The organism is Oceanotoga sp. (assembly GCF_030445905.1).
Lineage (GTDB): Bacteria > Thermotogota > Thermotogae > Petrotogales > Petrotogaceae > Oceanotoga > Oceanotoga teriensis.
This window is the reverse complement of the sequence record NZ_JASUSU010000018.1, coordinates 1-50745: the sequence shown is the minus strand read 5'-3', so window position 1 is coordinate 50745 and position 50745 is coordinate 1. Positions and strand designations below refer to the sequence as shown.

Here is a 50745-nt window from a genome sequence, read left to right as displayed (position 1 = left end):
TCTTTCATTATTTATTATCTTTTATATTTTTTTGTTTTTTTTAATTTCTATGAATTATCATGAAATATTCACTTAAGCGTATTTTATAGAGGGAGGTGTACAGTATGAAAAAGGGATTTTTTATTGCTTTAATCTTATTAATGAGTGTATTTGTTTTTTCAAAAACTAAGTTAGTTTTTTGGGAATTTATGATGAAAGATGATACCGCAAAAGTAGTTATTGATGAATTTGAAAGAGAAAATCCAGATATAGAAGTGGATTATGTTCAATTATCTTGGGCAACAGGTTTTGATAAAATTGTAACTGCTTTCGCTGCAAATTCTGCTCCAGATATTTTGGAACTTGGAAATACTTGGGTAGCAAACTTTGCAAATGAAGGTGTTATTGATGATTTGAGTTTTTTAAAAGATGATTTTTCAAATATTATAGGTTGGAAATCAGCTGAATTTGATGGTAAATATTACGGAGTTCCTTGGCTTTTAGGTACAAGAGCTATGTATTATAATGTTGATTTATTTATAAAAGCTGGACTTGATCCAGAAAATCCTCCTCAAACATGGGATGAATTACTTAATGCAGTAAAAAAGATAGATGCACTTGGAGAAGATATTTATGGTTTCGGTATGGGTGTAGGTGAACCCCAAACTCCTTGGCAGGAATGGTTCTTACCAGCAGTTTGGGGTAATGAAGGCAATATCTTATCAGAAGATTTAAATACTTCTTTAATGACCTCCCAATCAGTTAAAGAAGCTGCCTATATGTATCAAGAGTTATCTAAATATTCTTTGAAATCTAAATCTGCAGATCTTATGATGGCTTTTGGAGAAGGTAAAATTGGATTATGGATTGCAGCAGGTGGAAATATAAATAAATTAAACTCCACATACCCAGATACAAATTATTTTGTAACCTTTTTACCTAAACCATCTCAAAATAAAGGCTTTCATGCTTCATTTGCGGGTGGAGAAATTTTAACTATTCCTTCTTCATCTAAAAATAAAGAAGCTGCTAAAAAATTTATAGAATTTTTAGTAAGACCTGAGATAACAATGAAAATAACAAAAAGAGTTCCTACTATTTTTCCATCTAATGTACTCGCTGAAAGTGATCCATGGTTCGATGATCATATTTTGGAATCTATTTTCTTTGAACAGAATGCAACAGCAGTTCCAGTGCCTCCACATCCAAAATGGGTTGATATTCAATTCGAACTTTCTGAAGCCATAGAAGAAATAGTTATGGAATATTCAGATGTTGATAAAACCTTGGAAAAATACAATAAAAGAATACAGACTATATTAGATAAAAACAAACAATAAAATTATTGGGGGTTCTAAGAACCTCCAGTATTTTTAAAGGAGGAACTTTGATGACAAAAAAAAGAAAACAAGGATTAATTACTTTTTTATTTATTCTTCCATGGCTCATAACCTTTTTAATATTTGAGCTTTATCCTATTTTATTTTCTTTTTTTACAAGTTTTACAGAATATTCTGGTTTAAATCCGAATATGAAATTTATAGGACTTGATAATTATATAAGAGCTTTTAAAGATGAAACTTTTTTGATTGCTTTAAAAAACACTTTTTTCTTTGTTATAGGAACTATTCCTTTTACAATAGGTATAGCTTTAGTTTTAGCAATATTGTTGAATAATAAAAAATTAAAAGGTAGAGAATTCTTTAAAGCTGGATTTTTTCTACCATCAGTAATTTCATTAGTTGTTATATCTATGATGTGGATTTATATGTACAGCTCAAGTGGTTTATTCAACACCATATTGAGATCTTTAGGTTTTAAAGTTGAATCAATTTCATGGCTTGCTTCTACAGAAACAGCATTACCAGCGATAATGTTTATGGATGTTTGGGCTGCATTTGGATATTATGTGATATTAATATATGCAGGGTTACAAAGTATTCCAGACTCTTTATATGAAGCGGCAAAAATAGACGGTGCAACACCAACTCAAATGGCTTTTAAAATAACTTTACCAATGCTTAAACCAACTTTATTCTTTGTAATAGCTATAAATACCATAAGATCTTTTCAAATATTCTCAGAAATATATACAATGACTGGAGGAGGACCAAGAAATTCTACCCAGACTATTGTTCATTATTTATATGAAGTATCTTTTAGAAAATTTGATATGGGATATGGTTCTGCAATAGCTTATATTTTATTTGTATTAGTAATGATAGTAACTTTGATTCAGAAAAAAGCACTCAGGAGTGATTACTAATGAATAAGTCTAAAGGTAATAAAATCATTTTTATTATACTATGTTTTTTACTTTTTTTATCTCTTTTACCCTTATTTTTAACTGTTTTAACGAGTATAATTCCTCAAGGTGACTTATTTCATATAGTTAAAGAACAGAATGTACTTGATTTTGAGACAAGTAAAATGTTTTTAAGAACCAAAATGAAAACGATAGGTACAAAAAATTATAACATAATTCAAAAAGAAGAGAATAAAATACTTGAGTTAAAATCTAATGGCAGCAAAGAATTTGGTATAGCTGCATTTACTAATGATTTGAATATAAATCAAGTAAAAAATATAAGTTTATATATAGATACAAATAAAAAATTTGATAGTTTGAAAGTAGGTTTAAAAGATATTGATGAAAATAATAAAATTATCTCTCTAAAGAAATTTCAATATGATGATGAAAAAAAATTAATGTCTTTTAACTTAAATTATGATGATTTTAATGATATAGATCTAAAACATATATCTCAAATTCAATTAATATTTATAGGTGATGAAAATTTTGATTATATCGTAAAAATGGATAATTTAAACCTTAAATATAAATTCCCTACATTTTTAAACTTTAAAGATGTTTGGGAAGAAAATGATTTTGCAAGATATATGCTAAATTCTGGGATAATATCTTTCTTTGTTGTAGTGGCAAATTTACTTTTTTGTTCTATGGTTGCATATGCATTTGCAAGAAAACAATTTAGGGGTAAGGAAATATTATTTGCAGTTATTTTAGGTACTATGATGATTCCACCTCAAACAAAAATAATACCCATATTTATGTTAATGCAAAAATTGAATTTAATAGACACTTATAGAGCTTTAATATATCCCACTTTAGTTACACCTTTTGGCATATTTTTAATGAGACAATATATAGAACAATTACCAAAAGAATTAGATGAAGCTGCTTATGTCGATGGTGCTAATGATTTTCAAATATTCAGAAGAATAGTATTGCCATTAAGTGGACCAGCTATAGCAGTTTTAGGAATAAATTCTTTTATTGGAAGTTGGAACTCTTTATACATGCCTTTAGTTTTAACAACATCTAAAGAGATGAGAACAGTACAAGTTGGATTGGCGATGTTTTCTAAATTAAATCAAATAAGTTGGCCTAAATTAATGGCTGCATCTACAATCGTTGGAATTCCAGTAATAATAATATTTTTAATTTTCCAAAAGAAAATAATATCTGGATTAACTGCTGGAGCAGTAAAATCATAATAGGAGTTGATTTTTAGATGAAAAAAAAATTTTATTATAGAGGCGTAGTTGAAGGTTTTTATGGAAGAGAATGGACTATGGAAGAAAGAAAAAATATTATTGAATATATGGGTGAACATGATTATAATTTATATATTTATGCGGCAAAAGCTGATAAATTACATAGAGATGAGTGGAAAGTATTTTATGATGATGCTTTTTTAAAAGATTTCAAAAAACTCATAGATACAGGGAAAAAATCTAATGTTGAAGTTTCAATTGCAATTTCACCAGGACTTTCATTGATTCATTCAAATGAAGAAGATTTAGATATATTGATAAAAAAATTCAAACAATTTTCAGATCTTGGTGTAAATACATTATGTCTATTTTTAGATGATATTCCTTGGGATTTACAACATGAAGAAGATATTCAAAAATATGATTGCCTAGCACAAGCACAAGCAGATTTTTCTAATAAAGTATTTGAAAAATTATCAAATTTTGTTAAAGATTTACATTTCATTTTATGTCCTACAGAATATTTTGGAAAACCTCATTATTCATATCATGATATTTTAGGAAATAATCTAAATAAAAATATAGATATAATGTGGACAGGCCCTAAAGTTTGTTCAAAAATAATTCCAGATGAAGATGCAATCGAAATAGGAAGATCTTTTAAAAGACCTGTTATATATTGGGATAATTATCCAGTGAATGATTCTATGATGGTACCAGAACTCCATATGGCTGAATATATCGGAAGATCTCAAAACCTCTATAAATATTCTAAAGGAATTGTAATAAATCCAATGAATCAAGCAAATGCTTCTAAAATAGTATTAGGAGCTATTTCAGAATATTTATTGAATCCTGAAGATTATAATTCAAAAGATGCTCTTTTAAAAAGTCTCAAAGAGTATAATTCTGAAATAGTCGAGGAGTTTTATTATTTTATTCAATGTAATTCTTATAGTCCATTAACTCTTGAGACTTCAAAAGTTGCTTTGAATATTCTCGAAAAATTTGAAACTTTAATAAAAAATAAAAAAAGAAATGAAGCTAAAATATTTTTAAAAGACACTGGTAACAATATTTTGAAATATTATGATATTTTGAATAAAAAAATTGACCCAAAATTAAAAGAAGAAATAAAAAGATGGCTTGAAGAATTTAAATGTTATGGTACTCTTATGATACAAATCTCTGATTTGATAAATACTTATGAAATTATTTTTGATGAAAATGCTCCTTTAACAGATATTGAAAAAGTAAAAAAAGAAAATAAAAAAATGGAAGATCTCTTAAAGAAATTCATGGAATTTGAAACTTCTATATTTAGCGAGAAATTTGTTAATCTTGCTTGGAAACATTTAAAAATAAGTAAAGGACTCATAAGATCTAATAATATTATAAATCAACAAAATTAACATGAATATCGTAGATTTATGAATTTAAATGATAATAATTTGACATATAATTGTATAATTACTAATTTATAATGTACTTGATTCCCATCTCCAGGGAATCGAAGAGACTTTGTTAAGGGGAGCCTTTTTAAGGTTCCTCTTTTTTTAATACTTGATTTTATATTTATTTCGTGTTATAATATTCTTTGGATATCTTCCGGCTTAGCTCAGCGGTAGAGCGGATGGCTGTTAACCATTAGGTCGGGGGTTCGAATCCCTCAGCCGGAGCCATAAAAGAAGAGTCTGATTTTAATAATCAGACTCTTCTTTTTTATTCTCATATTTCCATTTTTTATTACGTTCATTTCCCCTTTTAAAGTTTCCAGTCAACTTTGCAAGTATAAGTTGTTGTTCTTCATAACCACAATCCTCGAGTTTTTCTATAAGAGTTTTTGCTTTCTTATCTTTTATTATCTTTACTTGCTTACCATAATATGATATGAATAATTTGTTATCCTTTCCAATTTTATAATCGAAAGGATAATCGCTTAATCCACTCATGTTTCACCCCTATTTTTGTATTATATTTTTATCTCCAAAAATTATGCCATAATTTTCAAGATATCCTTGAAGTATCTCTTCATTTTTTATATTGATTATATCATTTTCCATAATAGAAATACGAAAATTCTCATCAAAAGACATTCTCATATTATTATATGTTTTTAAATAATCTTTTTCGTATAAATTATTCATATTATCATCATAACTATTTATTTGAATATCTCTAAACTTATTTATTTCATTCATATATTCTAAAATATTTATTTCAAGATTATATTTTTTTACAGACCAAAAATGATATTCTATACCCGTTACATTAAATATTATACTCGAATTTTCCATCATTTCTATCTCTGGTATATGATATTTTTGTTCATAATATATATTTTTATAATTAAACCCATTTCTTGTATTATATACTATATTTGAATATAAATTATTTTTCTCAAGATAATTATAAAACTTTTCAGCTTTATCATAAATAGCATTATAATATTTGTGCAATTCTATTATATTTTCAAAATTCATTTTTTCACCTCAATATTATTTTACAACAATATTTTATCAAAAAAACAATAAATTGCAAATTTTAGTATAATACTTATAAAGGATGTGATACTTATGAATAGATGTGATTGGGTTACAAATGATGAAATATATATAAAGTACCATGATGAAGAATGGGGTATTCCTGTTCATGATGATAGAAAATTATTTGAAATGCTTATTTTAGAAGGTGCTCAAGCTGGTTTATCTTGGATAACAGTATTAAAAAAAAGAGAAAATTACAGAAAAGCTTTTGATAACTTTGATTATAACAAAATTGTTAACTATGATGATAAAAAAATTGATAAACTTTTAAAAAACTCCGGAATAATAAGAAATAAAAGAAAAATAAACTCTGCTATCAATAATTCTAAAATTTTCATAAAAATAGTAAATGAATTTGATTCATTTGATAAATATCTTTGGAGTTTTGTAAATTTCAAACCCATTAAAAACAATTTCAATACAATTGAAGATGTTCCCTCAAAAACTGAATTATCTGATAAAATTTCTAAAGATCTAAAAAAAAGAGGTATGAGTTTTGTTGGGAGTACTATAATATATTCTTATCTTCAAGCAGTTGGAGTTGTTGATGATCATATTAAAAGTTGTTTTAAAAATAAAAGGAGTTGATTTAATGCTAAAAATTGGTGCACATATGGGTATTTCTGAAGGGCTTAAAAATGTTCCAGAGAATTCTATAAAAATAGGAGCTAATTCTTTTCAAATATTTGTTCATTCACCAAGAACATGGTCTATTAAAAAACCAAATAATATTGATATCGATTTGTTTAAAGAAGAAGTTTTAAAATATAAAATAAATAAAGAAAACATTCTTGTACATTCTGGTTATTTGATAAATCTTGCTTCCCCTAAAGAAGATACTTGGAATAAATCTATGACATTAATGAATGAAGAATTAAGAATCACAAATTTATTAAATATAAAGTATTATAATTTTCATCCTGGAAGTCATCTTGGAAATGGCGAAGAATATGGAATAGATAAAATATCGAAATCTTTAGATGAAATTCTAAAAAATTTTGAAAATGATGATATTTTTATTTTATTAGAAAATGTAGCTCCAAAAGGAAATAATTTAGGGTATTCTATGAAGCAATTAGGTGAGATTATAAATAGATGTGCTTTTAAAAATAAATTGGGAATAACTTATGATACATGTCATGGATTTGATTCGGGATATGATATAAGAGATAAAGAGGATACCCTTAGATTAATAGATGAAATAAATGAATACATTGGAATTGAAAAATTGAAAATGATTCATTTAAATGATTCAAAATTTGATTTAAATGCAAAAAAAGATAGACATGAAATTATTGGAAAAGGTTTTATAGGAGATGATGGTTTTAAAAATTTTTTATCTTTTGACGAATTTTTAAAAATCCCTCTATTACTTGAAACTCCAGGTGATGATTCTGCTCATTCGAAAGATATTTCTCATATAAAAAATTTATTAAATTTAAATTAGGTATGTCATTAAAAATGTTGAATTCTAAATATATATACCCCAAAAAAACATTAAAAAAGTCTGATTATCCCGATACTTTATTCATCAGCAAATTCTATTTAAGTCCATATATAGCATGTTCACATGCTTGTTCTTATTGTGATGGTAGAAGTGAAAAATATCATATCGAAGGTAATTTTGATAACGATATAAAAATAAGAAAAAATATAGCTGAGGTTTTAAAAAAAGAATTAACAAAAGAAAAAGAAAATGGAGTTATTATGATTATGTCTGGAGTTTCAGATCCATATCAACATTGTGAATATAAAGAGAAACTAATGCCAAAAATCTTGAATGTAATTAAAGAACTAAATTATTCATGTAGTATAACAACAAAATCTTCTATGATCAATAGAGATTTTGAATTATTAAGAGATATAAATAATAAAAACAAAGTAAATATTCTTATGAGTTTAACTTTTATGAATGATTCTGATAGGAAAATTATAGAGCCTCTTTCATCATGTGTAGAACAAAGATTACAAACACTTAAAAGATTTAAAGATGATGGTTTTTTTGTTGGTGTACTCGCCATGCCATTTATTCCATTTATAAATGATGATGATGAAAACATATTTAAGTTATTAAAAACTTTAAAAGATATGGGTGTAGACTATGTAATTCCTGGAAGTCTTACTTTAAGACCTGGAATAAACAAAAATTATTTTCTTGAAATTATTAAAAATAATTATACTCATCTTTTAGGAAAATATAAAGATCTTTATAGCAATAATAAGCCTTCTGGAATGGGAAAATCTTTTTATTTTAATAATTTTTATGAGCGATTTTACAATATTTCAAACTCTTTAAACGTTTCAACTATAGCACCTCATTATGTTTATAAAAATAGATTTCATAAATATGATGAAATTTATATAATTTTAAGTCATTTAAAATATATTTTAAAGCAAAAAAATTATGACACTTATACAATAAATAAAGCTTTTAAAAACTATACTTTTTGGTTGAGCAAAGAAAAACATTTTATGAAAAAAAATAGATCTTTATCCGGTAATGATTTGGATAATAAATTGTTATTTCAAATGAACTCTGATATATTAAAAGATTTATTCATAAGCAATAAACTATATTCTATTATCAAAAAAACTATTTTAAATGATCATAATTTAGACTACTCTATTTTTTGATGATAGGTATTTGAATTTGGGTTATATATTCTTCAGTTTTTTCAGTTTCATGTATATCTATTTTATATATTTCTATTATGTCATCATATACTTTTAAACTGTTTTCTTTTATATATTTTTTTAAGATTTTAAATATATCTTTTTTTTGTTCATAATCACCTTTATATGAATAAGTCAAGTATTCTCCTTCATCAAGATGATCAGTATAATGATCATCATTTTCTTTTATCAATAAAAATGTTCCATTATATCTGTTATAATTATTCATTTTAAAATCTTCTCTTGATATAGAAGCACATAGATTATTACTCCCAAAAAGAGTCAACATTGGAGAAATTTCTATCTGTAATTGTTTTAAATGGAAATCAATTTCTTCATCTTTTGTCATTATTTTTTGCAAAAAATATATTTTTCTCTTTTCTATATATTCTATATTTATATCATTTAATTTCACATTTTCGGCTTTTGATATATTTTCAAGTTTATTTATAAGAGATTTTTTTATTTTTTTATATTCATCTATTTTTTTATCAACTCTGCTCATTTCTTCTAATATAAAATACTTGGTGTTATCTATACTCCTATTATTTAAATATTCTTTTATCATTTTTAATGGAAACCCCAATTTTCTAAGATCTGTAATAACATTTATCTTCCATATTTGATTCATAGAATACATTCTATAACCATTAATATTTCTTTCTGGTTTCACAATTCCCATTTTTTCATAATATCTTAAAGTATCTGTAGATATTCCATAAAATTTAGATATTTCTCCTATTCTTAAAAATTTTTTCATTTTATCACCTTTTCACTTGACCTTGGACTTACTCCAAGGTGTAGAGTCTTATTGGAGGTGTTATGATGAAACTTCATAGGTATATAATACCATCTGTGACTTCTATGTGGATATACTCATTCTATACTATAACAGATGGTGTTTTTGTGGGGCGTGGTGTGGGAGCAGATGCTTTATCTGCTGTAAATATATCATTACCTTATATAAATATAATTTTCGCAATAGGTGTAATGATAGCTATTGGTGGATCTAATTTAATTGGTATAGAGCTTGGAAAAGGAAATAAAAAATCTGCAAATAATTTATTCATGAATGTATTATTTATTTCCTTTTTTACTTCGATTATTTTTAGTTTTTTAGGCCATATATTTTTAGATCAAATCGTTGAATTCTTAGGTGCTAAAGGTGAAATCAAACACCTTGCAAAAGATTATCTCTCAATTGTAATTTATTTTAATGTTTTTTATATGACTTCTTATGCCATGGAAGTATTAGTTAAAATAGATGGTTTTCCTCATCTTTCAATGTTTGGAAATATTTTATCTGCAATTGTAAATATATTTCTTGATTATTTATTTATAATAAAATTGGATTTTGGAATAAAAGGAGCAGCTATTGCAACTGGTTTGGCACAATTAACAGGATTTCTATTTTTCTTTTTTCATTTTTTTAAAGGCTATAATCTTAAGTTTAAAAAATTCAAATTTTCTTTTAAAAAATTTATTTATATCAATAAACTTGGATTTCAAGACTTTCTCGCAGAACTTTCTTCGGGATTAATTATACTGATAATGAATAAAAATATAATTGAAACTCTTGGCAATAAAGGACTGATAACTTTCAGTATAATTGCTTATTTTAATACTTTCGCCTTGATGTCTTTTATAGGAGTTTCTCATGGTATGCAACCAGTTGTAAGTTTTTTATTTGGAAAAAAGAAAATAAAAAGAGTTTTAATCAACTTTAAAAAGAGCTTTATAACAAGTATAAGCTCTGGAATAATAGCATTTACAATATTTTTTTCTTTTTCTGATAAAATAGCATTGATATTTTTAAAAGATGATTCAATAATACAATTGGCTTCTCATGGTATGAAAATATATGCATTTGCTTTTTTATTTATGTGTATAAATATAGTATCTGGAGGATATTTCACTTCTATAAAAAAACCAGAAATTGCAATTACAATTTCAATTTTAAGAAGTTTTATATTTATTTTTTTATCAGAATTCATACTAAAAAATTTATATTTCATAGATTTTAAAGATTATGGCATTTGGTTAATAATTCCATTATCTGAATTTTTAACTTCAATATATTCTATTATAAATGTAAAAATATCTGTAAAAACAGGAAAAAAAATTATATATAATATGAATAATAAATGATATCTAAAAGAGGTTGCATAAAAGCAACCTCTTTTTTAAATTATATTTTTTAAATGTTCCATATACATTTTTTGAACTTCTTCATATTCTCCCATAGGTTTCATGTCTATAACAACTTCAAAACCTTCTTTTTCAAGAATATTTTTCCACGAATCTTCTTCTTCACCAGACATATCATTTTTTGCATGATCTCCTGCAACTAACATAAAAGGTTTTAAATATACTTTTTTTATATTCTTTTTATTCAATCTTTTTATAACAGTTTCTATATCTGGATATCCTTCTACTGTTCCAATTATTATATTCTTGTTTGAATAATCTTCTATAATCTTTTCAGTAGCTCCATAAACCGTATTAGAATGATGATCCGAACCATGTCCCATCAATACAAGTGCTTCATATTCTTTTAATTCATAAAGAGAAATTATAAATTTTGCTATTTTCTTAAGATCTTCTGTAGACGTCAATATTGGTTTAGTTATTTTTATTTTTTCAAAATTATTTCTTTCTTTCATTATTGCATGAGATAATTTATTATATTCATGACCGTTCATAAAATGAGTTGTTAAAACATAAAGTTCTTTTATACCTTCTTCTTTAAACTTTAAAACTGCCTCTTCAGGACTATATATTTCTTTATTTTCATTTTGTTTAACTCTCTTTCTTACTATAGAAGATGTATAAGCTATTTTTATTTCATAATCTTGAGAAAAATTCTCTCTTGAAATTTCTTCTATTTTATCAATAGTCTTTTTCCTTGTATCTATATGAGTAGTTCCAAAACTTACTATAAGTAAACCTTTTTTCATATTTATCCTCCAATCTTATTTAATTAATAAATCATTTTTCTTTATTATATTTCTCAGCTTTTCTATTTAATTTTCTTTGAACTGTATTAAATCCCATCAATTTTCTCATTTCATAAACTGTCTTTTGAACCTCAAGCCTAACTTCTTGAGTCCCTTTTAATATTATATCTTCTATCATACCAGTTTTTTCATACTTATGTCTTCTCTCTCTCAAAGGATCTAAAAAGTTATTTATTGCAATAGATAATTTTTCTTTAACTTCAACATCTCCAACAGTACCTTTTCTATATCTTTCTTTTAAATCTTCAACTTCTTTTTTATCAGAATTAAATAAATCATGATAAATAAATACTGGATTTCCTTCAACTCTTCCAGGAATATCTGCCCTTATTCTGTTTGGATCTGTAGTCATTTTCATCACTTTCTTTTTAACATCTTCGGAAGAATCTGAAAGAAATATAGCATTATTAGCACTTTTACTCATTTTTTGTTTTCCATAAATACCAACCAAAGAAGCTTCTTGACCTTGCATTGGTTCAGGTATAGGAAACATTTCTCCATACATAGAATTGAATCTTTTTGCTATTTCTCTAGCGATTTCAACATGAGCAACATTATCTTTACCAACAGGAACAAGATGAGATTTCACGCAAAGTATATCTGCTGCTTGAAGAACTGGATATCCAAGCAAAGCAAAAGGCATTTCTATATTAGCATCTCTAGCCATATCCTTTAAACTTGGTAATCTTTCAAGTCTTGAAACAGTTACTAAACTTTGAAATAAAGTATACATTTCATACATTTCTGGAATTCCAGATTGAAGATAAAATTTAACATTATCTGGTTCTATACCAGCAGATATAGCATCCAAAACTAATTGAACAGCATTATCACCTGAAGCTTTTATGTTTTCTTGAGAATTTTTTGTTGTAAGCATATGTAAATCAGCTATTATAAAAGTACAATCATATTCTTGTTGTAATTTAACCCTATTTTCTAAACTACCCACATAATGTCCTAAATGTAATTTTCCTGTTGGTCTATCACCTGTTAAAACTCTTTTTCTTTCCATATTGAATTCCTCCAATCTAATATTTAATATTATTAATTAATAAATAAAAAGGACTTTCTCAAAAGAAAGCCCTTAAAAATTTAAAGGGCATCCTAAACGGATGCCTTATTATTATCAAATTTTGGCACCCTTAAAGATGCCACCACCAATTTATATTATTATTCATTTTTTTTGTATAAAAATATTTCATTTAAATCACTCCCAAAACAATTATACTACATTTCATAGATTATTTTCAACAAATATTTTTGCTATTTTTTCAGGTTCTATTTTATTAAAATCAAATTCATAATTCATTTCTCGCATATTTTCACTACTTATCTTATTTTCAAGCCTTTTTAAAATATTTAAAATATCTGTATTCAAAGATTTATGCAATATAAAAGCTTCATAAGGTGGTAAAGCTCTTTTATCATCTTCTAATAAATATAAATTATTTTTTTCTATACGAGAATCTGTTAAAAAAGCTGTTATTATATCTACTCTTTCATTTTCTAAGTCCTCATACATTCCATCTGGCATATTTGATACAATTTTTTCAAATTTAATATTATAAGCAGATTCTATTGCAGGAAGTCCGTCTTGTCTTTCAATATAAGGTTTAGGACAAGAAAATATCATATTATCAGCCTTATCTTTTAAGTCTGATATTCTTTTTATGCCTTCTTTTTTATTCTTCATTGCAAGTATAAAATCATTTTTGTATCCAAGCTTTATAAAAACTTTTAAATCCAATTTCTTAAATTCTTTTTCTATATCTTCAAATACTTCATCCTCTTTCCATACTTTATAAATTGGTAGGTTTAAAATTGCATTATAAGCTGTTCCAGAATATTCAATATAAAAATCAATTAATCCATTTTTTAAAGCATTTATATTTGCTTCAAGTTTAGGTTCACTTTCAATTATTTCATAATCGTATCCATTATTTCTTAGAAATATACCTATTATGTTTCCAAGTATTCTCTGTTCATTGAAAGGTTTTATTCCTATTTTAACCTTCATAAAATCACCTCCATTTATTATATTTTAACAAAAGTAACAATAAAAAATAAATTTAGTAATTGACATTTATGATCTTTTTTAATATAATACTCATATACGTATATTAGTATATAAGTATTATATTGGAGGTATTTTATGGAAAATTTATCTAATTTATTCAAATTATTATCTGATGAAACAAGAATAAGAATCTTGATGCTTTTATTCCAATCACCAATGTGTGTATGCGATCTATCTTTTATTATGAAAGAATCTCAACCAAAAATATCAAAACATATAGCTAAATTGAGGGATTTAGATTTTATAACTGGTAAAAAAAGTGAACAATATATTCTTTATTCTTTAAATAAAAATAATTTATTATTAATTAAAATATTAAATTATATTTTTTTAAATTTAAACTCCTATGATCAACTAGAAAAAGATTATAATTTTTTTAATTCTAAAGAAAATAGTTTAAAATTTTGTTCTATAAAAAAAATTAATTAAAAAGGGGATTTTTAATGTTCATATGGCTTGAAAACTTAATAAATATTTTAGTTAAAGAAATTTTTAAACTTGATTTAAACTCTACTATAGGATCTTCCGTTCATTTTTTCTTTTACGATATTATTAAAATATTAATTTTATTATCTATAATGATATTCATAATATCTTATATAAGAAGTTATTTCCCACCTGAAAAAACAAAAAAATACATAGAAAAATTTTCTGGAATCTCTGGAAATATTATAGCTTCATTATTGGGTATAGTTACTCCTTTTTGTTCTTGTTCTTCAGTCCCAATATTCATTGGTTTTATTGAAGCAAAAATTCCACTTGGCATTACTTTTTCCTTTTTAATAACTTCTCCAATAGTAAATGAAGCTGCTTTTGCAATATTATTGGGATCATTTGGTTGGAAAATAGCTATTTTATATATTTTTTCTGGAGTAATATTGGGAGTATTTGGTGGCTTAATAATTGGAAAACTTAATTTAGAAAAAGAAGTAGAAAATTATGTATATAAAATCAAAATGGGAGAAATTGAAATAGAAAAGATGTCTCAAAATCAAAGATTTTTTTTCGCAATAAATAATGTAAAAGATATAATTAAAAGAATTTGGATTTTTTTATTAATTGGTATAGGAATTGGTGCTTTTATTCATGGCTATGCTCCAGAAGAATTTCTCATAAAATGGGCTGGACCAGAAAATCCAATAGCTGTAATTATATCCACATTAATAGCAGTTCCATTATATTCAAATGCACTTGGAACAATTCCAATAGCTGAGGCATTAATTGGAAAAGGTGTTGGAATTGGAACGGCTTTAGCTTTCATGATGGCTACTACAGCTCTTTCATTACCCGAAGGTATTTTATTGAGAAAAGTGATAAAACCTAAATTAATATTAATTTTTTTTGCAGTTACTTCTATTGGCATTATATTAACAGGTTATTTATTCAATATAATTTTATAAAGGAGAGATTTATATGAAAAATATTAAAATACTTGGTGGTGGATGTTCAAATTGCAATAAACTTGAAATTCTTACAAAAGAAGTTTTAGATGAAAATTCTATACCCTTTGAAATAAATCATATAAAAGATTTATCAGAAATAATGAGTTATGGAGTTATGAAAACTCCTGCTTTAATCGTTGATGAAAAAGTTATAATTTCTGGTAGAGTTCCATCAAAAAAAGAATTAATCAAAAGGTTAATAGAATGATTAAAATAATATAAAAATTATTAATTCTAAATTATAGATTATGTTTAATCCTTCCTATTTGATATAATTAACATAATTAATCAATAATAAAATACTTGGGAGGAAATCATTTTGAAGAATAAATTTGCTTTGACTAAAGCATTGAATTTTTTAAAAAAAGAGTTCTATGATATCTCAAAATATCTTTTTAAAGATAAAATAGTTAGAGAAACTTTGTTTTCTTCAAACACAAAATATTACAAATTTCTGAGATATTTTAACTTATTCTTTTCTTTAATAATATTTGTACCTGTTATTGCAAGTTTTTGGAGTTTAAACTTACCTCATTTTCTTGGATATTTAATATTTGCTTTCGGTGTTTATGTAGTATGGATATTTGAATGGGTTACAAATTCTATAATTTTCGAAGAAATCAAAACATTTACAATCATTCAAATAGCTCTTCATAGCTTTTTTGGTATGTTTTTAGAATTTTACAACAAATACGAATATTATGATGATATACTGCATATAACTGGTGGAATTTGGTTAGCTCTCATAATTTTCCCAATTATTTTATCACTCGAATTAACTTTTTCAAGACAAAAAATACCGACTCTTGTTTGGAAAGTTAATCTTTATACTTTTTTCACATCTTTGAGTTTTGGAACTATTTGGGAAATATTTGAATTCACATCTGATCAAATTTTTAAAAATTATCCTGGATATAGAATGTCCCAAGAAAATAGTTTGTTCGATACTATGACTGATTTAATATATGATGCTGGAGGATCTATTCTAGGTATTGCATTATTTTGGTATATGTTAAAAAAATTAAATAAAAATAGAGATATGTATTTATTACTTGAAAGAATTGGTAATGCTTTAAGAAACTTTATAGATAAAAAAAATGATTAAAATAAAAAAGCCAAAATAATTTTTATTATTATTTTGGCTTTTTTTCAATATAAATTAAATAATTTTTTTAAACAAATAAACTAAAGCATTGTTTTTTTTGTATAATCTTCTCTTTAATCTAGAATAATTATAATTAACTTCAAAAATATCCAAAGATAATTCATCAGTATCGATAGATAATTTTAAAGTATCATCTTCAATAAATTTTTTGTCTTCAAAATGTCCTATTATTTTATATTTATCAGTTAAAAAAGCATAAGTTCCATCTAATTGATCATCATCAACTAACAATAATCCTTCTTTTTTTAAATATTTATCACAATATTTTGAAACAAAACCTGCATTAAAAGAAATCAATAAATCAACATTTTTATCATAAACTAAATTTTCATAATTTGTTTTTATAAAATTTATTTCAGAACTTTCTGAATATCTTTTTTTTGAGTCTACAAGATTTAAAACTTCATCAGAATCAAAAAAATTATTTAATTTTTTATTATATAAATCTACATAAACACCTTCCGGAAAATAAAAAGAAGGTGTGATATCACAATAACTACCTGCATATAAAAAATTTTTTATATCATAATTAGATTGTATATAATCATAATACTTAGATTTACTATTTGAAGATAAATCTCCATAATAATCAATATATAGTTTAACATTCTTGTCCATCAAACACCTCCCAAAATTCAAGAACAAAATTAATCAATTTTACTTTGTTTCATATATAATGTTAACCATTCCATTTGAAAATTTTAAAAAAATGATTTTTAATCTTTTTCTAAATATTTCCTTGCACCCAAAGCCACTATTCTTTTCATATCTTTTGGTCTTTTTATTTCACAGCTTTCAAAAGCTTGTTTTAAAGCATTTTCAGATGCAACTTCTAAAGCTGTTTCAAAGTAGTTTTTATATGTAGATGTACTTCCTCCAACAACTATTATATTTGGATTGAATAAATTTATTGTTATCGCAAGACCTATACCAAAATAATATCCAGCTTCCCTTATTATTTTTTCTGCCTCTTTATCTTCATTCTCTAATTTTTTTATCAATTCTTCCACATTTCCATCAAATTTTTTTAATATTGATGCTCCACTGGATAATTCATCTAATTTATAAACTTTATCTTTTACAGCAATTGGTGCAAATCCAATTTCACCAGCCCAGCTATTTGCACCATATACAATTTCTTTATTTGTTTTTGTTGCAACTGCTATTCCAGTTCCAGCCATAAAAACACTAACAGTATAATCTTCTGGATAATAAGAAGCTTCCTCAACAAGTGCCGCTTTAACATCGTTTATAAATTTAACTTTTGCACCTTTATAAGAAAAGTACTCTGATTTAAGCCCATTTAATCCTGGAACTACATTTGAAAAATTAACTTTATTTTCATCTTCAACTAATCCAGGAATAGCCATTCCAATTCCCTCTACTCCAAAAGGTAAATCTTCTATAAAATCTATTATATATTTTTTTAACATTTCAGGCTTTATTTCTTTTCCAGTAGGAACTTTTTTTTCAATATATTTCCCATCATGTTCAGCTAGCATGTACATCTTTGTTCCACCTATATCTATCCCTATATTTTTTTTAATCATATTTTCCTCCTATACTTTTATTGATATAGTTTCAAATTTTCCTTCTTCTATAAGAATCGCAGATAATGAATAGCCATAAACTGCTCCTGTATCAACATCTATAGATATAAGTTCATCATTATCATTTTTTCTAAAAAAAGGTTTGTTATAATCTTCTTCTGTTATTTCAAACCCCCATCTATCTAATGCTACAGTTGGTGTATGACCATGAACTATGATATAATTTTTATACTTATTTTTATGTGAAAAAAAAGTGTTTCTTTCCCATACATATGAATGATATATATCTTTGGGATCTTCTATAATATTTATTTCATAATCTTCATCTTGATTTTCTATATCTTTATTAAAATCTCTTATTCCTGCATGTACAAATATATAATCATTTTTTATATAATAAATCGTATTTAACTTTTTTAAAAAATTTAAATATTTTTCATCAATATATTTTACATACTTCGAATAATCACTTATATTTTCATCATAAAACCCTGCAAGAGATTTTAATGTTTGTTCAGCTCCTTGTTTTCTCCAGATATCTCTTTTATACCTTTTATCATTAAATAACATACTTCTTGCCATATCATCATGATTTCCAAGAAGAAAAATACTTTTATTTTCCGAAGCATATTCCAACATACTATCAATAGTACCTTTTACATCTGGTCCTCTATCAACATAATCTCCTAAAAAAATAGTTAAAGACGGTTTTTTAACTTTTATTTCAAAAAAAAGCTTTTCGAGTTCATTTTTACATCCATGAATATCTCCGATAGCAATTATCATATATATCACCCTAAATGATTATAACATATAAAAAAAATTCATTGGTTATACCAATGAATTTTTAATTATAAAACTATCACTTCTTTAAAGTTATTTTTGTTATTCTTTGACCTCTTTTTAAATTTCCGTAATTTCTTTCAATATTTCCAACTTTATCCATATTAGTTATAATTATTGGACATATGATAGATTTGGCATTTTCTTTTAAAAATTCTAAATCCATTTTTATCAAAGGATCTCCAACTTTAACTTTTTGTCCTACTTCGGCTATCCTTTCAAACCCTTTACCTTCCAAGTTTACAGTATCAACTCCAAGATGAACTAATATTTCAAGCCCATTTTCTTCTTTTATGGCAATAGCATGATTTGTTTTAAATATCTGCAGTATTTCACCTTTACAAGGAGAAACAACTAATCCTTCTTCAGGATTGATAGCTATTCCATCTCCAGCTATTTTTTCAGAAAATACTTGATCTGGAGTTTGTTCTATCGGGATTGATTTTCCAGATATTGGAGAATACAATTCTACTTTATCACTTTTTTTAAATATGCCAAACATACTTAGTCCTCCTATCTTTTTATCGACTTTGCCATTCTTCTATATGTATGTCTTTTTCCTTTTATAGATATAGAATAATTCATTATATTTTCTGGAGTTGCTATACCCGGACTCATTCCAGCATCTCCTATATGATGTATATCTACTCCTGCCATCTTTGAATTAATGGCTATCTGTTTTATTGTATAATCATCTGAACCTTCTTGTGATGTTCCTATTGTTGTCATTATAAGTTTATTTTTTTTATGAACATATGAAGTTATATCTGTTATCTTTTGAAGTGTAATTCCAGGAACAGTTCCTGGTGCTGGAACAAGTATTATATCTGCTCCCGCTTCAATAAATTCTTCAACAATTTTTTGATTTATAATTTCTTCATCATTACCAGAACTATGCATTTTTCCTGCTATTATAAGGACATTCTCACCAAGTTCATTTCTAATATTGTTTATTGTGTTTATTATTTTTTCATTAGTTACACCAGTTTTTGGATTCCCCGTTAATACTATAAAATCAGCTCCTTGATCCAAAACTTTTTTTACATTATTAACGGTAGCTAATCTTCCTTCACTAATTTTAATTTTTTCATCGAAAAGCTCCTTAGATTCATCCACAGGTTCAAGATTTATTCCTACTATTCTACCAACTATATCTTTTAATTCTCTTAAAAAATTTTCATCATCTTGAATTTCCAAACCATTTATAACAGGATTTTCTACATCATACATATTTAAAAGTATTATATCCGCCCCAAATGAACAGGCTACTTCAACATTGCTAACATCTCCTAATATAGGTGGATACTTACCTATAATTTCACTCATAACTGTTCTTCCTTCAGCTGCTTTAATAGAATTTAATATATCTTCTTTATTTAAATTTTTTATATCTGAAGCATTTAAGTCAAGAATTCTTTTAATCATCAAAATCACCTCATATTATTTTAATATGGTGGCCTTTTTAGGCCACCATAAAATCACATATATTTTTGCATTGCATCATACATAAATTGAACTTGAGGACCTACTACAACATGAATTCCTTTTTTAGAAGGTCTTATTATACCTGTTATTCCTGATGATTTTATTTTTTTCTCATCAATTTTTAAATTATCTTTAACTTCAACACGAAGTCTTGTTATACAATATTCCATTGATTCTATATTTTCTTTTCCACCAAGTCCTTCAAGTATTATTTTTGCCATTTCATCAAAATTTGTATCTTTAGAATAAGTTTTTCCTTCATTTTCGTCAACATCGTCTTCTCTACCAATTGTTTTGAGATCCAATTTTTGAATAACAAATCTAAATATAAAATAATAAAGTGCAAACATTACAAGGCCAAGTGGTATTAACATTAATATATTAGTTGCAGCTGGTATTCTAAAACTTAAAGTATAGTCTACAAAACCTGCACTAAATCCAAATCCTGCTATCCATTTGAAAGTTGCAGCTATAAAAACAGAAATACCTGTTAATAAAGCATGTATAAAATATAATACAGGTGCTAAGAACATAAAGGAGAATTCTAATGGTTCTGTAACTCCTGTAAAGAAAGAAGAAAATGCTCCTGCCATTAAAAGTCCTGCAGCTAATTTTTTCTTATTATCTTTAGCAGTATGATACATTGCAAGTGCTGCTCCAGGTAATCCAAACATCATTATTGGGAAAAATCCTGCTTGATACATACCCGTTGTAACTCCTGGGAATGTTGCCGCAGTATTTGACCAGAAATTACCTATATCATTTATTCCTATGGCATCAAACCAGAAAACTGAATTCAATGCATGATGAAGTCCTGTTGGTATTAAAAGTCTGTTGAAAAAAGCGTAGATTCCAGCACCAAAAGCTCCAAGACTTGCTATTGCTGAACCAAATGCTACAAGTCCAGAATATATAACAGGCCATACAAATAAAAATACTCCAGAAACAGCAAGCATATAAACAGCTGTCATTATTGGAACAAGTCTTTTACCACTAAAGAAAGCTAAAAAATCTGGTAATTTCACATGTGAAAATTTATTATAACAATGTGCTGCTATCAAACCTGATAATATACCAATAAATTGATTATTTATTTTTCCAAATCCTGGATTTACTTCTTCAATAGGAACTTTCAAAAGATTTGAAACAACTGCGGTTGATAATAATGTTGTAATTGTCATAAAAGCAACAAGTCCACTCAAGCCAGATGAACCGTCTTTTTCTTTGGACATTCCAAGAGCTACACCAACAGCAAAAAGAATACCCATATTATCTATTAAAGCTCCACCAGCTTTAATTAAAAATGCCGCCAATATGCTATTTCCACCCCATCCTACTGGGTCAATCCAATATCCTATACCCATAAGTATAGAAGCAGCAGGTAAAACTGCAACTGGTAACATTAAAGATCTACCAAGTCTTTGTAGATATTTCATCATAGCAATACTTCCCCCTTTATATTTTTATATATAAAAAAGGCATGAACTAAAACATAATGACAATATCAATTGTCCCTGTTTAAGCTCATGCCTGATTTTATTCAGTTACACGCTTATCTTTTATTCAGTTTTTAAACGATCTATTCTTTCTATATGTAAAGCAAGATACCCAATTTCATGTTCACTCAACTTTATATTCAATTCTTTTTCAAGATATTGTGTTACCTTTTCAGCTATTTTGAAAGATTTTTTAAATTCTTTCTTTATATTTGATAGTAACGGATTTTCAAGGTTTTTATCATCATTTATGATGCTTATAACATATTTTAAATGTGTTAAAAGTCTTGAATAGCTCATCTCATCTTCTTGTATTTTTATGCTTAATTCTTGATTTATAAGTTCTATAACATCTTTAACTACCCTTGTATCTTTCAAGGTTTCCATAATCATTTTGTCTTGTCTTGCAGAGTTCAAATGCATGGCTATGAATCCTTTTTCTGATGGTGATATTTCCATATTTAATCTTTCTTTTATCAAATCAGCAGCTTCTTGAGCAACTTCATATTCTTCAGGATACATAGTCTTTATTTCAAATAAAAATGGATTTTCTATAATCAATCCTTCTTTAAGCCTATCAATAGCAAAACTTATATGATCTGTCAAAGCAATATGTATATGGGCATTTAATCTGCCAAGTCTCTTTTCACCTAAAGCTATTATTTCCTCAGTTACACCTATTACATCTGAGTCTAATTGATCCATAAGTTTAAAGAAATTTGATTTTATTTCATCATCTTTTGATATATATGATTTTTCTATAACACCAGGTTTAAATTCATAGATTCCTTTTACTTTTTTACCAAAACCTACTCCTTTTCCTATTACTATCATCTCTCTATTATAATTTATTTCACGGGCTAAAACGACATTATTATTTATTATTTTAAGTATTTCAAACTCACCTGACATTATCATATAAAGCCCTCCCAAAATAGAAAAAACCTATATAAGGGAATTTTCCTTTTTTAATTCCTTTATATAGGTTTATGCCTGATTTAATTCAGTTACACACCTAAGTACTATTAATTATCTTATCAAAGATACAAATTTAAGTCAAAAACGATTATTCATGATTATTGTTGATTAAACGTATTTTTTATCTTTTAAGTTTTGTTAAATACAATTTTCTTGAATATATTGTACTTATCTTAAAAAAACAATCTCATACAAATGTATGAGATTGTTTTATGAGAATAATTTTTTTGAATAATTTAAAATATATGAAAATATAAACATCGTAAAAAGAGTTACAACTATTGAAGGCCCAGATGGTATATTTAAATAATAAGATATTATTATTCCCAATGAAGAACTGAAAAATCCTATAAATGAGGATATAATGAACATTTGATTTAATGTTTTAGCCCACATTTTTGATATTACACCAGGCGTTATCAATAATGATGTTACAAGTATTATTCCAACTATTTTAACAGATGTCACAACTACTATGGACACTGTCAATAAAAATATAAAATTTATAATACTGACTGGAACTCCATATATTTTAGCCATTCTTTGATTAAATGTAAAATATTTTATTTCTTTATTAAAAAGTATGATCGAAAAAATAATTATAATAAGTATTGTACTGAGTAATATAACATCTTGTTTATTCACCATGAGTATATCACCAAATAAATAACTTGAAATTTCTGGTGTATAACCAGGTTTGATGTACAAAAATATTACTCCTAAAGCCATAGATAATGATAAAAGCATTCCTATAATAGAATTTTCATGTATTTTTTGTTTTTTGCTTATTAAATAAATAATAGAGGCAAATATAGAAGCGGTAATTATACCAACAATATTTAAATTCCATCCCATCAAAATTGCAAAAGCAATTCCACCAAATGAAGCGTGAGCAGCTCCATCTCCAATGAATTCCATCTTTTTCAAAACTATAAGATTTGATAATAATGCACAACTTATTCCAGAAAGTATACCAGTTAAAAGGGAATAGATTATAAAATCATATTGAAATATCTCAATCATTTCTATCTACCACCTTAACTGATTCATCAACATGTACAAGTAATTCAAGATCTTCTGAATATATTTTTTTCAATTCCTCAGCTGTCATTTCTTTTGTATCTTTATGACAATGTAAACTTTTGTTTAAGCACATTATTTTTGTTGTTTCTTTAAAAACCATAGACAAATCATGACTTACCATTATTATGGTTATATTTTTTTCATTATTTAATTTTTTTAATAATGAATAAAACAAATTTTGTCCTTGTTTATCCACACCTGCTTCAGGTTCATCTAATATGAGGATACTTGGTTCGGAAGCTAAAGCACGTGCAAGTGCAAGTCTTTGATATTCTCCTCCAGATAATTTGCCAACTTTTCTATCATATAAATAGTCTATTTCAAGTATTTTCATAAGTTTTTTTACTTTTTCATAATCTTCTTTTTTATACCTTTTAAAAATACCTCTTTTTTTATACATTCCCAACAATACAATTTCGTATGCCTTTATTGGAAAATCCCTTTCAAATTCATCATGTTGGGCAACATAACCTATTTTTTCAGATATTTTTATATCTCCATCATAATCTTCTATTTCATTCAATAATATTTTTATAAGAGTTGATTTACCAGCTCCATTTGGTCCTATAATCCCTACAAAATCACCTTTATATATATTAAAATTAATGTCTTTTAATATTTCTGTGTTTTCAACTTTATAGTTAAGATTATTCACATTTATCATAATATCTTTCATGTATAATTCTCCTATCAATTTCTACAATCTTGACATATCCCTTCAAAATAAAGCGTATGATTTAATATCTCAAATTTTAAATTTTCTTTAATATATTGAGAAATCTTATCTTCATAACATAAATCAAATTTTTCAAATTTTTTACATTTTACACAATATATAAAATGAAAATGTCCTTCTCCAGAATAAAAATACTTTACTTTATCAGAAAAAACTATAGATTTCAATGCACTATTTTTTTCAAAAAAATTTAAATTTCTGTATATCGTTGATAAATCATATTCTTTTTTCAATAGTTCAAATAATTGTTCAGCACTCAATGGATAATTTGAATTTTTAAATATTTCTAAAATATCTCTTCTCGCTTTTGTTAGCTTCATAGAATCACCTTCTTTTTTAAATGAGAAAAAGGGGGCTTAAAAAAAAGGCCCCAAAATCCATTCCAAATTACTAAAATATCCTATTATTTATTTAAGAATTTATATATGGCATCAAAATTATATTCATATAAATCCATTATACTATTATAAGAAGTATTTCCTAATGGATCTAAAATACCAATATCAATTCCAAGCATGGCAGCTATTTTTTTTGCTGCAACATCACTTAGTTGAGGCTCTATGAATATCACTTTTACATTATTTTCTTTTGCTTGTTTTATCGTATCTTTCATTTGAGATAATGATGGATCTATACCTGGTGATGTTTGTATGACTCCGCCTGTTTTTATGTTATATCTTTTTGTAAAATATGGATAAGCATTATGAAAAACCATTATCGAACTTTCAGTATTTTTCATTTTATAAATAAACTCTTTATCCATTTTATCAAATTTCTCTACAAAATTTCTAGCATTTTCTTCATATATTTCTTCATTGTCTGGATTAATTTCTGATAATGTTTCAACTATTTGTGGTAAAACATAATCTCTTATTATCAAAGTATCAAGCCAAACATGAGGGTTAACTCCGTGATGATGGTGTTCATGTTCATCTTCTTCATCATGATCATGTGATGCTTTGGATGAATTTATTAAAAGATAATGTGGTATTTTTTTCCCAAATTCAATAGTTTCTATACCTTTATTTTTTAAATTGTCCAAAAGTTTGTCTATAAAAACTTCAGCACCAAGGCCATTATAAAATACAACATCTGAATCATATATATTTTTTAAATCATTTGGACTTAAAGAATATGTATGCGGACTTTTTCCAACAGGAATTATAAGATTTACAGTATCCTCTTCAGCAACTATATCTTTTAACAACAGATAATAAGGATTCATAGATACTGATATTTTTACCGCATATCCAGAACTAAATATAAATACAAATAATAAAATTGATAATATAAATTTTTTCATTTTAACCTCCTAAATTTTAAATGCAAATAATTCGCATTTAAGAATCATTTGCATATATAATAACATCTATTTTTTAATTTAATGTTAAATTTTATATACTTTTTTGTTGTATACTATATAGAGGTCTAATTTTTATAAATAAACCTATTTAATAACTTCTATTAAGATATATTAAGGACTATTCAGAGATATTCAGATTTGACATGTTGTATCAAATGATAATATAATTGAACTCGAATAGTTCACTGAGGGTGATAATGTGAACGAATATAAAATAAAAAAAGTATTCAACAATAATGTTGTACTTGTTGAAAAAAATGATGAAGATTTTATTTTGATAGGTAAAGGTATAGGTTTTGCAAGACAAAAAGGTTCTTATGTAAAAAACATCGATACTGTTGAGCATATATTTATATCTACTGAGAAATCTGATTTGATTAAAAACAAAGATATTTTATCTGATATAGATCCAAAAATTGCTTTAATAACAGAAAAAATACTTAACTTGGCGTCAAAAAAACTCGATATGAAATTTAAAGTTGACACTCATCTTGGAATGATAGATCATATAAACTTTGCAATTAGAAGACTTAAAGAAGGCATATCATTAAAAAATCCTTTTTTAGAAGAGACAAAATTTTTATTTCCAATTGAGTTTGAGATAGCAAAAGAATGTTTGAATATTTTGAAAAGAGAAACAGGTATAAATATTCCAGATGATGAAGCAGGTTTTATAGCTTTGCATTTGAATTCTGCCAAAGAATCTAAATCAAAAAAAGATTTGATAAAACTAAATCAAATAGTTAATAAGATTGAAAAACTCTTATCCAATAAAAATATAGATGTTTTGAACCATCCCTTTGATTTCAAAAGATTTATAGACCATATAAAAGATTGCATAAAAAGAAATAATGATAAAAAAAATATTTCTAATCCTCTGCTCAAAGATATTTTAAATAAAATGAGTGAAGAGTATGAAATATCAAAAGAAATAAACAATATAATATTTGAAGAGTTAAACATAAGTTTATCCGATGATGAATTAGGTTTTATAGCTGTTCATGTATATAAACTAAAAAATTTATAATATAAATATTTTGCGTGTTACTGATGAGATCAGGCACCAGCTAAATAAAAGCACTTATTAGTGTTTTATTTGGTTGATGCCTGATTTTTTATTTAGGGGGAGTGATTATGTTATTTTCAGAAAATATACAAAAAATAATATCTTCTTTAGGTGGAAAATCTAATATTCTTGATTTAGATTCATGTTATACAAGACTTAGAGTCAAACTATTGAATAATGATATTGTAAATAGAGAAACTCTTTTAAAAAATGGTGCAAAAGAAGTATTTTTTAAAAATGATGGTGTTCAAATAGTTTTTGGTATAAATTCAAAGATAATAAAAGATGAAATATTAATAACAAATGAAAATAAAAGTATCATAAAAGATAACTTGAATGAAATTCTTTCATTAAAATCACCTTGCAGAGGTAGATTGATTAATATTTGCGATGTAGATGATGATGTTTTTTCAAGGAAACTTGCCGGTGATGGATTTGCAATATTTCCAGATTCAAATAATGTATATTCTCCTGTAAATGGAAGAGTTAAGAGTATATTTGATTCAAAGCATGCTATTGTAATAGAAACTGATTTTGGAAAAGATATTTTGGTTCATATTGGCATAAATACAGTACATTTAAAAGGAGAAGGTTTAGATCTTTATATTTCAGAAAATGATGTTATAAAAGAAGGAGATCTAATGGCTAAACTCGATTTAAATTTTTTTAAATCTAAGGATATTTCTCCAGTAACTATGGTTTTAATAACAGATACTGAGTGTATTGAGGATATGGATTATACTGAAAAATTGATTGTTAATAAAAATGATTTAGTCATAAAAATTAAATTTAAGGAGGAGTTTTTAAATGGAAAAAACTTTAAAAATTAAAAACAAGACAGGATTACATGCAAGACCAGCAGCATTATTCTCACAAAAGGCAGCTTCTTTTAATTGTGATATCAAATTAGAGGCTAATGGAAAATCTATAAATGCAAAATCAATTCTTTCAGTTTTATCTTTAGGCGTAACTCAAGGAACTGAAATAAAATTAATCGCTAATGGAGCAGATGAAAATGAAGCTATTTCAGCTTTAACTGATTTAATTAATTCTTTTGAAGATTGAGGTGTTTTTTATGTTAAATTTAAAAGGACTTGGTGTTTCTGAAGGAATAGCTATTTCAAAGTCTTTTATATATAAAAAAACAGAAATTATTATAGAGAAAAAGAATATATCGAATACTGATGAAGAAATTAAAAGATTTGAAAAGTCTGTAGATATTTCTAAAAAACAATTGGATGAATTATACGAAAAAACAAAAAAAGATATTGGTGAAGATGAAGCTGAAATATTTTCAGCTCATAAGATGTTCTTAAATGATCCAGAATTCATTTCAAATATAAAAGAACAAATTAATACTGGTATTAATTCAGAATTTGCAATAAAAACAGTTAGAGATATTTTAATACAAAATTTTAGTCTTATAGATGATGAATATATTAAAGAAAGAATAGTAGATATTCAAGATGTATCAGATAGAATGTTAAGAAATCTTCTTGGTATAAAAGATCCTAATCTTTCTAATATTTCAGAAGATTGTATAATAATTGCTTATGATTTAACTCCTTCTGATACTGCATCTATGAATAAAGACAAGGTAAAAGGTTTTGTCACTCAAGTAGGCGGTAAAACTTCACATACATCAATAATTGCAAAAACAATGGGTATTCCGGCAGTTGTTGGAATAGATTCTATATTTGAAAAAATAGATGATAATGTAGAAATAATTGTTGACGGAGATTCTGGAGATGTTTTTGTTAATCCTGATGACAGAACAATTTCAGAATATAATTTGATTTTAAAAGATTTTTTAAGAGAAAAAGAAGAATTAAAAAAATATATAAATAAAAAAACAATTACGAAAGATGGTGAATCTTTTAAAGTATTTGCAAATATAGCAAATCATAAAGATGTTGAATTTGTACTTGAAAATGATGCCGAAGGTGTAGGATTATTCAGAACAGAGTTTATTTATATGGATAGAAATTCTTTACCTGAAGAAGATGAACAATTCAAAATATATAAAAAAGTACTCGAAAGTATGCAAAATAAACCTGTAATTATAAGAACTTTAGATATAGGTGGAGATAAAGAAGTTAATTATCTTAATCTTCCAAAAGAAATGAATCCTTTCATGGGATACAGAGCAATAAGGATTTGTCTTGATAGAAAAGATATTTTTAAAACTCAATTGAGAGCTTTATTAAGAGCAAGTATATATGGAAAACTTGAAATAATGTTCCCTATGATCTCCAGTGTTGAAGAATTATTCGAGGCTAAAAAAGTACTTGAAGAAGTTAAAAATGAATTAAAAGATGAACAAATAAAGTTTTCTGAAGATATTAAAGTTGGTATGATGATCGAAGTTCCATCAGCTGCAATTTTAAGCGATATCTTTGCAAAGCATGTTGATTTCTTTAGTATAGGTACTAATGACTTGATTCAATACTTTACGGCGGTTGATAGAACTAATGACAAAGTTCAATCACTTTATGATCCTTACAATCCAGCAATAATAAGAATTTTAAATACAATAATAAGTAATGCTCATAAAAATAATATCTCTGTAGGAATGTGTGGAGAATTAGCATCAGATCCAAGTTTCACAAGATTACTATGTGGATTTGGACTTAATGAATTTTCCGTTAATCCTGCAAGTGTATTAAAAACAAGAAAGAATATTTGTGAAAGTAATAATTCAGAAAATATAAAACTTGCAAAAGATATACTAAATTATGAAAGTTCCGATCCAATTCAAAGACTTCTTAGTTAATCAATAAAACCATCTTAGATTTTTCTAAGATGGTTTTATACGAGTATGGAATTTTTTAAAGTATTATAAAATTATGGCTTCTTAATTAGACTTCTCTTAAAATCTCCCAAAATATATAATCATCAAATATACTCTTTAAACTTTAAAGGAGTTAAAAAAATGATAAGAAAAGCAATCAAAGATGATATCTCTAAAATAGTTAATATAATGAAAGATGTTGTCAATAAAATGATCTCTGAAGGAAATCCACAATGGGATAGTTCTTATCCCACCAAAGATATTTATTTAAAAGATATCGAAAATGGAGATTTATATGTTTTTATAAAGGGAGATCAGATTGTTGCTGCTGCATGTATAAATCAAATACAAGCTGAAGAATATAAAAATATTAAATGGAAAATATCCTCTGATAATTCTTTTGTAATTCATAGAATAATTATAGATCCAAATTTTCAAAATCAAGGAATAGCTGTTGATTTCATGAAATTTGCCGAAAAATTAGCTATAAAATCAAATGTATTTTCTATAAGGATTGATACATTTTCAATGAATAAAAAAGCACAGAATTTATTTAAAAAACTTGGATACTTTGAAGTTGGAAAAGTTTATTTTAGAAATAAAAAAGAACCTTTTATTTGTTTTGAAAAGAATATCATTTAGTTTCAGTATTTATAAAATATATCAATAATTAATATTATTAATATTTTCCTTAAACAGATTAATTGGTATACTTTAATTGTATAGTTTAAGGAGGTTATTTATATGAAAAGTGCTATTCTTATCGGTGCCGGACAAAGGGGTATACATGCTTATGGTGCTTATGCTATTGAAAAAAAAGAAAAATTAAAATTTATTGCAGTTGCCGAACCTGATGAATTTAAAAGAGAATATTTTAAAAAATTACATAATATAGATGAAAATTATAGTGTAAAAGATTGGAAAAATTTGATTAAATTTGGTAAAATAGCCGATTTTGTAGTAATTTCTACTATGGATAAACTTCACAAAGAACCTGCTTTAGAATTTTTAAAACTTGGTTATGATATTCTAATAGAAAAGCCCGTTTCTACAAATATAGAAGATTCTGTAGAAATTATAAAGAAAGCTAAAGAATTAAAACGTTTTATAATGCCATGTTATGTTTTAAGATTCTCAGAGTTTTATTCTGAAATAAAAAATCTTATAAAAAATAATAAAATAGGAAAAATAATCTCAATTGAACAAAATGAAAATATTGGATATTTTCATATGGCTCATAGTTATGTTAGAGGAAGATGGAATAATTCTATTGAAACGGCATCTATAATTTTAACAAAAAGTTGTCATGATTTAGATATAATTCAATGGTTAATTGATAAACCATGTAAGTCTATATTTTCTTATGGAAATTTAAGTCTTTTTAATTCTATTAATAAACCTAACAACTCTTCTGATAAATGCTTAGAATGTTCAGTAGAAGAAGAATGTCCTTATTCGGCAAAGAAATTATATCTAAATATGGAATTAAAAGGATGGCCTGTTGATACAATAACTAATGATTTATCTTATGAAGGAAGGTTAAATGCATTAAAGAACACACAATATGGAACATGTGTTTATACATGTGATAACAATGTTTTAGACAATCAAACAGTTTTGATGGAATTTGAAGATGGTATAAATGTTGTATTTAAATTAAATGCATTTACTCATGATAAGACAAGAATAATAAAAATAAGTGGTTCACATGGAGAAATAATTGGAAATTTTGAAAAGAATATAATAGAAATATTTGATTTCATAAATGATACTAAAGAGATTATAAACATAAAACCAGAATATGTTTCTGCTCATAATGGTTCTGATTTTAAATTGATGGATTTTTTTATAAACTTCATTGATTCAAATAAAAATATAGATGATTTTAATTTGATTGAAAGTCATTTTATGGCTGAAGCAGCTGAAATTTCAAGAATTAATAAAAGTAATATAGACTATTTAAAATTTAAAAATTCTTTTATAAAATAGCTCCTTAAAGGAGCTATTTTTTATTTTTTTATATTTAAAAAATTATTTTTTTCTGAACTTTTATACGCCCAAACAGCTACTCTTAAAGCTTCAAGGCCATCTTTACCAGAAGTTAAAGGATTTTTATTATTTGTTTTAACATTGTTTATAAAATCTTTTATCAAAAGATAATCAAAATTATCTGCATAATTTTCATATTTTGTTCCAGAATTAAGATACTTTGTCACTTTGGGATCAAACACATCTAAATTTATTGTTCCTTTTGTTCCTACAATTCTTATTCTTACATCTCCCCAATAAGGATGATTATTTGGATATGACCAACTTGAATCTAATGTCATGAATGCTCCATTTTCAAGTTCCATCATCAAAAGGCCTGAATCTTCAACGTTTATATCATGATTTAATGTATTTTTTTTGCATGAAACACCTTTTATTTCTGTATTTAATACCCATCTTATAACATCAACGACATGAACTGTATGATCTATTACAGAACCTCCACCACTCAATTCTTTTTGTATAAACCATCCACCAGGCATTCTTCCATGATTAGTTGAACTTATTGATACTATTTCTCCAATTTCATCATTTTCAATTATTTTTTTTAGTTCAAATACTGATGGAGCATATCTTACAGGAAAAGCTATTTGTAATATTACATCATTTTCTTCACATACTTTTATCATCTCTTCAGCATCTTCTATATTTGTAGCTATTGGCTTTTCACATAATATATTTTTTTTCTGTTTTGCTGAAGCTATCGTATATTCTTTATGATATGAATTTTCTGAAGCTATTATAATAGAGTCTGATTCTTCTATTAATTTATTATAATCATCATATTTTTTTATATTTAATGTCTCTGATGCCTTCATAGCTTTTTCTTCATCTCTGTCAAAGACTCCAACAATTTCTACATCATTTAATTGTTTTAACTGATTTACATAAGAATATCCATGCATATGTGCTATTCCGAGTATACCTACTTTAATCATATTAATTCATCTCCTCAAAACAAACGGTTCTTTTTTCTTTGGCAGATTTATTTGCTGCTAAGGCTACTTTTAATGATTTTAATGCTTCTTCTCCACTTACTGGAGGTTCTTCATTGTTAATAATACTCAATAAAAATGCTTTTATTTCTTCCATATATGGATTTATATTTGAAGGGTTCATTCTTTTATATTGTTTGTTTTTTTGTATTCTAAATGTTAAACTCTTTTCAGAATCATAGTTTAACATTCCATCATCACCAAATATTTCATAATCAGTTTTGAAATTAATAGGCATATTTTCTGGTTCTGCCCAACTTCCTTCTACATGAGCTATTTTTCCATTTTTGAATTTTAATATTGCAGTTCCATGATCAAAATTTTTTATATTTCCATAAGATATTTTTGCACTTCTTGCTTCTATTGATTCTATTTCTCCAAATATTGTTCTTAGAAAATCAAAATCATGTATTGAAAGATCTACAAATACTCCTCCACTTTTTTCTAAATCATTAAACCAATTATCTATTCCATGAGATGGGTATACACCACCTCTATAAAATCTCGCTATAGTAGCTTTTCCTATTTCATTGTTTTCTATTAACATTTTTGCTTTTTTATATTCAGGAAAAAATCTAACTACATGTCCTATCATGAGTTTTACATTATTTTCTTTACAAACATCTATTATTTCTTGTGCATCTTTTTCATTTAATGCTATTGGTTTTTCACAAAATATATTTTTACCTTTTTTTGCAGCTTTTATAGCTAAATCTTTATGTGTATAAGTAGGTGTACATAGATCTATAACATCTATTTCTTCATCATTTATTATTTCTTCAAATGTTGCTGTTGAAGTATTTAATTCTTTTTCACAAAAATCAGATTTTTCTTTTATAAAATCTGAAACATATTTTACATTAAAATCTACATCTTTTAGATTTTTATATGCGTTGGTATGAACTTTTCCCATCATACCACAACCTATTAATCCTATATTTAACATTTTTATTTCCTCCTAACTGCCTCTATGTCTAAAAAGTTTTCATCATTTAATTCTAATTCATTGAGAACTTTTTTAAAATAATCTCTTTTAGCCAATTGATAATTTGCATGAGAATCTGTTCCGTATGTTAGTTTTACACCATTTTCAATCATCAAGTTTATGACTTCTAATCGTGGTGATTCTGACATTTCATGTATTTCAAGTGCAATTTCATTTTTGTTCATTTCTTTTGCCAAATCTTTATACCATTCTAATGAAAAATATTTTTTTGCAATTATTTTTTCATATTTTCTTCTATCTTCAAAACTACTTCCAGATTTCATAAATTTATTTACTGGAAGATATCCTTCAGCATGACCAAGTATTTGGAAATCATATTTTGTAACTGCATTTTCTAAATATTTTCTATATAAATCCCAATATTCTTTTTCTTCGAGTTCTTGAGGCATTTGATGTACACTACCTATTATATAATCAATCTCTGGAAGATTTTTTGGTTTAAGAAGTTCTAAATCATTGAATCCTATTTCGGCTCCTATTAAAGCTGTTATTCCAAATTTTTCTGCTTCTTCTTTTATTTTTAAAAAATGTGCATAATACTTTTCAGGATTTTCTTTTACTGTATAATTATGTCCTACTTCATAATGGTCAGTAACTCCAAAACATTTAAGACCTATTTCTTTTACTTTTTTCAATATGTCTTCAAAGCTTTGTGAACCATCTGAATAGAATGTGTGCATGTGTAAGTCGTATTTAGGGTTCATTTTATAAAATCATCTCCTCAATTAATACTCAATTCAAGATGTTCAAGTGTTTTATTAAGTATTATAGTTAAATCATAACCCTTAAGATTCTCTTTTTTTATTCCATTTTCATAAAAACTTATTATTGCATTGTTTTCTTCGAATGTTCCATGATATCCAAACTTTCTTATCTTTAACAAAATATTACTTATATTATTAGTGTAGCCTCTTTTTAAAGTGTAAGCAATATCACATAAGTGTTCATTTTTTAATTCTTTTAATTTTATTTGATCATATACTTCTGCAATATCTTCTATTTCATTTAAATCTTTTATTATATTCTTTTTTAATATTTTAGCTTTCTTACTTATTAAATATATCTGTACAGTAGGTTGTCTAATAATTATATAATCTAAGTTTTCAGGTATTTTATTTCCTGGTTCATAAAAATCTCCTTTAAATCCAAATTTTTCCATAAATTCTATTATAGAAAAATCGCTATGATTTTCAAATGAACTCATAGAATGGTCTGAATTTATTACTAATAAAAAATCTCCCCATTTTTTATTGAGATATTCATATAATCTTTCAAGTTCTGAATCTACTTTTTCTAATTCATTTATTCTTTTTTTACTCATGGCACCATATTTATGTCCAATAGAATCAACACTTTGATATATAGTGAATATTGCATCATAATTTTTTTGATCTAATTCTTTTATTATTGAATTTGTATTATTTTCTGGTTTTGATCCATCTATTTGTATGTATTTATCACATCTATTTTCAAGCATAAAATGTTGCACAGATAATGTTTTATATCCTTTTTCCATTAATATTTCTGATATTGTTGGAACTTTTATATCTCTCAACTTTCCTATAACTTTATTTTTTTCAAAATCATATACAGAATTTGAATATATGCCATGTTCAAATGGATACTTCCCAGTTAATATGGTTGTCATCATAGGTGTTGTTAGAGAAGGAAATGCTGTTTTTACATTTTTTATTGTATTTCCATTTTTTAATATTTCTTTTATAAATTTTGCATTAGATTTTTCAATTAAATCATTTCCAAGAGAATCTATAGTAACAAATAAAAGTTTTTTCAATTTTTTTTAACCCCCAATATGCTTATAATAGGGATATGATCTGATGCTTGAGAGGATATTGTCTTACAGTCATATATATTAAAATCTTTTTTTGTCGCAAGTATATAATCTATCTGCCTATTAGGATTTGTAGATGGTATTGTTTTTAATCGTTTATTTATTTCATGGTTTACAGATCCAAAATCATAAAACATCGCAGAAAGATTAGATTTTATTTCTTCATATTCAAGATTAAAATCTCCCGCTATTAAAACTGGCATATTTGAATTTATAGATCTTTTATATATTTCATTTAACTCTGATTTTACCTCTTTAATTCCTAAAAGACCTAAATGAGTACTTATAACCATTATTTCAACACCATTAACATCTATAATTAATCCAACAGCTCCTCTTTGCCAAGCTTTTTTTTGTTCTTCTGAGGTCAAATTAGTTGGTAAAGGAAGATCATATCCAAATTTTTCTTTTATTGGATATTTTGATAATATTGCATTTCCAAAATAATCTGTATTTTCTGTTAAATAAAAATAATAATCCATTCCAAATTTTTCAGCTATTATTTTTGTTTGTTCTTGCCCTTTTTGCTCTTTATATTCAAACCAATTTATTCTTTCTCTATAACCGACTTCTTGAAGCATTAATATATCTGGTGAATCTTTCTCTATAGTTTTTATTATATTTTCTAAATTTTGTACATTATCTGGATAACTTTTTCCACCTCTTATGTTATAAGTCATAACTTTTATTTTTATATCTTCTTTAAAAAATGTTATATCTTGAGCATTCATATAAAATCCTCCAAAAAGTATTATAAATAATATAAATACTTTATCTTTGATTTTCATTTCAATTCTACCTCAGCTATAACTGGAAGATGATCCGATGCATAAGAAGATACTGTGTATACATCTTTTATTTTAAAATCATCGTTTGAATAAAAGATAAAATCTATTTGAGGGCCTGGATTATCTGCTGGAATTGTGTTTAATTGTTTATCTATTGTATGATTTACAGATTTAAAATCTTTCATAAATTCAATAACTCCTGTTTGTAGATTAAAATATTCCACATTGAAATCTCCAGCTATTAATGTTGGAATATTATATTTTTTTGAAACTTCATAAGCTTCCATCAATTCTGTTTGAATTTCTTGTATTCCTCCAAGGCCTAAATGTAAGCTTACTATCATTACTTCTTGACCATTTACATCTATTATCATAGAAGCCGCTCCCCTTTGAACAGCTTTCATCCATTTTGGTTGTGGTAAATCATATCCAAATTTTTCTATTGGTTTAAATTTGCTTAAAACTGCTATTCCATAGTCTCTCTTACCTTCTGTAGCATAAAAATAATAGTCCATTCCAGTTTCTTTAGAAATTATCTTTGCTTGCCTTAAACCGTAGCTTCTTGCTCTTCCTTCATCTACTTCTTGAATCATTAATATATCTGGATCTTGATCTTTTATTACATCAATAACTCTTTGAAAATCTAATTTATCATCTACGCCAAGTCCATGTCTTATATTGTATGTCATCACTTTTAATGGAGTTGCAAAACTAATTGTAAATAAAGTTATTAAACTTATTAAAAATAATATTTTTTTCATTATTCCACCTCTAATGTTTTGAGAAGTACATCCTTGACATTTTCAAGATGCATTTGTTTTGGGAATATATCTTTAGAATTTCCATAGGTTAAAAATGGAACATATGTGCCTGTATGATCTGTATGATTCCATTTTATTGTTATATCACTTCCATCAACAGTAGAACTAAAAATAGACAATCCTCCTGTTTCATGATCGGCAAATATTATAAACAATGTTTCTTCAGGATTAAATTCTTTTGTTAAATAATTTACAATTTTTTGGAACATTAATAATTCACTTTTAACAGCTTCTGTATTATTTATATGAGAAGCATCATCTATTCTCCCAGCTTCAACAAACATAAAAAGAGGTTGATCGTCTTTTATTTTTTCTACTGTTTTCTCGACAACATCTATAAAAGGTAATTCTCCTGTTATTAATTCATTTTCAAAATTTTTATCTCCAGGGGCTACAAAAGCCATAAACCTTTCTTGATTTGAATCAAACAATAATTCATAATTATTACCATATACTTTATAACCATTTTCATTTATTTTTTTTAATTCAGAATCTTTTTTTGGTTTCATAGTAAAAGGATTTACTCCTAATTTTTCAAATCCTCCTGCTACAAAAAAATCCATAAAATTAGAAGAAACAAGATCTTTAGTAATTTTTTCTGTATCTCTTCTATGTGCATGTGCATAAATACCCGCTGGCGTTGCATCATAATATCTTGTATTTGTAATTAAACCAACCTTATAACCTTCTCTTTTTAATATTCTTCCAAGAGAATCTAAAGATTTTTGTTCTTTATCCATTCCAACATACTGTAATTTTGTTTTTTCTCCACAAAAAAAAGCTGTTGCAGCCGCACCAGAATCTGTTACCACATTATCAAGAGTATCATTTCTTACGAGAGAAGCAACTTGAAAGTTTTTTGTTGCTATCTCCAGATTATTTGCTTGACATAAAAGTTCAGATAATAACACATGATTATATCCCATGCCATCTCCCATTATTACAATAACATTTTTAGGTTTTGCATAAGATACTATCATTAAGCTTAATATTATTATTAAAGATAAAATTTTTTTCATTTAAAACACTATCCTTTCAAACCCGTCATTGTTATTCCTTTTATAAATTGTTTTTGTAAAAATAAATATAATATTATTATTGGTAATACAGCCATTGCAGCTGCAGTTATTTGAAGATGTACGAGATCTCCATATTGTTGGGTAAAATATTGTACCCCAAGTTGAACTGTTCTATGTTTATCTCCATTAACAACTAATAATGGCCATAGAAAAGCATTCCAAACACCCATGAATGAAAATATAGCTAATGCAGATAATACAGGTTTTATATTTGGAAGTATTATTTTTCTATATACCATCCATTCATTACATCCATCTATACGAGCTGCATCTAATAAATCATTCGGAATTCCTAATATGAATTGTCTCATTAAAAATGTTCCAAATATACTAACTATACCAGTTATTATTAAGGCTATATATGAATCTACCAATCCTAATGTATATATCATTATATATAATGGAATTATAGTTACAGGAAAAGGTATCATCATAGCACTAACCAATAATTTAAATATTTGATTTTTTCCTTTAAACTGATATTTTGCAAATGCAAATCCAGCTGTTGATGAAGTAAATAATACTAAAATAACTGATACAGTTGTTACTAAAAGTGAATTTAAATAATATTTAAAAAAGGGTACTGTTGTTAATACCTCTTTATAATTGTCTAAGGTAAAATGTTTTGGAAAAAATTTGGGTGGAAATGTCATTAATTCATTCTGTGGTTTAAATGTTGAGAGTATCATCCATATAAATGGCATTATCATAACAACCGCAAATAATGATAAAACTACATAACATATGATATAAAATAATCTTTCACTTTTTTTCTTGGATCTCATAATCAATCCTCCTTGAGAAGCTTGGTGACTCTCATTTGAATGAGTGTTATAGTTAATATAATAGCAAAAAGTATCAATGACATTGCACTTGCATATCCCATTTGAAGTCTACTAAAACCATATTCCCATATATAATAAACTGCTGTTTTTGTATCAGCATTACCACCAGTCATCATATATATTTCAGAGAATACTTGTATAGCACCTATAGTAGATGTTATAAATATTAATATTAAAGATGGTTTTACTTGAGGAATTATTATTTTCCAAAATTTTTGCCATCTCGTTGCTCCATCTATTTCTGATGCTTCAAGAATAGCTTCTGGTATATCATTTAATCCAGAAAGGAATATTATAATATCATAACCAAGTCCTCTCCAAATAGAAACAGCTGCAACAGCCCATATAGCTATTGATGGATCTCCAAGCCAATCTACAGGTTTCATTCCAAATAATCCTATAATATAATTTGCAAGTCCATAGTATGGATGATATATCCAATTCCATATAACACTTACTGCAACCACAGATGTAACTGTAGGTAAAAAATACACTACTCTAAAAAAACCTTTGAATTTAGGTAAAGAATATATAAGATATGCAAATAAAAATGATATTATTATTTTTGTTGGTATAACTGCCAATGCATACTTAAAACTTATCCATAAGGAATTTAAAAAATATTCATCTGTAAAAGCTTTTACAAAGTTATCTAATCCTATAAAAGGTTTATTTGGAATTAATATATTCCATTTTCTAAAACTTATTATCACAGCAAATATTGCTGGGAAAAATGTTAAGAAACTTACTCCAAATACCATAGGTGTTATGAACATATATGGTATTGTTTGTTTTTTAGAAAATAATTTAAAAGAATATATTATTAAAAATATACTTCCAATCAATAAAAAATACCAACCAAAATTTGCTTTTTCAAAAAAGTTCAAAACAAATTTCGCTCTATATGCATATTTCCATTGTTTTACAAGAAATGGTAAATACATTACAAAAAACAATTGTAAAAAAGATACTATCATTATTAATTTTCTTTTTTTTGTAAAATTAATAATGATATTTGCTATTATTAAAGCTAAAAACACATAGATAAAAGAAAGTCCCAAGAAATTAAAATCTTTTAGAAACATTATTTTTTTATCTGCAATAATTGGTAAAAACATACCTATAAAAGTTATAAGAATACCTGGGATATATAATATATTAAGATTTTTATTGAATAATTTCATTGTATACCTCCATATAATAGCCCCTTATGGGGCCATTATTTAAAATTGTGAGAATGTTTCATCTAAATAAATATTTATTTGTTCTACAACTTTTTCTGCTGCTTCTTTAACAGGTACTCCCTTATTTAATATTTCATTATAGCCTACTTCTCTCATCATACCAGCAGGGTTTGCCCAACCTTTTGAGAATGTTGGTTCTGCATAACTCAAAGAATCGAGTATAGGTCCAAACAATTCATCATTTTTATATTTAGGATCATTTATAACTGATTTTAATGAAGGTAATTCTCCTGTTTGTTCAAGCCATAATTTTTGAGAATCTTCTGAAGTTATAAATTTCAACCATTTTGCTGCTGCTTCTGATTCTTGACAATCATCCATTATAACTAATGACCAACTTGTTAATGAAGTTATTCTTTTTCCTGTTGTTGGATTTTTAGGTATTGGAGCTGTTTTAAAAATGAGATCTGGATGTCCTCCAACTTTAAAAGAACCTACCATAGCACCATGTCCAAAAACCATAGCTTCTTTTATTTGTCTAAATCCTGTCCATCTTGAACCAAATTTTGGTGTATATACTTTGTCTTCTTCTATCGCTTTTCTAAAAAATTCGTATGTATCTATCTGAGCTTGTTCAAGTTTTATTTGTTTTTTATCTCCATCTGCCCAAAATGTTGCTCCTGCTGAACGCATAAAACTTTCTAAAACCGGATGATAACCTGCAATTCCCCATCCACTTTCTATCATCTTATCATTTTCCCAAACTGTTGTTTTTTTTGCAAAATCTATCAATTCATTCCAATCTTCTGGAGCTTTATCAGGATCTAATCCTGCTTTTTCAAAAAGATATGGATTATAAAATAAAACTATTGTTTGAATATCTGTAGGTAATCCATATACTTCATCATCAATTATCAAATTTTTTACAGCTGGTTCTATATTTTTTTCTAACATTTCTTTAGATGAAACTATATCTTCTGGAAATGGTTGAATTATTTGATAATTATAAAATTCCTCTATTGCTTCTGCTGGTATTTGTGCCACATCAGGTCCACTACCAGCTGCAATAGCTGCGAGTAATTTTGTTTTATATTCCGAATATGGAATAGATTGTATAACTATTTCTACATCTGGATTTTCTTTCATAAATTCTTCAGACATTTCATATATTATTTCTGCTCTCTTAGGTGAATGATGCATCCAATGAACTAATGTAGTTTTTGAAAAGGCTATACTCATTAAAGTTATAGCTAAAAATACTGTCAATATTTTTTTCATGCTACTACCCCCTTGTCTATATTTCGCCTATAAGGCTTGTTAAAGATACTGCCAATGGTATTTGTTTTATTTCATTTTCTGTAAAAATCATAGGTAATATTTTATTATTTCTAGATGAATATTCATTTATTTTGTCTTTTAAAAATTTATATGAGTTACCTCTAAAAAATGGATTTATAGTATTTAAAATAATATTATCTATGCATAATAAATCAGTCACATTTGTTATAGCATTTGCTAATTTTTCAAGAAGTTCTTCATACATTGTCACATATATTTCAGTAAATCTTTCATTATATAAATCACTTAGAGTATCTAAAAAAACATTTTTTTCAAGATTCAAATAAGTTTTTGGTAATATATTTTTATAATATTCTTTTAAATATCCCTCACTAAAGAAAGCTGAAATACATCCATTCTTTCCACACCAACATTTTGGTCCTTTTGGATCTACCTGAAAATGGCCAAATTCTCCTTCTCCGCCTTTTTCTCCTCTTATTAACTTATTGTTTATTATAAAAGAAGCACCAAATCCTTTATCTATATAAAAAGTGCTTTTGAAAGTAGCTGAATCGAATAATATTTTCGTTATTAAAGAAGCATTTACATCATTTTCGATTTGAAATAATATAGGCCAATCATTTATAAAATTTTTAAAAGAAATTTCTTGTTTTTTTGCAAAAAAACTTTTTCTTATCGTATAATCTTTTTTATTTACATATCCAGGAGTTACTATACTAAAAGCCATTATATTTTCAAATTTTTCTCCAAGTTTTTCTTTTAAATGGCTTGGAATATTATTTATTGATTTTATTATGTCTATACTTTTTATATCTATTTTTTCTGAATATTTGATCTCTCCATTCAAATTTCCAACAACAAGATTATAATGATTAGATCTAATCATTATTCCAGATACAAGTATTTTTTTGTCATTAACTAAAAGGAGCTTTTGAGGTCTTCCTTTAGAATTAGTTGGAATTAATTCGCCTTCTTTTACAAACTTATAATCAAGAAGTTTGTTAACAGCTCTTGATATAGTAGCTTTACTTATTTTCAAACTATCTTTTATATCTGTTTGAGAAATTCCAAATTTTTTATTCCAAATTGTATGTAAAACTAATTTTTCTTTTTCACTTAACTCTATCAATTAAAAACCTCCTGACAAATCTCCTTCATAAATATCATAAAATCCAGGACCATTAGATCTATCTTTTGTTGTGAAATAAATTTTATTTTCATATACAGACATAGCTCTATCATCATAAAATGAATTTATATCTCTTGATAAATGTTTTATTTCATCTTTTTGTTTCAAATAAACATATATATCATAACCACCTAATGCATCACTTCTTGCAGAATCAAAATAAATATTTTCAGATTCATCAACAAATACCGACCATTGATTTCCTTCATCATTTAATTTTGATACATTAACTGGTGTACACCATTTCCCATTTTTCTTTTCAGATTTCCATATATCTCTTCCACCTTTTGATTTTGAACCTTCATATTCTCCGGCAGATGTAAAATAAGCTAAAGTTTCATCTTGATTTACCCAAATATCCCATTCTTGAGCTTTAGTATTAAGTTCATTTACTGTTTGAACATTTTTCCAAATATTTTTATTTTCATCAAATTCAGCTCTATAAAAGTCATAATTTGTATCAGAATCTGTATATCTTGCGAAATACATTATTTTTTTACCATTATTAATTATTACATGTGGATTTATTTCATTAGCTGATGTATTAACTTCACCATTCACTTTTTTAGGATTATTCCATTTTCCATTTTCAAATTGACTTTCGTATATATCATAATTATTTGCAACAAAATATAAAGTATTTCCAATTCTTTGGGGCATTCTCTCAAGTTTTGTAGTACATATGTTTAAAGGTTTAACATTTACTTTTGAAAAAATTGTGATTGTTGATAATAAAAGCATTAAAAAAATTAAATTTTTCTTCATAAAATCTCTCCTATTATTTTATATTTTGTTTCTTTATGAAAATATTTGTTTAATTGTAAAGCCCGTTTAAACGGGCCTACAATTAAAATGACCACTTAAATTTAACTTGGATCATAGGTTCTTTGTCTTCAGCATTTTTATTTTCAAAGGTGAGTTTAGCTTGTAAATTGATATTATTAGTTATATCATATTCAACCCAATAAGCAGTTTTCCAATGTTTATCAAGCTCATCTAAAAATCCATCTTTATTAGTATCTCCACTTTTATATATAATATTTGCAACAGCTTTTAGACTATTATCATTTTTATATTCTATTTCTCCGAGATACACCGGATTTTTCATATCTGTAATATCTGTTTCTAATATAAATCCAAAATCCATAAAATTTATTCTTCCTGAAAATAATACAGAAGTTATAGTTCCCTCTTTTGTCGTTTTATTGTATAGATTGTATCCAAAAGCATTCGAAATCTGTATATCTCCAAATTTTACTCTATTTCTTGTTGAAATTTTTCCTTGTATTTTATCTTCATCATTTTTTTTGATATTTTCTAAATAAAGACTTGATTTTATATCTTTATATTCTGCATTAAATAAAAATGATGCTATCAAAGGTGATGAAGGATTTGTAACTGTATAAAATGTTCCATATTTTGTATTTAATCCCATTCCAAGATCTTTTTGAATACTTACAAAAGTATCTCCACCATGTTTCATTTCTTCAGAAAGCGAATAATTTCCAAGTTGAAATGTAAAATCTCTATATCTTTTTCTACCAAAAAATATGTCGAGATCTTTTATAGAATAAATTCCATAAAGTTGATCAAAATAAAATTGATTTGGTCCTATAGATCCACCTTTATCTTGATTTGTTAAATAAAATCTCGCATAATAATCATCACTTTGTGCTGTTAAACCAACTCTATCAAGCCAAAGTCCCACATCTGAACTCAAACCTGAAGATGGTCTAAAATTATAGAATATCTCTGTAGTCCCTGATATGTCTACATTTGAAAAACTCATTATAGATATCAATAGTATCAATATTAGCATTATTTTTTTCATTTATTTTTCAACTCCTGATTTAAAATTGTACACTATAAATGGAATAAGCTCCCGATGCAGATGATACAAAGTATAATTTATCATTCATATAAAATGATTCTCTTTCATTTTTATCTGTTATATTTAAAGGTATTTTATATGCACTAAATACTTCATTAGTTTTATAAACCACAAAAATATCTGAATCATCCATTATGAATTTATTATCATTTATTTTAAATATATTTCTTATAGTTTTTGTATATGCTGTATTTAATTCTTCATTTAAGGAAACTTTCCAATTGTTATTTTCTTTAATACCTTTCCAAACACTTCTTCTATTTCCAGAATCAACACCAGAAAATGGTCCATAAGAAGTTAAATAAACTTCATCTTCATTTTCATTAACCCAAATATCCCATTCCTCATTTGAAGAAGATAAAGAATCTATTTTTTCAATACTTAAAACTTTATTGTTTTCAAAGTTATATTCTGCAATATATACATCATATTTTGTGCTTTCATTGTTTTTTAAAAAATAAATATTATAATTTTCACCATTTTTAATAACAGCTGGAGATATAATATTTTTACCATCTTCATTTATTTCAGAAGGTAATTTTAAAGGAGATGTCCATGATTCATCAGAATTTTTTTGAATTACATAAAGATTATATCCTCCGCTTGTATGAATAAAAAACATTTTATCTTCTAAAAACCATGGCATTCTAACATAACCAGAACTAAATTTAGAATTAATAGATTTCATTATGTTTGTTTCTTCAAGAGCTGTAAAAGTACCTTCTGTAAAAAATTCTACTGTATCTGTTTCAACCTTTTTATCATCTTTTAAAGCTATTATTTTTAATTGATATTTTGTAGCTTCTTTTAATTCCAAAGCATATGTTTTTGCTTTAGTTTCTTCAATTATTTTAAAAGTTTCATTTCCTTCTTTAAGCATAACTTGATATTTATCAACTTCTGTTGAATTCCATGAAATCTCTCTATTTACTGGAACTCCCATCTCTCCATCAGAAATAAAATCATTCGAAACTTGTATTCTCAATCCCGACATATCTTGACCATTTGTTGGTGTCTTTGTACAACCAACCAGTAAAATCAAGAGAACTATTAAAGGTATAAGTAATTTTTTCATTAAGAAAATCCCCCTTTTATTTATATAATATTTTTGAGTATTAGGTATAAACTTAATCCTGCAAATATAAAATATTCATAATTTATATTTGATGAAATTTTTTCTTCTGTTTTTTCTATATGAATTTCTTCAGGGTTTATATTATGAATAAATAAATCATATCCCCCTTGTCCATCATCTCTTGATTTTCCTGTAAATATCATTAAATCTTTATTTCTGAAAAAACTTCTTTCATCTTTATCTGAATTAATATTTCTATCTAAATGATTTATTTTTTTTGTATTCAATGAATATGAATATATATCATACCCTCCAAAAGAATCATCTCTTTTAGAAGAAAAATATAATTCATTTTTATCTAAATAATAGAAAACATCCCATTCATCAAAAGATGTATTTATTTCTTTTAAATTTATAGGGTTTATCCATTTTCCATTTTTAAATTCAAACATCCAAATATCTCTTCCACCAACATTCGATAAATTATTATAAATACCTTTAGTTGTTACAAAAGCTTTTTTATGATCTGGACTAACACTAATTCCCCATTCTTGTTCTGATGTTGAAAGCTCTTCAACTTTAGATACATTTATCCATTCTTCTGTATTTTCATTGTATTCTGCTTTATAAACATCATAATCTGTTACAGGAGTATACCTTGTAAAATACATTATTTTTTTTCCTTCTAATAATAAAACATTTGGATATAATTCATTTTGTTCTGTATTTATATCTCCTTTTATTTTTCTTGGCATTGAAAACTGTCCATTTATATATTTGCTCACTCTTATATCATGATTTTGATCAACAAAATATAGTTCATCTTCAAACATAAAAGGCATTCTTTCTGCACCCTTTGTAGAAATATTAATAGATCTAACCTCTAACTGTGAAAATCCTATTAACCCTATTAATATCAATAAGAATATGCTAAATAATTTCTTCAAGATTTATCCCTCCAAAAATTTTTTTCACCATTTCAGCTTAAGTTTAACATTATTTTATATCAAGTGAAATATTAATTATAGACAATTATAGACATGTATTAATGTTTAGACTTAAATTACTATGATATAAAATATTCTCAAATAGCGTAACAATAATTTTATTTTGTTTCATGATAAAACTTCTTTAAAATACTTTATAATAAAGGATTTTAGTTTTTATGTTTTTTTAATAAGTTTTATTAAGAAGGATTAATTTTTTTTATTTTTCCTTAACAATTCTAAAGATATCTATAATAAAGATTAAAATAAAAATGTATTTTCATTCTTTTTTTCTTTATGAAACTTATTAGAAAATTTAAAACGAAAAGCTGGAGCAAATTCTCCAGCTTTTCGTTTGTTTCTTAATTTATTTCTATTATATTGGTAGCTATTTTTTCCATAAAATATTTATCATGTTCTATAATGATCATGGTTGGATTTGATTCTAAGACTGCTTCTTCTATTTTTTCTCTTATTATTATATCTAAATAATTCATGGGCTCATCCCAAATATAAAGTCCACTTGGTTCTACTATACTTCTTGCAATTTCTATTTTCTTTTTTTCTCCATCAGAAAATGTTTCTAAATTTTTATTCCATATATTTCCTCTTAAATTAAAACAAGCTATTATATCTCTATACCTTTGTTCATCTAATTTTTCTTTTTCTAAATTTTCTTTTATTGTTCCGTTTTTCCATTTTGGTATTTGCGATGCATAGTTTATTTTTATATGAGCCGGAATTATTATCTGACCTTCATAATCAATTTTATTTAATATAGCATTTATTATAGATGTTTTTCCACTTCCATTTTCACCTTTTATAAATAATCTTTGACCTTTATAAAGATTTAAATTAAAGTCTCGAATTATATATTTTTCACCATATTTTATTTTTAAATCTCTTATTTCTAATATATTATTTGGAACTTTTTCATCCACAAATATTTTTAAATCATAATCTTTTTCTTCATTTTTTAATAATTTATTTTTTTCTTCTATACTTTTTTCTATTTTTTGCTCAAAAACCATAGCTTGCTTCATAAGCCTTTTAGATTGTGCTCCTATATAACCTTTATCCGTATGAGCAGCTTTTTCTTTTTCTTTTTTAGATGACCATTTTCTACTTCTTTTAGAAGCTTCATCTAAAAGATTTATTTGTTTTTTCAATTTTTCATTAGTTTTTCTTTCATAATTTTTTTGAAGTTCAAAATTATATTCCCATTCAGTATAATTAGTTTTATATACTTTTATATCTGATTTATTTATGGCTATTATATGATCTATACATTTATCTAAAAAATATCTATCATGAGACACTATAATAAATCCTTTTTTTCTATTCAAATACTCAGCTAATATTTCCCTTCCTTTTAAATCTAAATGATTCGTTGGTTCATCAATAAGTGGAAAATATCCATTTTTCAAAAAAAGTATTATTATCATTACCCTCGTAAGCTCACCACCACTCAATGTAGCTTTCTTTCTATAAAGAATATCTGAATTCATATTCATATCATATAATTCTTTTTCTATTAATCCATCTATTTCATATCCATTATTATGCATATACATATTATGAATTTCATCATATCTTTCAATATTATTTATAGTTGGATTTTTTAAAAGTTCATCCATTAAATTTTCCCATTTTTGAAATGGTGCTATATTATTTTTTATAAAGTCTTTTACATTTTTATATTCTTCAGTTTTAAATGGAAAATATGATATTTTTTCATCTAAACTTATGCTTCCCATTAAAGGTTTTAACTTTTTTTGTATCAAATTTAATAATGTACTTTTTCCTCTTCCATTTCTACCAATCAATCCTGTTTTCCATGAAGTATCTATATTAAGATTGAGATTTTCAAATACTTCTTTATATGGGTTATTATAATAGAAAGTCATATTTTTAATACTTATTATTGATATAAATATCACTCCTTCATATTTAATATTTTAATTAATTTTTTCAATATTTATATGAATATTCATTTTTTCACCTCCTAAAAAAATAAGGAGAGTCTTTAAAAGACTCTCCTTATTTTAAAATTAATAATAATTTAATTAAAAAAGCCATGGTATTAACCATGGCTCAATTTTTTATTGGTATACTCGTATTATTTGAATTTTAAATAAACAACAAAAAGCTATAGAGCCTGGTATTCTTAGTTATATTAAAATGATTGATTTTAAAATTTGTTTTTTTCATCTTAATGAATACCTCCCTTTAACAGCTTTTATATCTAAATATTATAATAATTTTCTTTCATTTTGTTTTCTTAAGAGTTAATTAAAAGTTAACCATAAAATACATTAAATTAATAATCGTTATTTTTTTAATAATTTTTAAATGTTATAATTTTAATAACATGATATTTTTTGGAGGATTTTATGAATTTTTCTAATATTTTTAACCAAATCTTTGTATTATTTTTTCTAATCCTTATAGGATATGTTTCAAGAAAAATCAATGTTTTTAATGATAGTGGAACAAAAGGACTTTCCGATTTAGTTTTAAAAATCACTTTACCCGCTATGATCATTCAAAGCATGCAAAAAGAATTTTCTCCTGAACTTTTAGGAAAAGTTTTTCAAATTGTTATAATTTCAACTGTTGTATATTTAGTTTCTTTTATAATATCATTATTTTTTCCAAAACTAATCGGTTCTTCAAAAGACGAACTCGGAGCATATAAGTTTGCACTCGTCTTTTCAAATGTAGGTTTTATGGGATTTCCAGTTATTAAAGCAGCATTTGGTAATGATGCACTTTTTTATACAGCAATATATAATCTTCCTTTTAACTTTTTGGTCTTCACTTTGGGAATTGTACTTTTAGCTAATAATAAAGAAAAAAATAAATTTGATTTGAAAATGTTTTTAAATCCCGGTATTATATCGGTATTAATAGGTATGATAATATTCATATTCTCTATAAAATTACCTACGGCAGTCGACGAAACTTTATCATTACTTGGTTCCGTAACTACTCCTTTATCAATGCTTGTAATAGGTTCTTTACTCGCTAAAAGTTCTATCAAAAATATTTTCTCTAATCCTAAAGTTTATATAATAAGTTTTGCAAGATTATTTTTAATGCCAATAATTGTTTATTTTATTTTAAAACCTTTTGTAAATGACTATTTAATGATAGGTATTCCACTTTTAATAACAGCTATGCCTGTTGCTGCCAATAGTGCTATTCTTGCAGAAGAATATGGTGGAAATGCCGAATTGTCATCTCAAACTGTATTTATTTCAACCTTATTGTCAATTATATCAATACCCCTGATATTAAAGTGGTTTGTTGCTTAAAGGTCTGAATCAAAATTGATTCAGACTTTTTTTAATCATAATTCATTATATTTTTTATTTGAACCTTTACATTTATTTACGGGATATTTTATACCATTTTTTACAATTTTTTTATCAATTGCTTCATATAAATCTATACCTAAATAATTACAAAATTCCATCAAATAAATAGCAACATCAGCAACTTCTTCTTCAATATGTTCTCTTTCATCACTCAACACTTGTTTCACTTCTTTTTCATCTTTCCATTGAAATATCTCAAGTAATTCAGCCGCTTCAAGATTAAGGGATATTATAAGATCTTTAGGATTATGATATTGATTCCAGTCTCTTTCTTCAACAAATTTCATTATTTTCTTTATTAATATTTCATATTCTTGACTCAAAATTATGCCGCTATATAAAACAAAATCACATAATATTTGTTTTATAATAACGTCTACCCTCCTTATTTATTTTTAATTAGTATCTTTCTAAATTCTAAAAACGTTTATTTAAAGTAATTTTAAACGATGTTAAAAGGGATATTTACCTCCATAGGTTATAATTAAATTGTTAAG

Annotated in this window: 53 protein-coding genes and 1 tRNA gene; 20 read left to right on the top strand and 34 right to left on the bottom strand. The window is 25.7% G+C overall.

The window, feature by feature from the left end; all coding sequences use genetic code 11:
• The first annotated feature begins 104 nt into the window (after positions 1-104).
• From PWP28_RS07105 to PWP28_RS07085, 5 genes are all read left to right on the top strand, one after another.
• A complete protein-coding gene (locus tag PWP28_RS07105) occupies positions 105-1319 on the top strand; it encodes an extracellular solute-binding protein (RefSeq protein WP_109604204.1) in 1215 nt (404 codons plus the stop codon).
• Between the two features lie 50 nt (positions 1320-1369).
• On the top strand, positions 1370-2245 hold the full coding sequence (locus PWP28_RS07100) for a carbohydrate ABC transporter permease (protein WP_109604203.1): 876 nt from the start codon (positions 1370-1372) through the stop codon (positions 2243-2245).
• A complete protein-coding gene (locus PWP28_RS07095) occupies positions 2245-3498 on the top strand; it encodes a carbohydrate ABC transporter permease (RefSeq protein WP_109604202.1) in 1254 nt (417 codons plus the stop codon). Before PWP28_RS07100 ends, PWP28_RS07095 begins: the two co-directional genes overlap by 1 nt.
• A gap of 17 nt (positions 3499-3515) precedes the next feature.
• Positions 3516-4910 (top strand): beta-N-acetylglucosaminidase domain-containing protein, encoded by a 1395-nt coding sequence (locus tag PWP28_RS07090; protein ID WP_308644465.1) that lies wholly within the window; start codon positions 3516-3518, stop codon positions 4908-4910.
• A 195-nt stretch (positions 4911-5105) separates the two neighbouring features.
• Positions 5106-5180, top strand: a tRNA-Asn gene (locus PWP28_RS07085).
• 18 nt (positions 5181-5198) lie between these two features.
• Here PWP28_RS07085 and PWP28_RS07080 read toward each other — a convergent pair.
• Both PWP28_RS07080 and PWP28_RS07075 read right to left on the bottom strand, forming a co-directional pair.
• Positions 5199-5450 carry a hypothetical protein gene (locus tag PWP28_RS07080; RefSeq protein WP_109604200.1) on the bottom strand — a complete coding sequence of 84 codons (252 nt, stop codon included), beginning with the start codon at positions 5448-5450 and terminating at the stop codon, positions 5199-5201.
• Positions 5451-5459: 9 nt separating this feature from the next.
• On the bottom strand, positions 5460-5981 hold the full coding sequence (locus tag PWP28_RS07075; protein WP_109604199.1) for a hypothetical protein: 522 nt from the start codon (positions 5979-5981) through the stop codon (positions 5460-5462).
• Positions 5982-6074: 93 nt separating this feature from the next.
• Here PWP28_RS07075 and PWP28_RS07070 point away from each other — a divergent pair, with 93 nt between their 5' ends.
• The 3 genes from PWP28_RS07070 to PWP28_RS07060 are packed head-to-tail and all read left to right on the top strand — an operon-like array spanning position 6075 to position 8678.
• Positions 6075-6632, top strand: a complete 558-nt coding sequence (locus PWP28_RS07070; protein WP_308644464.1) for a DNA-3-methyladenine glycosylase I — start codon at positions 6075-6077, stop codon at positions 6630-6632.
• Positions 6633-6636: 4 nt separating this feature from the next.
• The gene (locus PWP28_RS07065) at positions 6637-7491 is read left to right on the top strand and encodes a deoxyribonuclease IV (protein ID WP_374045484.1); all 855 of its coding nucleotides are present in this window, start codon (positions 6637-6639) and stop codon (positions 7489-7491) included.
• A gap of 14 nt (positions 7492-7505) precedes the next feature.
• The gene (locus PWP28_RS07060; protein ID WP_308644462.1) at positions 7506-8678 is read left to right on the top strand and encodes a radical SAM protein; all 1173 of its coding nucleotides are present in this window, start codon (positions 7506-7508) and stop codon (positions 8676-8678) included.
• Here PWP28_RS07060 and PWP28_RS07055 read toward each other — a convergent pair.
• Entirely contained in the window at positions 8668-9477 is an 810-nt protein-coding gene (locus PWP28_RS07055; RefSeq protein WP_264149647.1) for a MerR family transcriptional regulator, read from the bottom strand. The two genes, PWP28_RS07060 and PWP28_RS07055, sit on opposite strands and share 11 nt — an antisense overlap.
• A gap of 65 nt (positions 9478-9542) precedes the next feature.
• Here PWP28_RS07055 and PWP28_RS07050 point away from each other — a divergent pair, with 65 nt between their 5' ends.
• Complete coding sequence (locus PWP28_RS07050) at positions 9543-10865, top strand: MATE family efflux transporter (protein ID WP_158274769.1); 1323 nt, start codon at positions 9543-9545, stop codon at positions 10863-10865.
• A 35-nt stretch (positions 10866-10900) separates the two neighbouring features.
• On the opposite strand, the gene PWP28_RS07045 is transcribed toward PWP28_RS07050, so the two are convergent.
• From PWP28_RS07045 to PWP28_RS07035, 3 genes are all read right to left on the bottom strand, one after another.
• A complete protein-coding gene (locus tag PWP28_RS07045) occupies positions 10901-11674 on the bottom strand; it encodes a sirohydrochlorin cobaltochelatase (protein WP_109604194.1) in 774 nt (257 codons plus the stop codon).
• Between the two features lie 31 nt (positions 11675-11705).
• The gene (trpS, locus tag PWP28_RS07040) at positions 11706-12746 is read right to left on the bottom strand and encodes a tryptophan--tRNA ligase (protein WP_109604193.1); all 1041 of its coding nucleotides are present in this window, start codon (positions 12744-12746) and stop codon (positions 11706-11708) included.
• A 222-nt stretch (positions 12747-12968) separates the two neighbouring features.
• Positions 12969-13751 carry a glycine betaine ABC transporter substrate-binding protein gene (locus PWP28_RS07035; RefSeq protein WP_264149644.1) on the bottom strand — a complete coding sequence of 261 codons (783 nt, stop codon included), beginning with the start codon at positions 13749-13751 and terminating at the stop codon, positions 12969-12971.
• 135 nt (positions 13752-13886) lie between these two features.
• On the opposite strand from PWP28_RS07035, the gene PWP28_RS07030 reads away from it, so the two are divergent.
• From PWP28_RS07030 to PWP28_RS07015, 4 genes are all read left to right on the top strand, one after another.
• Positions 13887-14240 carry a metalloregulator ArsR/SmtB family transcription factor gene (locus tag PWP28_RS07030; RefSeq protein WP_109604191.1) on the top strand — a complete coding sequence of 118 codons (354 nt, stop codon included), beginning with the start codon at positions 13887-13889 and terminating at the stop codon, positions 14238-14240.
• Between the two features lie 14 nt (positions 14241-14254).
• Complete coding sequence (locus tag PWP28_RS07025) at positions 14255-15211, top strand: permease (protein ID WP_109604190.1); 957 nt, start codon at positions 14255-14257, stop codon at positions 15209-15211.
• A gap of 13 nt (positions 15212-15224) precedes the next feature.
• Positions 15225-15461 carry a thioredoxin family protein gene (locus PWP28_RS07020; RefSeq protein WP_109604189.1) on the top strand — a complete coding sequence of 79 codons (237 nt, stop codon included), beginning with the start codon at positions 15225-15227 and terminating at the stop codon, positions 15459-15461.
• Between the two features lie 111 nt (positions 15462-15572).
• On the top strand, positions 15573-16358 hold the full coding sequence (locus PWP28_RS07015) for a hypothetical protein (protein ID WP_240597487.1): 786 nt from the start codon (positions 15573-15575) through the stop codon (positions 16356-16358).
• Positions 16359-16412: 54 nt separating this feature from the next.
• Here the strand turns inward: PWP28_RS07015 and PWP28_RS07010 are convergent, their stop codons facing one another.
• The 11 genes from PWP28_RS07010 to PWP28_RS06960 all read right to left on the bottom strand — a co-directional run bounded on the left by PWP28_RS07010 (position 16413) and on the right by PWP28_RS06960 (position 25892).
• Positions 16413-17036 (bottom strand): hypothetical protein, encoded by a 624-nt coding sequence (locus tag PWP28_RS07010; RefSeq protein ID WP_308644461.1) that lies wholly within the window; start codon positions 17034-17036, stop codon positions 16413-16415.
• 98 nt (positions 17037-17134) lie between these two features.
• A complete protein-coding gene (locus tag PWP28_RS07005) occupies positions 17135-17968 on the bottom strand; it encodes an ROK family protein (RefSeq protein ID WP_109604187.1) in 834 nt (277 codons plus the stop codon).
• A gap of 9 nt (positions 17969-17977) precedes the next feature.
• A complete protein-coding gene (locus tag PWP28_RS07000; RefSeq protein WP_109604186.1) occupies positions 17978-18754 on the bottom strand; it encodes a metallophosphoesterase family protein in 777 nt (258 codons plus the stop codon).
• Positions 18755-18830: 76 nt separating this feature from the next.
• The gene (locus tag PWP28_RS06995) at positions 18831-19313 is read right to left on the bottom strand and encodes a PTS glucose transporter subunit IIA (RefSeq protein ID WP_206050512.1); all 483 of its coding nucleotides are present in this window, start codon (positions 19311-19313) and stop codon (positions 18831-18833) included.
• An 11-nt stretch (positions 19314-19324) separates the two neighbouring features.
• Positions 19325-20233 carry a haloacid dehalogenase-like hydrolase gene (locus tag PWP28_RS06990; protein ID WP_369426136.1) on the bottom strand — a complete coding sequence of 303 codons (909 nt, stop codon included), beginning with the start codon at positions 20231-20233 and terminating at the stop codon, positions 19325-19327.
• Between the two features lie 56 nt (positions 20234-20289).
• On the bottom strand, positions 20290-21735 hold the full coding sequence (gene nagE / locus PWP28_RS06985) for an N-acetylglucosamine-specific PTS transporter subunit IIBC (RefSeq protein ID WP_109604184.1): 1446 nt from the start codon (positions 21733-21735) through the stop codon (positions 20290-20292).
• A 120-nt stretch (positions 21736-21855) separates the two neighbouring features.
• Positions 21856-22710 (bottom strand): PRD domain-containing protein, encoded by an 855-nt coding sequence (locus tag PWP28_RS06980; RefSeq protein ID WP_305081994.1) that lies wholly within the window; start codon positions 22708-22710, stop codon positions 21856-21858.
• A 270-nt stretch (positions 22711-22980) separates the two neighbouring features.
• Positions 22981-23793, bottom strand: a complete 813-nt coding sequence (locus PWP28_RS06975; protein ID WP_264149632.1) for a metal ABC transporter permease — start codon at positions 23791-23793, stop codon at positions 22981-22983.
• A complete protein-coding gene (locus PWP28_RS06970; protein ID WP_308644460.1) occupies positions 23786-24529 on the bottom strand; it encodes a metal ABC transporter ATP-binding protein in 744 nt (247 codons plus the stop codon). The genes PWP28_RS06975 and PWP28_RS06970 overlap by 8 nt, the downstream gene beginning before the upstream one ends.
• A gap of 14 nt (positions 24530-24543) precedes the next feature.
• Positions 24544-24909 carry a Fur family transcriptional regulator gene (locus tag PWP28_RS06965; RefSeq protein WP_109604177.1) on the bottom strand — a complete coding sequence of 122 codons (366 nt, stop codon included), beginning with the start codon at positions 24907-24909 and terminating at the stop codon, positions 24544-24546.
• 83 nt (positions 24910-24992) lie between these two features.
• Entirely contained in the window at positions 24993-25892 is a 900-nt protein-coding gene (locus PWP28_RS06960; RefSeq protein WP_109604176.1) for a metal ABC transporter substrate-binding protein, read from the bottom strand.
• A 259-nt stretch (positions 25893-26151) separates the two neighbouring features.
• Here PWP28_RS06960 and PWP28_RS06955 point away from each other — a divergent pair, with 259 nt between their 5' ends.
• The 6 genes from PWP28_RS06955 (at position 26152) to PWP28_RS06930 (ending at position 31798) form a co-directional block, all read left to right on the top strand.
• The gene (locus tag PWP28_RS06955) at positions 26152-26979 is read left to right on the top strand and encodes a PRD domain-containing protein (protein ID WP_305081995.1); all 828 of its coding nucleotides are present in this window, start codon (positions 26152-26154) and stop codon (positions 26977-26979) included.
• Between the two features lie 107 nt (positions 26980-27086).
• Positions 27087-27848, top strand: a complete 762-nt coding sequence (locus PWP28_RS06950) for a glucose PTS transporter subunit IIA (protein WP_308644459.1) — start codon at positions 27087-27089, stop codon at positions 27846-27848.
• Positions 27826-28083 (top strand): HPr family phosphocarrier protein, encoded by a 258-nt coding sequence (locus PWP28_RS06945; protein ID WP_109604173.1) that lies wholly within the window; start codon positions 27826-27828, stop codon positions 28081-28083. The genes PWP28_RS06950 and PWP28_RS06945 overlap by 23 nt, the downstream gene beginning before the upstream one ends.
• A gap of 10 nt (positions 28084-28093) precedes the next feature.
• Positions 28094-29791 carry a phosphoenolpyruvate--protein phosphotransferase gene (ptsP, locus tag PWP28_RS06940; RefSeq protein WP_308644458.1) on the top strand — a complete coding sequence of 566 codons (1698 nt, stop codon included), beginning with the start codon at positions 28094-28096 and terminating at the stop codon, positions 29789-29791.
• Between the two features lie 159 nt (positions 29792-29950).
• A complete protein-coding gene (locus PWP28_RS06935) occupies positions 29951-30451 on the top strand; it encodes a GNAT family N-acetyltransferase (protein ID WP_305081997.1) in 501 nt (166 codons plus the stop codon).
• 102 nt (positions 30452-30553) lie between these two features.
• Positions 30554-31798, top strand: coding sequence for a Gfo/Idh/MocA family oxidoreductase (locus tag PWP28_RS06930; RefSeq protein ID WP_308644457.1), 1245 nt, complete (start codon positions 30554-30556; stop codon positions 31796-31798).
• Positions 31799-31818: 20 nt separating this feature from the next.
• Here PWP28_RS06930 and PWP28_RS06925 read toward each other — a convergent pair whose 3' ends face one another.
• The 16 genes from PWP28_RS06925 to abc-f form a co-directional block, all read right to left on the bottom strand.
• Positions 31819-32796, bottom strand: a complete 978-nt coding sequence (locus tag PWP28_RS06925; RefSeq protein WP_109604169.1) for a Gfo/Idh/MocA family protein — start codon at positions 32794-32796, stop codon at positions 31819-31821.
• Position 32797: 1 nt separating this feature from the next.
• On the bottom strand, positions 32798-33799 hold the full coding sequence (locus PWP28_RS06920; RefSeq protein ID WP_308644456.1) for a Gfo/Idh/MocA family oxidoreductase: 1002 nt from the start codon (positions 33797-33799) through the stop codon (positions 32798-32800).
• A gap of 2 nt (positions 33800-33801) precedes the next feature.
• A complete protein-coding gene (locus PWP28_RS06915) occupies positions 33802-34563 on the bottom strand; it encodes a PHP domain-containing protein (protein ID WP_264149627.1) in 762 nt (253 codons plus the stop codon).
• A gap of 17 nt (positions 34564-34580) precedes the next feature.
• A complete protein-coding gene (locus PWP28_RS06910) occupies positions 34581-35654 on the bottom strand; it encodes an alkaline phosphatase family protein (protein ID WP_264149626.1) in 1074 nt (357 codons plus the stop codon).
• Complete coding sequence (locus PWP28_RS06905) at positions 35651-36442, bottom strand: endonuclease/exonuclease/phosphatase family protein (protein ID WP_158274768.1); 792 nt, start codon at positions 36440-36442, stop codon at positions 35651-35653. The genes PWP28_RS06910 and PWP28_RS06905 overlap by 4 nt, the downstream gene beginning before the upstream one ends.
• A gap of 53 nt (positions 36443-36495) precedes the next feature.
• Complete coding sequence (locus PWP28_RS06900; protein ID WP_109604164.1) at positions 36496-37260, bottom strand: endonuclease/exonuclease/phosphatase family protein; 765 nt, start codon at positions 37258-37260, stop codon at positions 36496-36498.
• Positions 37260-38339, bottom strand: a complete 1080-nt coding sequence (locus tag PWP28_RS06895; protein ID WP_305082004.1) for an alkaline phosphatase — start codon at positions 38337-38339, stop codon at positions 37260-37262. The genes PWP28_RS06900 and PWP28_RS06895 overlap by 1 nt, the downstream gene beginning before the upstream one ends.
• A gap of 8 nt (positions 38340-38347) precedes the next feature.
• Positions 38348-39184 (bottom strand): carbohydrate ABC transporter permease, encoded by an 837-nt coding sequence (locus PWP28_RS06890; RefSeq protein ID WP_206050509.1) that lies wholly within the window; start codon positions 39182-39184, stop codon positions 38348-38350.
• Positions 39185-39186: 2 nt separating this feature from the next.
• A complete protein-coding gene (locus PWP28_RS06885) occupies positions 39187-40428 on the bottom strand; it encodes a carbohydrate ABC transporter permease (RefSeq protein ID WP_109604162.1) in 1242 nt (413 codons plus the stop codon).
• Between the two features lie 39 nt (positions 40429-40467).
• Entirely contained in the window at positions 40468-41706 is a 1239-nt protein-coding gene (locus tag PWP28_RS06880; protein ID WP_109604161.1) for an extracellular solute-binding protein, read from the bottom strand.
• Between the two features lie 16 nt (positions 41707-41722).
• Entirely contained in the window at positions 41723-42856 is a 1134-nt protein-coding gene (locus PWP28_RS06875) for an ROK family protein (RefSeq protein ID WP_308644455.1), read from the bottom strand.
• Positions 42857-43681 (bottom strand): hypothetical protein, encoded by an 825-nt coding sequence (locus tag PWP28_RS06870; RefSeq protein WP_109604159.1) that lies wholly within the window; start codon positions 43679-43681, stop codon positions 42857-42859. It abuts the gene before it with no gap.
• Between the two features lie 82 nt (positions 43682-43763).
• Complete coding sequence (locus PWP28_RS06865; RefSeq protein WP_109604158.1) at positions 43764-44747, bottom strand: hypothetical protein; 984 nt, start codon at positions 44745-44747, stop codon at positions 43764-43766.
• Between the two features lie 19 nt (positions 44748-44766).
• Complete coding sequence (locus tag PWP28_RS06860; RefSeq protein ID WP_109604157.1) at positions 44767-45882, bottom strand: hypothetical protein; 1116 nt, start codon at positions 45880-45882, stop codon at positions 44767-44769.
• Positions 45883-45902: 20 nt separating this feature from the next.
• Positions 45903-46829, bottom strand: a complete 927-nt coding sequence (locus tag PWP28_RS06855; RefSeq protein ID WP_109604156.1) for a hypothetical protein — start codon at positions 46827-46829, stop codon at positions 45903-45905.
• A 401-nt stretch (positions 46830-47230) separates the two neighbouring features.
• A complete protein-coding gene (abc-f, locus tag PWP28_RS06850; protein ID WP_308644454.1) occupies positions 47231-48808 on the bottom strand; it encodes a ribosomal protection-like ABC-F family protein in 1578 nt (525 codons plus the stop codon).
• Between the two features lie 453 nt (positions 48809-49261).
• On the opposite strand from abc-f, the gene PWP28_RS06845 reads away from it, so the two are divergent.
• Positions 49262-50185 carry an AEC family transporter gene (locus tag PWP28_RS06845; protein WP_109604154.1) on the top strand — a complete coding sequence of 308 codons (924 nt, stop codon included), beginning with the start codon at positions 49262-49264 and terminating at the stop codon, positions 50183-50185.
• 35 nt (positions 50186-50220) lie between these two features.
• Here the strand turns inward: PWP28_RS06845 and PWP28_RS06840 are convergent, their stop codons facing one another.
• Entirely contained in the window at positions 50221-50535 is a 315-nt protein-coding gene (locus PWP28_RS06840) for a nucleotide pyrophosphohydrolase (protein ID WP_109604280.1), read from the bottom strand.
• Positions 50536-50745: the final 210 nt, after the last annotated feature.

Coding starts and splice junctions, on each gene's coding strand:
- PWP28_RS07105 (WP_109604204.1), top strand. CDS start 105: ATGAAAAAGGGATTTTTTATTGCTTTAATCTTATTAATGAGTGTATTT.
- PWP28_RS07100 (WP_109604203.1), top strand. CDS start 1,370: ATGACAAAAAAAAGAAAACAAGGATTAATTACTTTTTTATTTATTCTT.
- PWP28_RS07095 (WP_109604202.1), top strand. CDS start 2,245: ATGAATAAGTCTAAAGGTAATAAAATCATTTTTATTATACTATGTTTT.
- PWP28_RS07090 (WP_308644465.1), top strand. CDS start 3,516: ATGAAAAAAAAATTTTATTATAGAGGCGTAGTTGAAGGTTTTTATGGA.
- PWP28_RS07080 (WP_109604200.1), bottom strand. CDS start 5,450: ATGAGTGGATTAAGCGATTATCCTTTCGATTATAAAATTGGAAAGGAT.
- PWP28_RS07075 (WP_109604199.1), bottom strand. CDS start 5,981: ATGAATTTTGAAAATATAATAGAATTGCACAAATATTATAATGCTATT.
- PWP28_RS07070 (WP_308644464.1), top strand. CDS start 6,075: ATGAATAGATGTGATTGGGTTACAAATGATGAAATATATATAAAGTAC.
- PWP28_RS07065 (WP_374045484.1), top strand. CDS start 6,637: ATGCTAAAAATTGGTGCACATATGGGTATTTCTGAAGGGCTTAAAAAT.
- PWP28_RS07060 (WP_308644462.1), top strand. CDS start 7,506: ATGTTGAATTCTAAATATATATACCCCAAAAAAACATTAAAAAAGTCT.
- PWP28_RS07055 (WP_264149647.1), bottom strand. CDS start 9,477: ATGAAAAAATTTTTAAGAATAGGAGAAATATCTAAATTTTATGGAATA.
- PWP28_RS07050 (WP_158274769.1), top strand. CDS start 9,543: ATGAAACTTCATAGGTATATAATACCATCTGTGACTTCTATGTGGATA.
- PWP28_RS07045 (WP_109604194.1), bottom strand. CDS start 11,674: ATGAAAAAAGGTTTACTTATAGTAAGTTTTGGAACTACTCATATAGAT.
- trpS (WP_109604193.1), bottom strand. CDS start 12,746: ATGGAAAGAAAAAGAGTTTTAACAGGTGATAGACCAACAGGAAAATTA.
- PWP28_RS07035 (WP_264149644.1), bottom strand. CDS start 13,751: ATGAAGGTTAAAATAGGAATAAAACCTTTCAATGAACAGAGAATACTT.
- PWP28_RS07030 (WP_109604191.1), top strand. CDS start 13,887: ATGGAAAATTTATCTAATTTATTCAAATTATTATCTGATGAAACAAGA.
- PWP28_RS07025 (WP_109604190.1), top strand. CDS start 14,255: ATGTTCATATGGCTTGAAAACTTAATAAATATTTTAGTTAAAGAAATT.
- PWP28_RS07020 (WP_109604189.1), top strand. CDS start 15,225: ATGAAAAATATTAAAATACTTGGTGGTGGATGTTCAAATTGCAATAAA.
- PWP28_RS07010 (WP_308644461.1), bottom strand. CDS start 17,036: ATGGACAAGAATGTTAAACTATATATTGATTATTATGGAGATTTATCT.
- PWP28_RS07005 (WP_109604187.1), bottom strand. CDS start 17,968: ATGATTAAAAAAAATATAGGGATAGATATAGGTGGAACAAAGATGTAC.
- PWP28_RS07000 (WP_109604186.1), bottom strand. CDS start 18,754: ATGATAATTGCTATCGGAGATATTCATGGATGTAAAAATGAACTCGAA.
- PWP28_RS06995 (WP_206050512.1), bottom strand. CDS start 19,313: ATGTTTGGCATATTTAAAAAAAGTGATAAAGTAGAATTGTATTCTCCA.
- nagE (WP_109604184.1), bottom strand. CDS start 21,735: ATGATGAAATATCTACAAAGACTTGGTAGATCTTTAATGTTACCAGTT.
- PWP28_RS06980 (WP_305081994.1), bottom strand. CDS start 22,710: ATGATAATGTCAGGTGAGTTTGAAATACTTAAAATAATAAATAATAAT.
- PWP28_RS06975 (WP_264149632.1), bottom strand. CDS start 23,793: ATGATTGAGATATTTCAATATGATTTTATAATCTATTCCCTTTTAACT.
- PWP28_RS06970 (WP_308644460.1), bottom strand. CDS start 24,529: ATGAAAGATATTATGATAAATGTGAATAATCTTAACTATAAAGTTGAA.
- PWP28_RS06965 (WP_109604177.1), bottom strand. CDS start 24,909: ATGAAGCTAACAAAAGCGAGAAGAGATATTTTAGAAATATTTAAAAAT.
- PWP28_RS06960 (WP_109604176.1), bottom strand. CDS start 25,892: ATGAAAAAATTTATATTATCAATTTTATTATTTGTATTTATATTTAGT.
- PWP28_RS06950 (WP_308644459.1), top strand. CDS start 27,087: ATGTTATTTTCAGAAAATATACAAAAAATAATATCTTCTTTAGGTGGA.
- PWP28_RS06945 (WP_109604173.1), top strand. CDS start 27,826: ATGGAAAAAACTTTAAAAATTAAAAACAAGACAGGATTACATGCAAGA.
- ptsP (WP_308644458.1), top strand. CDS start 28,094: ATGTTAAATTTAAAAGGACTTGGTGTTTCTGAAGGAATAGCTATTTCA.
- PWP28_RS06935 (WP_305081997.1), top strand. CDS start 29,951: ATGATAAGAAAAGCAATCAAAGATGATATCTCTAAAATAGTTAATATA.
- PWP28_RS06930 (WP_308644457.1), top strand. CDS start 30,554: ATGAAAAGTGCTATTCTTATCGGTGCCGGACAAAGGGGTATACATGCT.
- PWP28_RS06925 (WP_109604169.1), bottom strand. CDS start 32,796: ATGATTAAAGTAGGTATACTCGGAATAGCACATATGCATGGATATTCT.
- PWP28_RS06920 (WP_308644456.1), bottom strand. CDS start 33,799: ATGTTAAATATAGGATTAATAGGTTGTGGTATGATGGGAAAAGTTCAT.
- PWP28_RS06915 (WP_264149627.1), bottom strand. CDS start 34,563: ATGAACCCTAAATACGACTTACACATGCACACATTCTATTCAGATGGT.
- PWP28_RS06905 (WP_158274768.1), bottom strand. CDS start 36,442: ATGAATGCTCAAGATATAACATTTTTTAAAGAAGATATAAAAATAAAA.
- PWP28_RS06900 (WP_109604164.1), bottom strand. CDS start 37,260: ATGAAAAAAATATTATTTTTAATAAGTTTAATAACTTTATTTACAATT.
- PWP28_RS06895 (WP_305082004.1), bottom strand. CDS start 38,339: ATGAAAAAAATTTTATCTTTAATAATAATATTAAGCTTAATGATAGTA.
- PWP28_RS06890 (WP_206050509.1), bottom strand. CDS start 39,184: ATGAGATCCAAGAAAAAAAGTGAAAGATTATTTTATATCATATGTTAT.
- PWP28_RS06885 (WP_109604162.1), bottom strand. CDS start 40,428: ATGAAATTATTCAATAAAAATCTTAATATATTATATATCCCAGGTATT.
- PWP28_RS06880 (WP_109604161.1), bottom strand. CDS start 41,706: ATGAAAAAAATATTGACAGTATTTTTAGCTATAACTTTAATGAGTATA.
- PWP28_RS06870 (WP_109604159.1), bottom strand. CDS start 43,681: ATGAAGAAAAATTTAATTTTTTTAATGCTTTTATTATCAACAATCACA.
- PWP28_RS06865 (WP_109604158.1), bottom strand. CDS start 44,747: ATGAAAAAAATAATGCTAATATTGATACTATTGATATCTATAATGAGT.
- PWP28_RS06860 (WP_109604157.1), bottom strand. CDS start 45,882: ATGAAAAAATTACTTATACCTTTAATAGTTCTCTTGATTTTACTGGTT.
- PWP28_RS06845 (WP_109604154.1), top strand. CDS start 49,262: ATGAATTTTTCTAATATTTTTAACCAAATCTTTGTATTATTTTTTCTA.
- PWP28_RS06840 (WP_109604280.1), bottom strand. CDS start 50,535: ATGAAATTTGTTGAAGAAAGAGACTGGAATCAATATCATAATCCTAAA.